General features: G+C 44.7%; 59 protein-coding genes and 1 pseudogene (1 of these 60 cut by a window edge). 22 read left to right on the top strand and 38 right to left on the bottom strand.

The window, feature by feature from the left end; genetic code table 11:
* The 6 genes in view from ACM64D_RS07800 to ACM64D_RS07775 are tightly spaced (at most 29 nt apart) and all read right to left on the bottom strand, a layout consistent with a single transcriptional unit that may run on beyond the window.
* Positions 1–528 carry the beginning of an ATP-binding protein gene (locus ACM64D_RS07800; RefSeq protein ID WP_415062638.1) on the bottom strand. The gene continues 1,938 nt to the left of window position 1, outside the view, so only the first 528 of its 2,466 coding nucleotides appear in the window; its start codon is at positions 526–528; its stop codon lies beyond the left edge, outside the window.
* A complete protein-coding gene (locus tag ACM64D_RS07795) occupies positions 521–850 on the bottom strand; it encodes a hypothetical protein (protein WP_415062637.1) in 330 nt (109 codons plus the stop codon). Before ACM64D_RS07795 ends, ACM64D_RS07800 begins: the two co-directional genes overlap by 8 nt.
* A gap of 2 nt (positions 851–852) precedes the next feature.
* A complete protein-coding gene (locus ACM64D_RS07790; RefSeq protein WP_415062636.1) occupies positions 853–1,167 on the bottom strand; it encodes a TrbC/VirB2 family protein in 315 nt (104 codons plus the stop codon).
* Positions 1,154–1,552: a hypothetical protein gene (locus ACM64D_RS07785; protein WP_415062635.1), complete on the bottom strand. Its 399-nt coding sequence runs from the start codon at positions 1,550–1,552 to the stop codon at positions 1,154–1,156. The genes ACM64D_RS07790 and ACM64D_RS07785 overlap by 14 nt, the downstream gene beginning before the upstream one ends.
* Positions 1,553–1,581: 29 nt before the next feature.
* Positions 1,582–1,845, bottom strand: a complete 264-nt coding sequence (locus ACM64D_RS07780) for a hypothetical protein (protein ID WP_415062634.1) — start codon at positions 1,843–1,845, stop codon at positions 1,582–1,584.
* Positions 1,845–2,072, bottom strand: a complete 228-nt coding sequence (locus ACM64D_RS07775; RefSeq protein WP_415062633.1) for a hypothetical protein — start codon at positions 2,070–2,072, stop codon at positions 1,845–1,847. Before ACM64D_RS07775 ends, ACM64D_RS07780 begins: the two co-directional genes overlap by 1 nt.
* Positions 2,073–2,606: 534 nt before the next feature.
* On the opposite strand from ACM64D_RS07775, the gene ACM64D_RS07770 reads away from it, so the two are divergent.
* From ACM64D_RS07770 to ACM64D_RS07750, 5 genes are read left to right on the top strand one after another with little or no spacing between them, the layout of a single operon-like run.
* A complete protein-coding gene (locus tag ACM64D_RS07770; protein WP_415062632.1) occupies positions 2,607–3,575 on the top strand; it encodes a YcaO-like family protein in 969 nt (322 codons plus the stop codon).
* Positions 3,576–3,588: 13 nt separating this feature from the next.
* On the top strand, positions 3,589–3,873 hold the full coding sequence (locus ACM64D_RS07765) for a hypothetical protein (RefSeq protein ID WP_415062631.1): 285 nt from the start codon (positions 3,589–3,591) through the stop codon (positions 3,871–3,873).
* The gene (locus ACM64D_RS07760; RefSeq protein ID WP_415062630.1) at positions 3,809–5,302 is read left to right on the top strand and encodes an ABC transporter substrate-binding protein; all 1,494 of its coding nucleotides are present in this window, start codon (positions 3,809–3,811) and stop codon (positions 5,300–5,302) included. The genes ACM64D_RS07765 and ACM64D_RS07760 overlap by 65 nt, the downstream gene beginning before the upstream one ends.
* A complete protein-coding gene (locus ACM64D_RS07755) occupies positions 5,299–6,684 on the top strand; it encodes a sensor histidine kinase (RefSeq protein ID WP_415062629.1) in 1,386 nt (461 codons plus the stop codon). Before ACM64D_RS07760 ends, ACM64D_RS07755 begins: the two co-directional genes overlap by 4 nt.
* Positions 6,681–8,039 carry a sigma-54-dependent transcriptional regulator gene (locus ACM64D_RS07750; RefSeq protein WP_415062628.1) on the top strand — a complete coding sequence of 453 codons (1,359 nt, stop codon included), beginning with the start codon at positions 6,681–6,683 and terminating at the stop codon, positions 8,037–8,039. The genes ACM64D_RS07755 and ACM64D_RS07750 overlap by 4 nt, the downstream gene beginning before the upstream one ends.
* A 135-nt stretch (positions 8,040–8,174) precedes the next feature.
* Here the strand turns inward: ACM64D_RS07750 and ACM64D_RS07745 are convergent, their stop codons facing one another.
* From ACM64D_RS07745 to ACM64D_RS07685, 13 genes are all read right to left on the bottom strand, one after another.
* Positions 8,175–8,624, bottom strand: a complete 450-nt coding sequence (locus ACM64D_RS07745; protein ID WP_415062627.1) for a DUF3703 domain-containing protein — start codon at positions 8,622–8,624, stop codon at positions 8,175–8,177.
* Positions 8,625–8,760: 136 nt separating this feature from the next.
* Complete coding sequence (locus ACM64D_RS07740) at positions 8,761–9,333, bottom strand: hypothetical protein (RefSeq protein WP_415062626.1); 573 nt, start codon at positions 9,331–9,333, stop codon at positions 8,761–8,763.
* A 22-nt stretch (positions 9,334–9,355) separates the two neighbouring features.
* Positions 9,356–10,153, bottom strand: coding sequence for a L,D-transpeptidase (locus ACM64D_RS07735; protein ID WP_415062625.1), 798 nt, complete (start codon positions 10,151–10,153; stop codon positions 9,356–9,358).
* 25 nt (positions 10,154–10,178) lie between these two features.
* Entirely contained in the window at positions 10,179–10,985 is an 807-nt protein-coding gene (locus ACM64D_RS07730) for a murein L,D-transpeptidase catalytic domain family protein (protein ID WP_415062624.1), read from the bottom strand.
* A gap of 40 nt (positions 10,986–11,025) precedes the next feature.
* A complete protein-coding gene (locus ACM64D_RS07725) occupies positions 11,026–11,385 on the bottom strand; it encodes a hypothetical protein (protein ID WP_415062623.1) in 360 nt (119 codons plus the stop codon).
* 15 nt (positions 11,386–11,400) lie between these two features.
* Positions 11,401–13,602 carry a heavy metal translocating P-type ATPase gene (locus tag ACM64D_RS07720; RefSeq protein ID WP_415062622.1) on the bottom strand — a complete coding sequence of 734 codons (2,202 nt, stop codon included), beginning with the start codon at positions 13,600–13,602 and terminating at the stop codon, positions 11,401–11,403.
* A gap of 6 nt (positions 13,603–13,608) precedes the next feature.
* Positions 13,609–16,749 carry an efflux RND transporter permease subunit gene (locus tag ACM64D_RS07715; RefSeq protein ID WP_415062621.1) on the bottom strand — a complete coding sequence of 1,047 codons (3,141 nt, stop codon included), beginning with the start codon at positions 16,747–16,749 and terminating at the stop codon, positions 13,609–13,611.
* 11 nt (positions 16,750–16,760) lie between these two features.
* Entirely contained in the window at positions 16,761–17,321 is a 561-nt protein-coding gene (locus ACM64D_RS07710; RefSeq protein WP_415062620.1) for a hypothetical protein, read from the bottom strand.
* Positions 17,318–18,559 (bottom strand): TolC family protein, encoded by a 1,242-nt coding sequence (locus ACM64D_RS07705; protein ID WP_415062619.1) that lies wholly within the window; start codon positions 18,557–18,559, stop codon positions 17,318–17,320. Before ACM64D_RS07705 ends, ACM64D_RS07710 begins: the two co-directional genes overlap by 4 nt.
* 944 nt (positions 18,560–19,503) lie before the next feature.
* The gene (locus tag ACM64D_RS07700) at positions 19,504–20,112 is read right to left on the bottom strand and encodes a hypothetical protein (protein WP_415062618.1); all 609 of its coding nucleotides are present in this window, start codon (positions 20,110–20,112) and stop codon (positions 19,504–19,506) included.
* Positions 20,113–20,281: 169 nt separating this feature from the next.
* Positions 20,282–20,491, bottom strand: a complete 210-nt coding sequence (locus ACM64D_RS07695) for a hypothetical protein (RefSeq protein ID WP_415062617.1) — start codon at positions 20,489–20,491, stop codon at positions 20,282–20,284.
* Between the two features lie 98 nt (positions 20,492–20,589).
* Complete coding sequence (locus tag ACM64D_RS07690; protein WP_415062616.1) at positions 20,590–21,678, bottom strand: UvrD-helicase domain-containing protein; 1,089 nt, start codon at positions 21,676–21,678, stop codon at positions 20,590–20,592.
* Positions 21,675–23,306 carry an ATP-dependent nuclease gene (locus ACM64D_RS07685; protein WP_415062615.1) on the bottom strand — a complete coding sequence of 544 codons (1,632 nt, stop codon included), beginning with the start codon at positions 23,304–23,306 and terminating at the stop codon, positions 21,675–21,677. The genes ACM64D_RS07690 and ACM64D_RS07685 overlap by 4 nt, the downstream gene beginning before the upstream one ends.
* Before the next feature lie 165 nt (positions 23,307–23,471).
* Between ACM64D_RS07685 and ACM64D_RS07680 the strand changes: the two genes are divergently transcribed.
* Together ACM64D_RS07680 and ACM64D_RS07675 are read left to right on the top strand one after the other, a co-directional pair.
* Positions 23,472–24,260: a hypothetical protein gene (locus tag ACM64D_RS07680; RefSeq protein WP_415062614.1), complete on the top strand. Its 789-nt coding sequence runs from the start codon at positions 23,472–23,474 to the stop codon at positions 24,258–24,260.
* A 75-nt stretch (positions 24,261–24,335) separates the two neighbouring features.
* Complete coding sequence (locus ACM64D_RS07675; RefSeq protein WP_415062613.1) at positions 24,336–25,136, top strand: hypothetical protein; 801 nt, start codon at positions 24,336–24,338, stop codon at positions 25,134–25,136.
* A gap of 31 nt (positions 25,137–25,167) precedes the next feature.
* On the opposite strand, the gene ACM64D_RS07670 is transcribed toward ACM64D_RS07675, so the two are convergent.
* From ACM64D_RS07670 to ACM64D_RS07660, 3 genes are read right to left on the bottom strand one after another with little or no spacing between them, the layout of a single operon-like run.
* Entirely contained in the window at positions 25,168–25,935 is a 768-nt protein-coding gene (locus ACM64D_RS07670; protein ID WP_415062612.1) for a hypothetical protein, read from the bottom strand.
* 23 nt (positions 25,936–25,958) lie between these two features.
* On the bottom strand, positions 25,959–26,162 hold the full coding sequence (locus ACM64D_RS07665) for a hypothetical protein (RefSeq protein WP_415062611.1): 204 nt from the start codon (positions 26,160–26,162) through the stop codon (positions 25,959–25,961).
* Positions 26,159–26,791 (bottom strand): recombinase family protein, encoded by a 633-nt coding sequence (locus tag ACM64D_RS07660; RefSeq protein WP_415062610.1) that lies wholly within the window; start codon positions 26,789–26,791, stop codon positions 26,159–26,161. Before ACM64D_RS07660 ends, ACM64D_RS07665 begins: the two co-directional genes overlap by 4 nt.
* A 310-nt stretch (positions 26,792–27,101) precedes the next feature.
* On the opposite strand from ACM64D_RS07660, the gene ACM64D_RS07655 reads away from it, so the two are divergent.
* From ACM64D_RS07655 to ACM64D_RS07635, 5 genes are all read left to right on the top strand, one after another.
* A complete protein-coding gene (locus ACM64D_RS07655) occupies positions 27,102–28,022 on the top strand; it encodes a carboxymuconolactone decarboxylase family protein (RefSeq protein ID WP_415062609.1) in 921 nt (306 codons plus the stop codon).
* Between the two features lie 112 nt (positions 28,023–28,134).
* Complete coding sequence (locus ACM64D_RS07650; RefSeq protein ID WP_415062608.1) at positions 28,135–28,554, top strand: archease; 420 nt, start codon at positions 28,135–28,137, stop codon at positions 28,552–28,554.
* A 16-nt stretch (positions 28,555–28,570) separates the two neighbouring features.
* Positions 28,571–30,001: an RtcB family protein gene (locus ACM64D_RS07645; RefSeq protein WP_415062607.1), complete on the top strand. Its 1,431-nt coding sequence runs from the start codon at positions 28,571–28,573 to the stop codon at positions 29,999–30,001.
* A 111-nt stretch (positions 30,002–30,112) separates the two neighbouring features.
* On the top strand, positions 30,113–30,649 hold the full coding sequence (locus ACM64D_RS07640) for a dihydrofolate reductase family protein (protein ID WP_415062606.1): 537 nt from the start codon (positions 30,113–30,115) through the stop codon (positions 30,647–30,649).
* Positions 30,646–31,215 (top strand): TetR/AcrR family transcriptional regulator, encoded by a 570-nt coding sequence (locus ACM64D_RS07635; protein ID WP_415062605.1) that lies wholly within the window; start codon positions 30,646–30,648, stop codon positions 31,213–31,215. Before ACM64D_RS07640 ends, ACM64D_RS07635 begins: the two co-directional genes overlap by 4 nt.
* A 33-nt stretch (positions 31,216–31,248) precedes the next feature.
* Here the strand turns inward: ACM64D_RS07635 and ACM64D_RS07630 are convergent, their stop codons facing one another.
* The gene (locus tag ACM64D_RS07630; protein WP_415062604.1) at positions 31,249–32,478 is read right to left on the bottom strand and encodes a DEAD/DEAH box helicase; all 1,230 of its coding nucleotides are present in this window, start codon (positions 32,476–32,478) and stop codon (positions 31,249–31,251) included.
* 199 nt (positions 32,479–32,677) lie between these two features.
* Between ACM64D_RS07630 and ACM64D_RS07625 the strand changes: the two genes are divergently transcribed.
* The 4 genes from ACM64D_RS07625 to ACM64D_RS07610 all read left to right on the top strand — a co-directional run bounded on the left by ACM64D_RS07625 (position 32,678) and on the right by ACM64D_RS07610 (position 36,956).
* On the top strand, positions 32,678–33,385 hold the full coding sequence (locus ACM64D_RS07625; protein ID WP_415062603.1) for a VIT family protein: 708 nt from the start codon (positions 32,678–32,680) through the stop codon (positions 33,383–33,385).
* A gap of 14 nt (positions 33,386–33,399) precedes the next feature.
* Positions 33,400–34,092 (top strand): RluA family pseudouridine synthase, encoded by a 693-nt coding sequence (locus tag ACM64D_RS07620; RefSeq protein ID WP_415062602.1) that lies wholly within the window; start codon positions 33,400–33,402, stop codon positions 34,090–34,092.
* A 525-nt stretch (positions 34,093–34,617) separates the two neighbouring features.
* Positions 34,618–34,992, top strand: coding sequence for an OsmC family protein (locus tag ACM64D_RS07615; RefSeq protein ID WP_415062601.1), 375 nt, complete (start codon positions 34,618–34,620; stop codon positions 34,990–34,992).
* A gap of 65 nt (positions 34,993–35,057) precedes the next feature.
* Positions 35,058–36,956 (top strand): 7TM diverse intracellular signaling domain-containing protein, encoded by a 1,899-nt coding sequence (locus tag ACM64D_RS07610; protein WP_415062600.1) that lies wholly within the window; start codon positions 35,058–35,060, stop codon positions 36,954–36,956.
* Positions 36,957–36,975: 19 nt separating this feature from the next.
* Here ACM64D_RS07610 and ftsH read toward each other — a convergent pair whose 3' ends face one another.
* From ftsH to ACM64D_RS07585, 5 genes are all read right to left on the bottom strand, one after another.
* Positions 36,976–38,832, bottom strand: coding sequence for an ATP-dependent zinc metalloprotease FtsH (gene ftsH, locus ACM64D_RS07605; RefSeq protein WP_415062599.1), 1,857 nt, complete (start codon positions 38,830–38,832; stop codon positions 36,976–36,978).
* 82 nt (positions 38,833–38,914) lie between these two features.
* Positions 38,915–39,943: a phosphonate ABC transporter, permease protein PhnE gene (gene phnE / locus ACM64D_RS07600; protein WP_415062598.1), complete on the bottom strand. Its 1,029-nt coding sequence runs from the start codon at positions 39,941–39,943 to the stop codon at positions 38,915–38,917.
* An 8-nt stretch (positions 39,944–39,951) separates the two neighbouring features.
* Positions 39,952–40,710: a phosphonate ABC transporter ATP-binding protein gene (gene phnC / locus ACM64D_RS07595; RefSeq protein ID WP_415062666.1), complete on the bottom strand. Its 759-nt coding sequence runs from the start codon at positions 40,708–40,710 to the stop codon at positions 39,952–39,954.
* A 22-nt stretch (positions 40,711–40,732) separates the two neighbouring features.
* The gene (locus tag ACM64D_RS07590) at positions 40,733–41,626 is read right to left on the bottom strand and encodes a phosphate/phosphite/phosphonate ABC transporter substrate-binding protein (protein ID WP_415062597.1); all 894 of its coding nucleotides are present in this window, start codon (positions 41,624–41,626) and stop codon (positions 40,733–40,735) included.
* A gap of 97 nt (positions 41,627–41,723) precedes the next feature.
* Positions 41,724–42,524, bottom strand: coding sequence for an ABC transporter ATP-binding protein (locus ACM64D_RS07585; RefSeq protein ID WP_415062596.1), 801 nt, complete (start codon positions 42,522–42,524; stop codon positions 41,724–41,726).
* A 2-nt stretch (positions 42,525–42,526) separates the two neighbouring features.
* Between ACM64D_RS07585 and ACM64D_RS07580 the strand changes: the two genes are divergently transcribed.
* Positions 42,527–43,126 carry a hypothetical protein gene (locus ACM64D_RS07580; protein ID WP_415062595.1) on the top strand — a complete coding sequence of 200 codons (600 nt, stop codon included), beginning with the start codon at positions 42,527–42,529 and terminating at the stop codon, positions 43,124–43,126.
* Here ACM64D_RS07580 and ACM64D_RS07575 read toward each other — a convergent pair.
* Complete coding sequence (locus ACM64D_RS07575) at positions 43,095–44,129, bottom strand: NAD(P)-dependent alcohol dehydrogenase (RefSeq protein WP_415062594.1); 1,035 nt, start codon at positions 44,127–44,129, stop codon at positions 43,095–43,097. The genes ACM64D_RS07580 and ACM64D_RS07575 overlap by 32 nt on opposite strands.
* A 253-nt stretch (positions 44,130–44,382) precedes the next feature.
* On the opposite strand from ACM64D_RS07575, the gene ACM64D_RS07570 reads away from it, so the two are divergent.
* Positions 44,383–45,789, top strand: coding sequence for a murein L,D-transpeptidase catalytic domain family protein (locus ACM64D_RS07570; protein WP_415062593.1), 1,407 nt, complete (start codon positions 44,383–44,385; stop codon positions 45,787–45,789).
* A gap of 46 nt (positions 45,790–45,835) precedes the next feature.
* On the opposite strand, the gene ACM64D_RS07565 is transcribed toward ACM64D_RS07570, so the two are convergent.
* The 8 genes from ACM64D_RS07565 to mtgA are packed head-to-tail and all read right to left on the bottom strand — an operon-like array spanning position 45,836 to position 53,762.
* Entirely contained in the window at positions 45,836–46,522 is a 687-nt protein-coding gene (locus ACM64D_RS07565; RefSeq protein WP_415062592.1) for a response regulator transcription factor, read from the bottom strand.
* Positions 46,523–46,552: 30 nt separating this feature from the next.
* Positions 46,553–49,057 (bottom strand): ATP-binding protein, encoded by a 2,505-nt coding sequence (locus tag ACM64D_RS07560; RefSeq protein ID WP_415062591.1) that lies wholly within the window; start codon positions 49,055–49,057, stop codon positions 46,553–46,555.
* A 51-nt stretch (positions 49,058–49,108) separates the two neighbouring features.
* Complete coding sequence (locus ACM64D_RS07555) at positions 49,109–49,738, bottom strand: SRPBCC family protein (protein ID WP_415062590.1); 630 nt, start codon at positions 49,736–49,738, stop codon at positions 49,109–49,111.
* Between the two features lie 7 nt (positions 49,739–49,745).
* Positions 49,746–50,552 carry a hypothetical protein gene (locus tag ACM64D_RS07550; RefSeq protein WP_415062589.1) on the bottom strand — a complete coding sequence of 269 codons (807 nt, stop codon included), beginning with the start codon at positions 50,550–50,552 and terminating at the stop codon, positions 49,746–49,748.
* Entirely contained in the window at positions 50,549–51,049 is a 501-nt protein-coding gene (ybaK, locus tag ACM64D_RS07545) for a Cys-tRNA(Pro) deacylase (protein WP_415062665.1), read from the bottom strand. Before ybaK ends, ACM64D_RS07550 begins: the two co-directional genes overlap by 4 nt.
* A gap of 51 nt (positions 51,050–51,100) precedes the next feature.
* Entirely contained in the window at positions 51,101–52,279 is a 1,179-nt protein-coding gene (locus ACM64D_RS07540; RefSeq protein WP_415062588.1) for a CapA family protein, read from the bottom strand.
* Positions 52,280–52,334: 55 nt separating this feature from the next.
* A complete protein-coding gene (locus tag ACM64D_RS07535) occupies positions 52,335–53,003 on the bottom strand; it encodes a hypothetical protein (protein ID WP_415062587.1) in 669 nt (222 codons plus the stop codon).
* A gap of 18 nt (positions 53,004–53,021) precedes the next feature.
* Complete coding sequence (gene mtgA / locus ACM64D_RS07530) at positions 53,022–53,762, bottom strand: monofunctional biosynthetic peptidoglycan transglycosylase (RefSeq protein WP_415062586.1); 741 nt, start codon at positions 53,760–53,762, stop codon at positions 53,022–53,024.
* Between the two features lie 202 nt (positions 53,763–53,964).
* Here mtgA and ACM64D_RS07525 point away from each other — a divergent pair, with 202 nt between their 5' ends.
* The 3 genes from ACM64D_RS07525 to ACM64D_RS07515 all read left to right on the top strand — a co-directional run bounded on the left by ACM64D_RS07525 (position 53,965) and on the right by ACM64D_RS07515 (position 55,949).
* Positions 53,965–54,726, top strand: coding sequence for a DUF4360 domain-containing protein (locus ACM64D_RS07525; RefSeq protein ID WP_415062585.1), 762 nt, complete (start codon positions 53,965–53,967; stop codon positions 54,724–54,726).
* A 47-nt stretch (positions 54,727–54,773) separates the two neighbouring features.
* Entirely contained in the window at positions 54,774–55,370 is a 597-nt protein-coding gene (locus tag ACM64D_RS07520; RefSeq protein ID WP_415062584.1) for a DUF4360 domain-containing protein, read from the top strand.
* A 96-nt stretch (positions 55,371–55,466) separates the two neighbouring features.
* Positions 55,467–55,949, top strand: coding sequence for a hypothetical protein (locus tag ACM64D_RS07515; RefSeq protein ID WP_415062583.1), 483 nt, complete (start codon positions 55,467–55,469; stop codon positions 55,947–55,949).
* On the opposite strand, the gene ACM64D_RS07510 is transcribed toward ACM64D_RS07515, so the two are convergent.
* Positions 55,946–56,578: a DsbA family oxidoreductase gene (locus ACM64D_RS07510; protein WP_415062582.1), complete on the bottom strand. Its 633-nt coding sequence runs from the start codon at positions 56,576–56,578 to the stop codon at positions 55,946–55,948. The genes ACM64D_RS07515 and ACM64D_RS07510 overlap by 4 nt on opposite strands.
* A gap of 34 nt (positions 56,579–56,612) precedes the next feature.
* On the opposite strand from ACM64D_RS07510, the pseudogene ACM64D_RS07505 reads away from it, so the two are divergent.
* Positions 56,613–57,022, top strand: a pseudogene (locus ACM64D_RS07505) (FUSC family protein); the annotation flags it as partial.

Genomic DNA, 57,022 nt, shown 5'->3' with positions numbered 1-57,022 from the left:
AAAACCCGCAGAACCCAGGACCGCTCTTGAACTTTCCAAAGCCTGGGAGAGTCCCTGTAAAGCACTTACAAAGTCATTGCCATAAGTGACTGCAAACTTCTGAGTCTTTTTTAAGGACAAAGAGGCTGGTTTTTCAGGTGGCTCGGTCTTTAGAAAAAGAAACATTCGCGGTCTAAAAACTTCTTCTCGCGCTATCTGTTCTGCGAGTTTTCCAACTCGTCCGGCATCTAGCTCTTTAAGAAACGGAATCTCCGTTGAGGAAAGACCTTTGTGCTGCTCAAGCATATCTCCGAACTCAGTTTCTACCTTCAGATAAATCTGCGCCGTCATTTTCTCCGGTAATGAATTAATAAAGGCTCTGAGATTTAAGGTAAGATGGTTGATCCTATCTGCATCGAAGCACTCAATATCCTGAGGCAAGATTTCTACGCCACTTGCTAAGGACCCATCCCATAAGATCATATGAGCTGTAAATCCACATTCAAACTCCCAATAAGGCAAGGATTCGCACAAAGCTGTATTATTCATTAGTACCTCCTTTCAACAAGGGTTTGTAAGTTTCATCCGAAGCATTGGCGGGGCGAACAATCGGCGAAAGAAGATGTTCGAAGTAATGCTGGATATAGTTGTCTGGCTTTCCTCTTTTGAAAAAGAACAGCATCAGCCCAAGCACTAGGCTTGTCCCAAAGACCATCGGAATCTTCATCGAAGTTCCGCCAAAGATCAGGTTTTGAATGGACAAGTTTAATAAAAGAAAAAGTACATCTGAAAGCTCAAAGCCCATGATCTTGCTTTTTGTCTCTAATGTTCTTGGGACATTGGAAGTCAGTAGTTCTTTATTATCTCCCACCGCTACCTCACCGTTTGGGAAATCAAATCCGCGATAGACTGAGCCCCAAAACCAATCGCGGTGCCGATGATCGCGTATATAATGTGCTTTTTTGCGTTTTCGTTCCCTGTAATAAAGGACAATCCCGCCAATGCAATTCCGATCACTGACAAGACAGGTAAGATCACTCTAGTAAGTTTGGTTTGTACTCCCAAAAGAGATGACTCCACACTTGCTTGCGCCAGAAGCGGCACTAATGAGAACGTTAAGAGCAATAGCAGCGCGCACCCAAGGGTCGCTTTACTTCCTTCCGATAGAAGAACCTTAGCCTGCCGCATAGAACTCCTCTGTCTGCTCTTCATTAGGAAAAAGACAAAGATAGATCTCTTCAGTTAGCAGGTGAAACTTCATCTTAATATGAAGGCCTACAAACTCACCTGAACCTACTTTTTGCCAGCTCGTCTTTACTTCTTGAGATTGCGATTGGAATTCTTCAAGAGACAAAATGACATAGTTGGATGTGCTTTCATTTTCCCTAGTGAGAAAGTACTGATTGGTGGGAAACATCCAAAGCTTCACTCGGAAGGTCTTTGCCCCTGGCTTTAAGTATGCAATACCGACTTTTTCGTATTCGACAAGTTCATCATTAGGCCCCATGGTTCCACGAACCAAGAAAAACCGGTCAGCCTTCCTTATCGGAATGACATTACCTTCACTATTCATAAGACACACCCCCTTGTATTTTTTTATGTTTAAGATGCTGATTGATATTCAAGGTCCTCGTCCTCCTCTCGAAGTCCATTGGCCGGGAAGTAGTTTCCCCACCCACATTCTGGACAAGTCATAAATCCACTTTGAAAGTCAGTCGGGCTGTTACACTCGGGGCACAATTCTAGCTCTTCGTTGTCGCCATCACCCTCATAGTGAGTTCGCTCAAAGCTTTTAGTCCAAAGTGGTTCATGCAGTTTTCTTCGTTTAGACCGTTTCTCTTTACGATCTTTGAAGGTTCGAGACATTAATGAACCCTCGTATGATCGACGGACTGGTGACGATCGCCATGAGCAATCTGTTTCTTACTCTCAAGTCTTTCCCAATCTTCACGAGTAAGCTCAGAAGTATGAAAGTAGCCCCGAATGGTTTGAGTAAATTTCCCCAACCCTGTTGATCGGCGATTCTTATTTATTGGATTTGTCTGACCATGTTCTGAGGAAGCATGATCTGTAGCGGATACTGGATTTCCCATTTTCCCTCCTTTGTAATAGGTGACCGCAGAAACAACTCTGTGTGCTTCCACGTCGGAGATTTTCAACGACCTCCTGTCGACCTAAATTGCAAAGGCATGCCAGATAGACCCCAAATTGATCATGTGTCTGGAAATATTGAGATTTTATTGCTCGAAGGAGTTTAGATGAGTTCAAAATGTTTCAAACTTTTTGAAAGTTAAAAAAAGGACATGAATATTTTCAGGCACTTAGGCTCTTCAAATAATTTCGACAACTTTCAATTTTTTTGAAATGGCTTTTCTTCAAAGAAGTTTCAAATTTTTTGAAATCTCGAGAAAACCAGAAAAACTTAACATCAGCAGATACTTATGACTTCTTGGTGCCATGTGACTGCTGGGTTCTTTCAAATATTTTGAAGTAATTTTTACAGTGTTTATTCAAATACCCTCTTATAACGAAGCTGGCGTGTGATATGCCTGTTTCATGGGCGAAAATATATGGCCCTGTATTTGCTTTTAGGTACGTGTCTACTAATTGTAGCAAAGGACGAAGCAATGAATGACCTAGTAGAGGAAAGCATTCAGCACAATACACTTTCTCTCGATCTTCCAATCGAGAAGCCTCATCTTATTGCAATCGAAAAGATAACGCGCCCTCAAGGTTATGCTATTCCAAACTGCACTTCCTTGAGCGCAACCATTCGCTATGGGCAAGTTAGAACCCAAGGATTCGGCGAAGGACCCGAGCAACTAGCTATAGCCAAGGCCATATCTGAAGCTACGGAAAGAGCCGTCCAAAAATACTTTGCATTAAAGACAGGAAAGCCTGAATCCAGCAACGGCTGGGCTTGTCACATCTCCCCAGCTCTGGCTGTACAGTCTGCCATTATGGAGTTAACTGAACGTGATGTGGCTTTGACCTCTTGGGAAACCAGCGGACAATTTTATGAGATACCAACTTCTCTTTGGCCTTTAGAAGTTGTGTCTTGGAATTCCATGAATAATAAGGCCCAAGAATTTTCCACACTTCGTATTCTTGTAAGTTCAAATAGGAATGGCGCCTGTGTCTCTGCTCTTCTATTTAACGACAAGCTCAATTTCGTATCAGGGCACGCTTCAGGGGTGGACTTGAGCAGCGCAATACTATCAGCAACGACTGAGTGCATGAGAGCAGCACATGCCGCCCTTCGGTTAGATAGCTTCTCAGAAGTCACAGCACTTCATTTGCAGGACTTCAGCAAGCCAACATCCCCGGGAAGTCACTCCCTCGCGTATGCTTATTCAGAACCCATTCCTTCTTGTATTCAGATTATTGAGGCCAATGAATCTCAGATTATAAAAATATGGAAAAATCACGTCGCCACATTCTCGGCGCTAGATCTTGCTGAAATGCAGATTCACCTCTATCAAGTCGGCGACCTTTATGTCTCACGCGTAAGAAGCGACAAGTATCGACCCATTTATTGGGGCAAAAATAACAACTTTAAAAATAATTGTAATCTCAACCCGCACTTCGTGGGCTAAAGGGGAATAACAAATGAAAAAACAGCTTATTAAAGCCACTTTATTTGTCTTGGCATCGGCGGCAACAACTCAAGCCCACGCAAATACCACTGCTAATGACTTAACGCTCATCGAAGATCTTCCCATTGAACAAAGAGCCGTGGTTCACAAAGCCGTTGTGAAATTTCTTAAGAACAATCCAGAAATTGCGGCGAAGGCCAAGGTTATTGCTATTGATAGAAACGGAGTCATTTATGTTCTCGATGAAAATAAGGTATTTTTACCTCTTCTTGGCGAGCCTAGTTGCGTTAGCATGTAATCAGGTCTGTGCTGCAAACAAAGAAAGAATATCGACACCAATGAAATCCGTAAGAACCTACATGAATTTTCCTAACGACATTGATCCCGCCCATATTTTATCTATGGCTGATCTCGAGCTTTCTGTTGCCTTAGCATCGCCTCTAGTAACCTTCGATCAAGAGCGACAGATCACGTCGGCCCTTGCTGAAAAGTGGGAAATCATTCCACCTAAGACAATTCAATTTAAGTTAAGAAAAAATCTGGCATGGTCTGATGGTACTCCTATTTTAGCGGAGCATTTCAAGCTTTCGCTAGAGCGCGCCAGACGATCTTATCCCAACGACTTAAAGGCATTATTTGAAACTATTGAATCCATTTCAACTCCAGACTCCACTACTTTAAAAATTACCACAACCACAGATATTCAAAAGAGCGGAATTCTTCTAAAACTGACTGAACCCATGTACAGCCTGCTTGCCGTTAAAGATGGAAAAATTGATCTATCTAAAACTTCCGGACCATTTTCAGTTTCAAAACAGACCAACAGTGAAGTTGTTTTAAAAGCAAATACTCGCTGGTACTCTTACAATGAAAACATGCCTCAGGAAGTAGTAGTTCGTCACATTCCCAAAGACACCGACCTTGTTGAACATTTTCAAAAAGACGACTGGGCTAATCTTGTTTCGGGAAGTTCCCTGATGCAAACGTCAACTCTCCAAAATCTTGAAAAAGCAGGATTTAAAACGTGGCAAAGATCACTTGATAAAGTCTTTAGCTTATACCCGAGCAAAACGTTCTTAAAAAAGAACGGCGCGAATATACTAAAAGGACTTGCGGCAAAGATTGATTATGACCAAATGATGTCTGGAATGTCGGGATACTCCCGTGCAGAACAATTTTTTCCGCGAGGATATGAACTCTGGTCTACGACATCTCCTAAAATGTCCGTTCCGGATTCTCTACCAAAATTGGGTGCCCTTAAAATCATTATACCTTCAACCACCTACGCAGCTTCTCTCAAGGAGAAAATAGGCTCTGCGATTGCCAAGATAACAAACAACAAGCCTGAGGTTGAGATTGTCCCCCTATCATCCCTAAATGACAGGATGAAACTCGGAAACTATGACCTTTTGGCAACCGGAATCGCCGTAGCAGACCCAAATTTCGAGGGAGCCATGTCATTCTTTATCGAGCGCGAGCCGGCCTTTATTCCCTCGGCGGATTCCCCAAATGACTTCTCAGCTCAACTTCGGACAGCTCGTGGTCTTCCGACCTCCAAAGATAGAGCTATCAAAATGAAGGAGATCGTTCTAAAGGCGCAAGAAGCTGGGCACGTTCTACCACTATTTCACTTTTCAAGTCTTGCCATTGCAAAACCTGGAATTGACCTTTCACAAGTTCCTAACACCGATGAAACCGTCCTTTTCTCTAAGGTAAGAGTTCAGTGAAAACAATTTCCCTCTTGAGTCAGACAAAAAAAACTGCTTGGAAATGGACTGCAGGATTCGCATTGGCGACTGTTACCATTTCCGCAGCACTGTTTGCACTTTTATTTTTTAAAGATTCAGAGAGAGAGATTTTATCCATGGCGAGTTCTTCAATCGCTTCTTATCGCACGGACATTCTCTCTGGAGATGTTCGTTCCGTCGAACTTCAGCTTAACCGAGAATTTAGAATTGATTCCTCCGAGACATTTATATTTTTAGATAACAAAAAACAGCTCTGGATCGGTGATCTGAGAGAAAGGAAGTTCAACACCTGCGACAACGCTAACGGAATTTGTCGCAATATTTTCCGTGGCATGCTTACCGTCGACCTCCCGATTTATTTCGACAGTGAAAAAAACAACTTGTGGGGGTATCTTCATATCGAAAAAAAACCAACTGTCCATTGGGCCATCATTTTCTATGTTTCGTTCGCAATCTTTATAGGAATGCTGCTTTTGGCCTTTAGCCTTTATCTCCAATTTATAAAGTCAGTCCAACTTGTAAGTTCCACGATGGAGACCTGGGCTACCCAACTTTCCAAAGACCCAAAGGACTCAACCCTCTTCAACCATGCGCCTTTTGCCGAAATAGAACCCATTGCTTCTTCATTGGCCGGACTGAATGTGGAAATCTCGTTACTTGAAAAAGAGGCCAGGGACCAAGGTTCTTTACACACCCTGAGATCAGTAGGTCATGACATTTTAAATCCCGTCTCAAGAATTAAAAGATTATTGGGCGTTCTACAAATGCAAAGCCCTTCAATGCAGAGTCACGATGCAGATCTATTTTCAAATCTAAATGCAAATCTTAAGAGACTGTCCGGGTATGCAGAGCAGCTAAAGTCTTTATATAAAAAGAACATAGGCGAAGAATCACCAACTCTAGCCCCAATTGATATTTCTCATGAGATTTTGGCTATTGCAAATGAAGTTGGACAGGATGCCGATGCCATCAGCAAAGGAATATCTTTTGAAATGGACCTTACTCCAGATTGTTATGTAAATGTACCCTCGAGTATTGTTGGACGAATTGCGGAAAATTTGCTTCTAAATAGCTTTCACGCCTCCGCTGAGAATTCAAAAATTAAGGTCAAATCATTCTCTACGAATCAGCGAGTCTATTTGGTCATAGCAGATGAAGGCTGTGGCATAGATGAAGAAATCAAGTCCAAAATATTTGATCCTGATTTTACCACCAAAATCAATAAGGGCACTGGCTTAGGTCTTTTCGTCGTAAAACAACTTTGCGAAGAATATAGTGGGCAAATTCATTTTAACTCCACTCTAAACCTCGGAACAACCTTTGAGATTTCATTTCCTAAAGCAACAAAGGTTTCGATATGAACTACCGCATCCTTCTCGTGGACGATGACAGGGAAAATTTAGATGCTACTAAAGACCTTCTTGCATCTGTTGGATATGACGTCACTCTTGCCAGCGGCGGCCCCGAAGCAATTAAAATTGTAAGGCACTCCAAGAAAGATTTTTCACTGATCCTTATGGACTACCATATGCCTAAAATGCTTGGCTCTGAAGTCATCCAGGAAATAAAGAAAATTAAACCAACCCAACAAGTGCTCGCCTTTACCCTCGATGATACTAAAGAAGCTATGAGAGCAAACTTCTTGGCCGGTGCGACAGACTTCCTCGACAAGAACTCTGACAATGATATCCTACTGGCCGAAATTGCAAACAGATGTGCAAAATATGATCAGCTCTACAGAACCATTGACTCTGAGGACTTACCAGTCGATGAGAAAATGCAGTTCATTCAAGAAACAGGAATGATAGGGAGTTCAGATATCCTGCATCAGCTGTGCAAGGACATACGTAAAATCGCCCCTGCAAGCGCCACAACGATGATCCTTGGGGAGAGTGGGACAGGTAAGGAACTCGTAGCCAAGGCACTCCACAAATTCAGTGGCAGACCAAAAGACCGCTTTGTAGCTATCAATATCGCCGCCGAATCGCCTCAACTTCTTGACTCATCACTTTTTGGCCATAGAAAAGGTGCCTTCACTGGGGCAACCGAAAACCAAGTTGGCAAGTTTGAACTTGCTGATAAAGGAACCCTATTCTTAGACGAAATCGGCGATATGCCGTATGAATTGCAAGTAAAGCTACTGCGCGTTCTACAAGAAAGAGAAATAACACCAATTGGAGCCAACAAGACTCGGTCCGTTGATGTTCGTATAATCGCGGCCACACACAAAGACCTTAAAAAAATGGTAGAAGCCGGCACGTTTCGCGAGGATCTATACTACCGTCTTTTTAACCTCACGCTAGAAACCACTCCATTAAGAGATCGTCCAGAAGATATTGAGCCTTTGGTTGCTCAATTCACGAACGAGGTCTGCGAAAGGAATCACTTCAACCGCTCATTCAATCGCTCGTGCTTGGAGCTGTTCCGTACATATCATTGGCCGGGTAATGTACGGGAGTTAAGATCAACTGTCGAGCGGCACCTGCTTTGTGCTGAATCTAGCGTTGTTAGGAAGGAAGATCTTGATTCGATATTTTTTAAGCCGCAACATGCTAAGCCAATTACTTTAGATGAAATTGATGCTCACCTTGAAGCGCTGAAAAAATCTCATATCTCCGAAATATTGCGAGCAGCACCATCAAGGGCTGAAGCAGCTCGCAAGTTGAATATCGCACAAAATGGACTTCAGTATTTTATAAAAAAATGGAACTTGTAATTCACTCTGTTAAAACGACGGAGCAGATAATACAGTGAGCGGCCTTGAGAAGGCCTTGAGAAGGCCCTGCGTGGTTCATTTCAATTTCTTATCTTTTCCTTTTTTCTTCTTTATATAACTGAGATTGGATGCAGATCACCTTGGTCGCGCTTTCAGTTTCAATTTTTCTCTTACTATTGGATGCATACGAACATATTTTTTAACTTCACCACCGTTTTCAATCCTTAGTACTTCCATTTTCTCTAACTGCTGCATCTTCGCAATAATTCGGCCAGATAAAGGCAGTGATGAAAAAATACCTAAACTACTTCGTCCGGTATTTCCAACAGGATACACGCGAAAAAAAGAACTCGGCACAGCAACCAGCAATCGTACTGTTTGTCCGAAAATCTCTTTATAATTGCGAACTCGAATACTAAGAAACAACATCCTCAAATGAACGTAAAAATGAACTCCCGCAAAGGGCTGAGAAAATATATGTGCTTCTTCCATTAGCATCCATGCGATATTAAAGTTGGCTTTGTCCGATTCCTCTAAAGATCTTACTATTAACTTATGTACATAATTTATTTGAGATAAGCTCAAGCCATCCCCCAAAAATCTATTTAGCTACCCCTATATAAGGGGGTAGCATGCGATTCATAGAGACTACCCATTACTCTGACCGAATCAATTTCCGTATAACCCTGACTAGTTCTCTATGAACGCAAGTTTTTCTTTACTACTCCGTTGGGCACTTTCCTTCAGCCTGACATCGCATTAGGCTTTCTCGAAGTTGCAACATTTCGTCCAATGAATATTCGATTTCAGTATCGAATCCGCTGCTGACAGTACCCAAAGTTGAAATCGCAACATATTTAGGATTAACAAACTGAGCTGCTTTAAACGGCGCTCCTTCTTTAGCTAAGAAAACTATTCTATTTCCTTGGCTCTGGAGAGTCGAAATAAATCTTGCTCTCTGCTTATGAGCTTTATTTAAGGCGCCTTGAACATTTCTCCAGCATTTAACCTCGCCTACCAATGCAACCTGATGATTTGATTTATTAGTGATCACAAGATCAAGTTCGCCAATTGTCGTACCGCTCACTTTATACTCAACTCCGACATTTAAATCGAATTGAGAAGGATCATATACTTCCGCATATTTGAGACGCGCAACCTGTTCACATATCTGCCCTGTAGGCTCATAGTTAACAGGCTTGTCTTTTAGCGCATCAAAAATAGATTTCAAGTCACCTAATGCATGCGCATTTGAACCAATAAAAAGTAAAACTGAAAATATTAACGTTCTCATAGCCCCTCCAATTTTTCGGCTTTTAATTTACATCTTCGACAATGATCAAGGCACTGTAAGTGCTATATCGCACTAATTCACCAGTCTCTTGATTTTGCACTATTTGCTTGTTGATATAGCGAACAGCACCGGAATCAGTTAAAACAGGATTCCCGCTGACATCAATCATAGGAATTGTTGCCCCCTCTGTAACAGCAACTCGATTAAACATTTCTTCAGCCGTTACTGAGTCTTGGCGCGTACAACCTCCTGATGCTCGACGCCCAAGTAAATTTTCATATTTTGGGCTCACCTGATGCAAAGCCAAACCATTTTCTACGTCGTAAAAAATAGCAAATGGCATATCGGCATCCCAAGAGCTAGAAACGTGATATCTCGAAAGAAACTTCGGCGTATAAAAACCTGTAGGCGTTTGCGACCAATATGACTGGAACGGAGCCCCCGTACAAACTGGCTTTTTACGGCGTAATTCAAAGCCCTCACGTCCAGTTGAAACTTTAACACGGCGGATGAGTCTACCATTCTCATATACACGCATGGTTTGCGCTGACGGTCCTACTGATGATTTATTAACGACAATTACATATCTGAAGTCATTAATCCAAGGCTTACCCTTAAAATCACTATCACTGAAAGCACCCGAAAAATATTCTGGCAGGTGGTCGGTGCGAGACATTTCGGTTTTGACCGCCTCCATATATTCTTCCTGGCTATACTTACAATTATTGATCGCATTCTTGATCTTACCCCACATAGAAGCTGATGAGATTTCAGCAAATGATAAGATCATAAAAAAGATGCCAATTTTTTTGACACTCATAACGTTCCTCAAATTTTCCTATATATTAATAATAGAGATTATCCAATAGTGGCCTCGGACCAAAAACATCCGGAACTGGGCCCGAGGGCGGCTCCGCTCCACCCTCACCAGGTGTTCTATCTAAGTTCGCGCCGGGAGGAATAATCTCTTCACCACCAAGAGATTGCTCATCTGGGGTTTGCCTAGCCGCTACCATTAAAGCTGGATGATATGCGAACAGAATGCTGCCGTTTTGAAGAATTTTAATCAGATATTCAGACTCTTTCATTCCAACAGCGGGACATCCCTCACTCCAACCGAGCCTTCCATTTGCTAAGATAAACTCTGAGCTAACGTACCTCGCACCATGAAGTACAATGTTACGTTCTTTAGATTTATCATTCGACAGATCAACTCCATGAAGATACATGGAAAGTCCATTTTTCGGGCTAATGTAGGTATCTTTCGCGTAATAAAATCCAAGTGAACTTTTCCACGAATTTAACACATTGGAGAATCTTCTCGATTCGACAACTCCGGTTCGAATTCCATGAGCCACGTAAAACCACTCAACTTTGCCAGTCTTGAAGTTTAAAAGACCCAATCTTTTCTCAGTTGACGGTTTTCCATAATCAATCAAAACGGCAAAACTAGTATTAGTAATGCGACCTTCGTTGTAGTCAAACATTCGGAATATAAGATCCAAAGCATAACCTGGAACGCGCTCAGACATTAGCACGTCGTAAAGTCTTCTCCCATCGACAGTCCGGCGCTCAAACATGGAACCAGCCACGCCCGTCGACACATGAATTAGCACCGCTACTATTGTTGGTATAAAAATACTTTTTCTCATAATACATCCATCGCCACAGCGGTCGATTTACTCCAACGACCTATTTTTCTGACCTACATGCCTCATTTTCGTTTTCACAATGGACAGCAAACTTAAAATACTGGCCTTCTTTAAAAATTAACTGCGCATCGGGAACCACCAGCGAATATGTTTCGTGAACTTCCTTTACCGTCAATTTTCCAACCTCAACAAGACCACAAATTGGAGCTTTAGGGGTTTCCCTACACTTACGTTCCAGAAGCACTATTTTGTCATTCACATGAACGTTGTCTTTTTCGCCGATAGCTACCTGAATTCCCAGTGAAGTTACGTTGGTTTCTTTATAGGGAACGACTGAAGCACAACCCGACATCAATAAGCCACAAATTAAACAAAGCATACTTCCTTGAATGAAGCTCATAACTCTTCCTTTCTTCTAATCAATTTTTAATAATCTTAATGCATTGAAAACTACAATGAGTGTGGCACCTGTATCTGCTGCAATTGCCATCCACATACTCGAAATTCCAAAAAGAGCTAAGCCAAGAAATATGGCCTTAAGCAAGAGCGCAAAAATAATATTAAAGCGAATAATACCTAAAGAGCGCCTGCCCAATCGAATTGCCGTCGCGACTTGTAAAAGGTCATCTTTCATTAATGCAACATCAGCCGTTTCAATTGCAGCATCAGTTCCAACAGCACCCATCGCAATACCGATAGATGCTTGCGCAAGTGCTGGAGCATCATTAATCCCATCCCCGATCATTCCAACATACTTATGCTTGGAAACGAGTTCTTTGATATGTGCGACCTTTCCATCGGGCAAAAGCTCACCGTAGGATTCATCTATGCCTACCTGTCTTGAAATTGCCTCAACAGTTTTTTTATTGTCACCACTGAGCATCACAACGGTCTTGCAACCAGCTGCGTGAATTTGCTCAACCGCATTTTTAGCGTTGCTGCGAACTTTATCGCCAACTCCAAAAACACCCAGAACTTCACCTTCGCAATCAGCATGTGGCTTATGCCCAAGAACAATGACGGACAAAGCTTGCTCCTCTAAGCTCTCCAGATAACTTTCTAAAGCGGGACTACAGACTTTTATCTCATGAGTGAATTTATGGTTACCCAAAAAATATTCATGCCCAGCTAAGCTCGCATATATTCCTTTACCATGAACATTCTGAGTCGATGAGACACCTTCAAGTGTGATTCCTTTTTCACTCGCGTATCTGACTACCGCTTGAGCCAGAGGGTGAGTTGATAGGCCTTCTATGGAAGCTGCGACTTTAATCACTTCCGCTTCCGGTTTATTTCCCCACAGCTTTAGAGAAACAACCTGAGGAACACCTTCGGTGATTGTACCTGTTTTATCAACGGCCAAGGCCTTTAACTTGCCCAAGGTTTCTAAAAAAACCCCGCCTTTAATAAGAACGCCTCTTCGTGCCATCGCAGTCAACCCTGATACTATCGATACCGGAGTGGAAATAACCAAAGCACAAGGACATGCAATTACTAATAACACCAATGCCTTATAAATCCATTCATCCCAACCAGCTCCCATAATCAACGGCGGCAAGACTCCTACTAAGATTGCAAGAACAAATACCGCTGGTGTATAGATACTAGCAAACTGATCAACAAACTTCTGAGATGGAGCTTTACTCTTTTGAGCCTCTTCAACCATTCTAATAATTTGTGACACTTTTGAGTCTTTAAAGGCCGTACCGACTTTGATTTCCACAACACCAGTCAAATTGACGGTACCTCCATACACGACGTCACCCTCATTCTTCTTAACCGGAGTTGACTCTCCTGTCAGTGGAGCTTGATTGACATCGGTTGCACCCGTTGAAATAAATCCATCCGTAGGGAAAATATCACCCGCACGAACAATGACCACATCATTCGTATTTAAATCCTCAACAGACACTTCTCTATTAGAACCATCAGCCTGCTTTAGTAATGCCAATTTAGGGCTCAAATTGAGAACTTCCTGAATGGCTTTTCTAGCTCTAACGACACTAAAAGCTTCTAGCAATTCCGAGAGAGCAAAAAGAAATACCACGGTCGCACCTTCGACGTAGTCTTGAAGATAGAATGCACCTACAACCGCTACGGTCATCAATACATTCATATCAAGTCTGAATTTTCGGATTGCACGAAGAGCTTTAGGAAAGATTAACACTCCGCCCGCAACAACTGAAATCAGAGCAAGCAGAGCTAATACAATTTTTTGCTCCACTCCCAACAACTGCCCTACAAACGCTGCAGCACAAAAGACTCCAGATATCACCACCAGCCAAATTCGGGACGTCGAGATGGCTTTTTGAGAGCCATCTCCTTCCACAACTTTCACCCCGGACGCGTTTATCAACTTCTTAAGTAAATCCCCACTAAAGGTCTCCTCATGCCAGACCTGTACCGTTGACGACATCAAGTTTGCTTGAATCTTGTAGATGCCATCTTTTTTAAGCGACTGCTGGATGGCAGCCACTTCGTCAGCACAGTCCATGCCTCTGACTTTAAATGTAGTGGACTTTCCATTTCTCGGAACGTCCCCTTCACTAACAAAGATACTTTCTGTTGAACCTTCGTGACTATGGCCACAACAATCATGCTGATGATTTTTTTCCATAAACTCCTAGTGGGCCACGCGACCGACAAATTTCTTTTCAAAAATAGAATACAAAATTGGCAAAACAATCAGAGTCAAAAGTGTCGATGACACAATTCCGCCGATAACGACCGAAGCTAGAGGTCTCTGCACTTCTGCACCGATTCCAGTCGAAAGCATCATCGGCAAGAAACCAAAGATTGCCACCAGAGCTGTCATCAAGACTGGACGCAACCTTATCATTGTCCCTTGCATAACAAGAGCCTTACCAGTTTTTCCCATATTCCGAAGTTGGTTAAAGTAGTTCACCAGGACCACCCCATTCAGCACCGCAATACCTGATAAAGCAATAAAGCCAACTCCCGCCGAAATACTGAATGGCAATCCATTTGCGATAAGACCAATCACACCACCAACAAGAGCTAGCGGAACACATGAGAAAATAAGGATAGTTTGTCCAACACTTCGAAATGCGGCATAGATCATTAGCAACACAAGAACCAAAGCAATTGGTGTCAGCACCAAAAGTCTATTGCGAGCTTCCTGAAGATTTTTGAAGTTACCACCCCATTGAAGATAATAACCTTGAGGCAAGGTGATTTCCTTCTCAACCTTTGCACGCGCTTCGTTTACAAAACTTTCGGTATCACGCCCACGCAAGTTCACCAATACCGCCGAACGACGATTTGAGTCCTCGCGATTGATAGATCCAAATGTCTCAGCAAACTTTGCGGTAGCAATATTAGACAATGGTGTTGTCGTGTTCGCTCCGATTCCCACCGGCAGTGAACGAATGGTTGCAAGATCCGATCTATCTTCGTCGCTCAAACGAACCACAATCGGATACTTACGCTCATTTTCATATAGATATCCACCTTCTTCACCACCCAAAGCTATCGCGACCGTACTTAGAACATCGATATCACTCGCTCCATACTTACCAATCGTGTCGGCCTTCGGAGCAATCCTCAAGACAGGACTCGTTCCTGCAAGATCAACTTCGACATCTCCTGCTCCGGGAACTGTCGAAACAATTTGCTGTACTTTCTTCGCCAAATCCATATTCTTCTGCAAATCCGGTCCGAACACTTTTACAGAGACGTCTGCGCGAGTTCCCTCAAGCAATTCATTAAATCTCATTTGAATTGGCTGAGAAGCTAAATAGTTTTGCCCCGGCAAGTTCTTCTCAAGCTTGGCCACAATAGCATTGGTCAATGATTCAAATGTGTGCTTCTTTCCATCATTTGATTTAGGCCACTCGGAACGATCCTTCAACATGATGAAGGTATCAGAGATATTGACACCCATTGGATCGGTAGCTACTTCGCTTGTACCTATACGCGAGAATACAAGATTGACCTCTGGAAACTCTCGAACAATCTGATCTGCCTTTTCTTGAAAGGCGATAGAGCGATCCAAACTTAAGTTCACGGGTCGAATCATATGAAATGCAAAAGATCCCTCACTCAGCTGCGGCAAAAATTCTGCACCACGAGTAGCGAACAAGACACCACCTACTACAATCGCCAAAACCCCGGTACCCAGCGTGATACCCTTAAACTTATATGCTAGATTAAATATCGGCTCATAAGCCAAACGAATCCAATGCATAAATTTAGGCTCCTTGTCTTCCGCGTTACCTTGCAAGATCAGAGAAGCCAAAGCTGGCGCCGTGGTAAATGACAGTACAAGTGCACATGCAACTGCAATAGCAAAAGTTGCCGCCATCGGAGTAAACATTTTTCCTTCAACACCTGTTAAAGCAAAAATTGGTAAGAATACCGCTACGACGATCAATTCACCAAATCCTGCAGCAACCCGCACTTCAACAGATGCTTCATATACGGCAGCTTGAACTTCCGCTCTGGTGAGTTTACGTCCGTGCTGTTTGCTCATTTCATGAATATATCGCACACAGTTATCGATAAGAATCACTGTCCCATCCACGATGATACCAAAATCCAATGCTCCCAGGCTCATTAGGTTCCCTGAAAGTCCCAAAGGTTTCATAATCAGGAATGTCGCTAATAGAGACAACGGAATCGTGAATGCCGTAATCACGGCCGCGCGAATATTTCCGATCAATAAAAACAAAACAACAATGACAAGTGTGGCACCCATCATCAAATTGTGTTCAACAGTTCCTAGAGTCGCATTAACAAGATCGGAACGATTATAAACAGTGACCATTTCTACGTTTTCAGGCAAAGTTTTAGAAATATCTTCAACCTTTTCCTTCACACGAGTCGATACAGTTCTGCTGTTTTCTCCCAACAGCATCATTACTGTCCCAAGAACAGTTTCTTGACCGTTGTATGTCGCAGCCCCCGTTCTTAACTCTTTTCCAAGACGAACTTTTGCTATGTCTTTGACTCTAACAATACGAAAAGAATCCAGTTGCTTCACTGGAACATTTTCAATGTCTTTAATATCTTTTAAAAGACCGACGCCCTGAACCAAGAACTGTTCAGCCGTTTGCGCGATATAACCACCGCCCACATTCTTATTAACCTTCTCCAGCGCACCCACAATGTCAGAGAAATGAATTCCATAAGAAGTCATTTTTTTAATATCTGGCTGGATGTGGTACTGCTTCTCGTATCCACCCGTTGTATTAATCTCTGCGACCCCCTCTACGGCGAGAAGACGTGGTTTTACAAACCAATCTTGAAGAGACTTAATTTCCATCAGTTGCTTTAAACGTTCTTCCGGATTTGTCGCAGGTTTTTTAAAATCCAGAGCATAGGAGTAAATCTCCCCAAGCCCGGTGGAAATGGGTCCCAACCTCGCCTCTGCACCTTTGGGAAGTTCATTCAACACGCCCTGCAATCGCTCGGTCACCATTTGACGGGCTCTGTAGATTTCAACCGAATCTTTAAAGACCACGGTCACTTGAGAAAGACCAAAGCGAGTGATCGAACGGACTTCAAGTACCCCCGCAATCCCACGCATTGAAGACTCAACTGGAAAAGTAATGCTTCTTTCAATTTCCTCAGGAGCAAGACCTTCAATCGTCGTATTGATTTGGACCTGATTATTTGTAATATCAGGAACCGCATCAATGGGTAGATGTTGAAACGCGTAAATACCAGCTACCGCCAACAAAATTGTGAACAATAAAACGATGGCTCTATTATATACAGAAAAATGAATTATTTTATTTATCATACATTCGCACCTTAATGGCTATGCCCTTCTGGAGCTCCGCCTGTCGCAACGATTTCAGCAGCTCGCAAATATCCAATACCTTCAATAACGATTTGGTCGCCTTCTTTTAAATCAGATGATTGAATTTTCACGATTTTGCTATCTTTGAAAATCGATGAGAAATCGACTCTTTTAATGAATCCCTTTCTAACTCGATAGACATTTATTTCCTCACCAGAATAAAGAACAGACGAGCTTGGAACCGTCCACGGCCCTTTACCAGACAAATTTTGAACCTTCATGCCGAAATTCCTTATCGCTTCCGGAGAAAGTTTAAATCCCGCTACTTCTCTAAATTCAGTAATGCCTTTATCGGGCCCAACACTCGCCACTTCTTCTTCCTCGTGATCATGACCTTCTTTGTCATGTCCGTGCTCCGCTTCTTCTTTATGATCGTGCTCTTCTTTTCCGTCATGATCATGAATTTCAGTGTCTTCAGCAGCCGTGGATTTCGCTCCTAAGCTTTGTGAACCTGCGAAGATCAAAGCTGCAAAAAAGGTTGGCAGTAATGCAAATAAACTTCTTAGCTTCATAGATTAATCTCCACTTTTTTACCATCAATTGCTTGAAGTTCGAGATATGCATCCAGTGCTCTAATCTCGTGCTCGTTACGAATCTTTTCGAAATCAACAAGTGATCTGTGGGCTTCAATTACAAGTGCACTACTCACAAGACCCTTAATAAATTGACTTTCGATTTTACGATGTCTTTGTTCAAGTTCATGCCTATTTGGATTCTCAACCAATGCATCGACGGCAATCTTATAAAAGTTTTGAAGAACTGTCCGACGCTGAGAGATTTGCATAAGAGCTTGATCGCGCTTTAACTGCGTGGATTGAACATTCGCAGCAGCAGCGGCTTTCGCCCCTCCATTCACGTTAAACACTGGAAGAGGCATACTAAGATTTACGCCCCACTGTTGCATATCACCGCTAGATTCCTTCGTGAACTTTGCCGATGGCCCAAGCATCAACGTTGGCCATGCTTCGCCTTTTGCCTTATTCAGCTCACCCTGCGCGATTTGAACGTTTGCTTCCGATATAGCCGCAAATGGTGATGACTTAACATCTTCAGTTGTGGATGATAGCACCGGCCATTTTTTTATCCTGGGAGGAAGAGCTTTTTTGACTTGCTCCAAGCTTAGCCCCGTTGTCACAATAAAAAATGATGACAAAGTATTTAGCTCTTCTTGGAATTCAACCTTTCGAAAATTATAGTCACTCTTCGCCGCTTTAAATACTGTCAAGGAGATCTGCTGTTCGGGAGACAGTGCCGGCCTATCTTCATACTGTTTTACCAGCTTAGCGAAAGTCTCACGTGACTCATCGACCAAATCCGCCTCTTCCAAGATCTGGCGCAATCTGTTTAGGTTCAAAATTGTAGCTTTTCTTACCTCAGATTTTTTGATTTCTAGTTCCGCGCCAGAACGACCAAACTCAGCCTCAGCAACCTGCTTACGCGCAGATCTCTTGCCTCCAATTTCAATGGGAAAGGCCAGTGCAAGGTCAGTTTCCGTACGTCGCTCCGACTGCAGAGTTCCCGAAACGGACTGTAGAGAGAGTTCCGGATTTAGTATCTGAGTGGACGCATCTATGGAGGCTTTTCTCACCTGGCTTTCAGCCTTCGCCGTCGCTATATCGGGCGACATTTGCTCAGCACAACTCACGACATCGTTATAAGAGACAACATTTTCACAAATACCCTTACCCCACGCTTTCGCCCCAAGAAGGGCTGACAAAACCAGAGGCAAGCTTTTTATATAAAAAGACATAGCAATACCTTTAATAATTTAGAAATTTATCTTTGAGTGTTTTTAGATGTAACTAAACGAATCGCGGGGGCTGAAAAGGTCCATCAATATGAACCTGATTAGGCCAAGACATTCTTGAAAAGAATACCTGAGGAAAGGACATCTGAAATGTCTTCACAACAGTTTCAGGAACTAACAAATGGGAGCAATGCCCAATATGACAGAAACCATCAACACAAGGATCAATGTCGCTTTGTGAATTTGAAGTTTCGCTTACTATCGACGCAAGAACTGCTTCAGCATTTAAAAATTGATTTCCAGAATTAGACTGGCTTTCGGCGTGAAAATGTAAATACCCACCCAACACTACGATGAGTAGAGCCATGACTAGAAAGCTAATTGTGAGCGATCTAACTTTTAATTTCACCCGGGTCACCCTAGTATGAGTATATGCTCTTTACAAGCAATTTAATATAGAGATCAACTGTCTTTCTAACTCGTCATTATAACTAAGGATATTCGAATTCACTCATATTTCCTATCGGCCAACTGCAAGTTCTCTGCATTTGCAGTCGTTGACCAAGACCAGCTAAATAACCCAGGCGGTTGAGGATCTTCATGAAATGAAGTTCGATTGGCCAGTAATTGAACTAAGTAATAAGCTTTCTCTTTTGGGCGAAAGACTACCAAGAGGTTAGCAATTTATTTAGAAAACTTCAGAATTCACGAGTTGCCTCTTAATAGGCACACTAACAGTGGTGGCAGCTCAATGCCGCCACTCCCACGGCAATCAAAGTTCATATTTTATCTCGAAAATAGACTTGGCGAGCCCCAAGTTGAAGTTCGAGATTCATAGACTATTTTTGCTTGGGCCATCCATATTCCCCTTTGAAGAGAATCAAGATTGCCCACTGCCGATGCTGCCAACACAATTCCAATTATCCAAGTTATTAGACCTGAGAGATTCATTTTAACCTTCCTTTACTTTTGCCTTTTTGTTGATTTACTTTTGCATTCTTTTGAAGCTTCGACATTGAGAGAGCCGTTGGAAACATCTGCTGCTCGTCAATGACAACTATCTTGCCCTCAAGTCTCTTAAGAATCTCTTTGATGACATTGTAGCTCCAAGACTTGCCCATCCGACTTTTGATTCCGCGGTCTTGGAGAGCCAAAACAATGGAACCAATGCTCGCTCCCCGCTTCCATAGGTTGTGAATAAAAAGAAGCACGGGATATTCTTGAGAATGTTTAACGACCTCCCCCTGAAGGTAACAATAGCCATAAGGAGGACGTGCCTGACTCTTTCCGGGCCGCTCGCGCCAGCGCTTGAAAGGAACTGGACTTTGAGAACGAAGCTCCTCTTTCCTTGATTTCAGGCAATTCCAGATAGCGGTTCTTTTGAACCCCGTATGTTCAGCAATATCGGTTATCGACATGCCCTTTCTATGTAACGGCGCAGCAATTTCGAAAATTCGGGGTTCTGTTTTTTGGAAAAACTCAATAATATCAAAGGCCGGATAATTATTGCTTATTGGTTGTCTTGGACATCCAATTTCTTCAGCAATAAATCGCAATTAAATCGTAAATAGATTCAAATACTTAAGAATTTAGCTCGTTCAAACTACTTTTCTTCGACCGAGCCTTTCAGAAGTTTCGGCCAACAACTCTCAAAGATTTCAGCTAGCTAGAAACTTGCTTATCGCGTAGAGATCCATTCCAATCATTAAGCAGAAATTCATTCAGTCACTTTTTATCTGTAGTCTTCATTCCCAAAAGGATTATCTGAGTAATGATATCTTGAACCTCATTCGCTCTTTTCTCAAGCTGATCTGAGGGCTCTGAAATTGGAATGAGTTTAATTTTTAATACATCTGGAATTCCAGAAACTGTACGTGGTCTTCCTCTCTTACTTTTCAGCTCATCAGCATTCTTTAGGTCGACATTATCTTTCATTCAAATCTCCTTCATTACTAGATAGCTGCGAAAAAATTGAAATCATTCGACCGCAATTTGAATGGATGATCAGGTTTTGGCATATGATTGAATCCATTCTAGGCTAAAGGCTCCAATTCAAAATTTTGGATGCCTTGGACACTTTGTTTTTTACCATTGGAAATGATTGCAACACTCTGGCAAGCGCGCGTTAGAGCGACATAAAACTTCGCACGACCTTTATCAGTCAGCTGGGAACTATGGTCTTTCAACCAAAGCATCATGGGCTTAGTGGGGTAAATAATAACTCGTTCAAACTGCAACCCTTTTGAGGCTCCAAAATTTAGAACTTCATAATTTGGGTCAACCTTTGTCGCCACGCTATCTCTTAGTTGCATTGGCTTAAATCGATCCAGATATCCAGAGATGTCTTTCTCATCGACAAAGAATACACCGTCATGTCCACTGCAATTTTGATTACCAGATTTAGTTGTTCCGAAGGTGGGATATAATTTATCAGCTAAGTCACAAATTTCCTGAATACAGCGATAGTTGGTCGACAGAGATGTGTCATCTTTCAAAATTTCATCACTAACTTCTTCGAAAAAATCGAGTATATGCGATCTAGTAAATTTCTTATTTTTTTTGCCATTGGTTGTGGAATATGTTCCCTGTCTCGGATCGCCTACCATAGTGACATCAATTGGCGACTTAAAAAGAAGTTTAAAAAACTCCAAGTCCCAGCTTGCAAAGTCTTGAATCTCATCAATAAAAATATATCTAAAACACTTCGCCAGTCGCTCAATTACTTTGCCTTCAGATTTCTGATTACAACGAGTCGCCAATTTTGCAATTTTATCCGAATACACTTTTCCTTGACCTGTTAAGTAATGCTTCTTGAATTGCTTTTCGGGAATAAATGGAACCGATTGCCCAGGAACCAAGTGCATACCGGCTATATCTCCCTCATAAAGGCATCCCTGATATGGCCGAACCCCGTGTTCCAAAAGAAAAGACCAGTAACTTTGGACGTAGACGTGCCGAGGTATGCAACCAAATAACTCATAAAACTTTCCTTTGATCTGCTGCTCATTTGCATTTGTAAACGTTGTAATAAGAACGTTTCCATCAGCAATAGAATATGCCTTCTTTACCAGTGTCGTGGTTTTTCCTGCTCCGGCTGCGGCAATCAAGAGTCTATTCGTCATACAATACAGTTTTCCACATACTCTGGAAATTTAATCTCTTTATCAGTTTCAAACAAAGCTAGAGCGCACTCCGTTTTCTTCGCCTTCATGTGCTTGTGAAGCTCGTCTTCATTGAGACAAGTCGTACCGAATATTTCATTGAATAACTTCAGGTCATTAGCTTTCAATAGTTTTGGCTCAAGGGTGTTGTAATTAAATTTACTATCTCCGATCAATAACTCACCTTTATCGACAATAGGATCAAAGCAAATCTGAATTCCGTCTTTTTCAAGATCTAAATAATCCGCATACTTCTTGTTTATTGCCTCAACGTCTCCATCATTGTCAGTAACAACAGAAACAGGTTTTTTTAATGGCTTGGCGATCTCCAAGAATCTTAAAAATGAAGTTCCGACTGAAATGATGTCCACTCCATCCATAATAGGTAATTTGCCATGTTTTTTTAGATAGGCTTTTTGGATGATCAGCTCATCGGAATCGCCCTCTACTAATATTGCTTTTTTGCAAAGTATAAGCCTTAAAGTGTCATAACCCGCAATTTTTTTGAAAAAGTTTTGCGTTCCCTTCTGAAGAGAAGAGAGCCTCAAGGTCATACGATCATTTAAGAGAATAAGATTTGCTAGCCCCAACTTATTTGCAACAAAGCTACTGTGAGTCGTCATAATGACCTGCTTTCCAGAGCTATTTGCATCAATTGCTGCCACGAGTTCACTCAATTTAGCATGAGATAAATGATTCTCTGGCTCTTCAAGCAATATTGTGCTGGCCTGCTTAGTCTTGTTATGCGAGAGCGCTAGATTCGTCTTAACAATACATTGCTCACCTTTACCAATATGATGAAATGGAACGTCATCCAAATATGTCGTTAAGCTATTTTCCCATGCATGTTTAGAAAACAATTCGGCAGAGAGTTTGACGTCCTTTTTTGTTATATTCGCAGCTTTCGATATCCTTTCGTTAATTTTCGATACCGCCTGATCAATCATAAATCCTTGCGCCATGTTTCGATGGGCCTGGGCTACGCCGACAATCTCTTCCGTGGTCAAAAGTTCTTTTACAATTCTACTGATATAAATATCAGAGCCATTTATATATCTAGTACTTGAGGAATCTATAAAAGCGCACTTTAAGGGAATACTCCGCGAAGTTACTCCATCTCTTGAAAAAGATTTCCATGAGAAGTCATAGTATTCGACAGGTAATGTTTTAATATTTTTTTGCTCCAGAAGAGCCGAATACTCTTCTCGAAATTTATCATCGAATTTAATCTCCAATGAAACTCCACATCCAGCTTGTTTTTGACTATTACCATCTCCCTCAAAAAATGAAAGCTCGTCTCCTTCCATATAAGCCTCGATCAAAATAGATGGAAGATCCGCACCTTTTCCTGCCGCTACATTTTCAAAATAACCTTTTAAAGATTCAACGTTAAATAAGTACTGACTAATTTCACCTTTGATCGGTTTTCCCCCGATAGACCCGGTCAATACAAGATTGATTGCCTCAAGAATTGTTGATTTACCCGCCTCATTGTCTCCTACTATGATGTTTAGTCCGTCTTTGAGTTCAAGAGTAAACCGATTTTTGAAGCATTTAAAATTTTGAATAACTATCTTTGTCAAACGCATGCATACTCCGATATAAACTTAGATTTGATTTTGCTCAGCCAGCGAGTCAAATTTAAATAAACAAGACTAGATATATGTCCTGATTAAGAAACAAAACACGAATGCATTTAAGTGCTGCCTCGATTTTTCATAGAATATGTTGACGTCATTTCCTTGAGGATTTTTATGGATTACACCCCCCACGTGGTCGCATTTCTCGATATTCTCGGCTTTTCAGAAATTTGCATGAAGTCTGATACCTCAAAAGAACATAGGGAAAGTCTGAAAGTCATTTTCGATCTATGCCAGACGATCTCGTCAAGATTCGAACACCTAAAAGGTAAGAAAGAAATTAAATCAATGATTGTTAGCGATTCAATTGTACTGACACTTGCCCTTGAGGGCAGCAAGCCCACTCTGCAAGAGCTTGCAAATTTCTTTTTGGCTTGCGGTCAATTTCAATACTATCTAGGTAAGAGTGGATTTTGGCTACGAGGGGGAATTTCCATCGGATCTCTTAATGTAAACTTCGATCAAAAGCAGGTTGTCGGTCCTGCTTTAATTCGTGCGGTAAATTTAGAAAAGAAAGTTGCTCGATACCCACGAATAGTCGTTGATCCGCTTGTAATGGCAGAACATGGTATTGCAAATGCTTCGGATTTCAGAGACGAGATCAATGCACTCTATTCTACGGATGGCCAGCGATCGTTATTTGAATGGCGTGGATTTATGGATGACTGGGGAGAATCCAACATTCCGAAAGATGTTCCCTTGTTTATTGATTTCATGCGGAGCGTTGTTGGAGAAGACGGAAATGTTGGAGAAGTTGCCGAATCGGTCGCAAAGGGATTGCGAGGGGCGATGGAACACTACGAAAAATACCGTTGGCTCGGTGATTATATTTTGGCAGGACATCGCCAACGCTATATTGGGATTTCGCCATTTAATGATCGTCTAAAGGTCCTTCTTGGGTAGAGCATATAGATCCAACCTACGCTCAGAATATCACCGATGCGCAAAAAATAATCTTGAACACCGAGGAGCAAGAGTGTGACTAATATTGATCCTGTGAGATTGTCGACGATAGAACAAGACTTTAAAGTTAGCTGTCTCACTCCAGCACCATTTGCTCCAAATTCTTTAGTCGAATGGAAATGCAAACAGGCTGGTCACCAATGGATGGCAAGCTATATTGACCTTCAAATTTACAAATGCTACCAGTGCGATCCACAGGATATCGAAATCGTCGGAAATGGCTCCTTTGCTCAAAGTATGAGTTTTACAGTTGCTAAGCTTGCGAGCGACTTTAGTTCAGGCAAAATTTCGAATGTTGGATATCTTCACAATTCAAACTTGCACGCATCGATTGCCGCATTCTTCTTTACAGCCGTTAGAAACGAGTTTTGTTTGAAAGTCTTGAGTAAAAAGCATCCTCGTCTTGGGCTCGGAAGAAAGAGATGCCTGCGAGGCTATCAAGAATACAATACTGTTGGTCTCGTTGAAAATTTGTATAAAGTTGCAGAAGCAAATATCTCAAAATTTAGCATTCCTGGCATGGATGTAAAAGATTTTCGATTGAAATTTCTTGAGTTAAAAAAGGCATTCGTAAAGCAGATAGAAGTCAGAAACAAAATTGCACATGGATTTTCATTTTATCCAGTTACAAACAAAAAGAGAAAATATAATTCGCAAATCGCAAACGAAATCAAGAGCCTTGGCGCTGGTGAATTGGAAAATGCTTATGCTATCGGATCGACGTTCATGGCTGTCGCCGAGAAACTTATAGATGATTCACCAAATGGAATTAAACTTGGCAACCACTTACTCAGAGATTACATATTGCTGGTTTAAATTGTCGAATAAGTAGAATCCTGATTTAAATTTAAATGGAGAAGCCAAGGTCGATTAAAGAATGAACTTGGTTTATTAAACTACTTTGAGTGTCAGTAAATCTCCGGCACTCGAATATCTTGGATTCTAACTCTTGAGGACTATTTTTATACGAATAAAAATCTGGGTGGATAACAACTCTGCCACAGGCTTTAGATGTGCCCACTGACCAAGCCACAAGATGTGGATAACTGATTTGGGCACGTAACAAGTTCAGATCCACTGACTGCGGCACCAAACCAAGACAAAATCTTCCACTAATAGGAAGCGCAAACATCCATTCAAAATACCCGCCACAATCAACCGGAAATGGAAAGATTCCTGTTTCTGGAAAGAAGAATCTCAAATCATTTGGCAACCTGAATCCAACTAACTCCCTTGTCTGCTTCGCAGCCACCGCGAGCATCTCTAGCTTTTTCGATGAAAAGATACTTAGGGTAGATAGATTTGAATGCCCAGTCTGTGCATGGCTTACTCTGGCAGCTTGAAAAAGAATCAACAAAAAAAGCGCTTTGTACTCGTCCCATGCGGGTTGCACACCCGTTTCAAGATTAGCGAGAAACGTCGGTGAGAAATTTTCTGTATTATCTCGCAAAAAATTTTCAATTTGATCTGACCATAGATTTCTTCTTGCGAAGAGTCTATCGACAGAATGTTTATCGGAAAAATGTTTTTTGCTAAAATCATAATGCCACAAAGGCAATCCGGGACTGCGCCAACGTTGTGTCAGAAATTTCGAAATGTAATGATTATTTCTCATGCCTTCCAATTTGCTTGCATCTATTATTTTGTTCCAGCTCTTTCAATTTCATTGTTCCCCTGATGATGCACTAGAAATTTAGGAGATCCCCAAGTGGCTGTTCTCGACTCATAAATTAACTTCGTTTGAGCACGCAATATAGACTGTTGAATTAAATCAATGTTGCTTACTGCTGACCAGCCTAAAATGATTCCAATGCACCAAGAAATAAGATCTGTGAGGCTCATGAATACCTTCCTTTTCGTTCTTTTTTGAGCGTCTTACTTTTACTATTTGTTTTAATTCCATTTAGATAGGGCTCTGAGAGCCAAAGCTTTCTTTGATTCATGACCAATTCCTTTGAGTCGATTCGCTTGGTAATCGATTGAACAACTCGATAGCTCCACTCTTTGCCTGTGCGCGAGCGCAACCCTTTTTCCCCGAGCAGATTGACGATAGAAGTAACGGAGGTTCCCTTGGTCCATAAATTGAAAATTAAAAGAAGTGTTGGGTACTCTTTAGGGTCGCGGACAAGCTCCCCTTCTAAGATACAAAAGCCAAACGGTGGCCGAGCCCCAGTTCGCCTCTTTCCTTTGCGCCATCTGTCATAAGGAACTGAAACTTCAGCTTCGAACTCTTTCTTAAGCCGTTTGATGGCTTTCCAAACGGCATGTCTCTTTATACCGGTGCGGACTGAAATATCGGTAATCGACATGCCCTGGCAGTACAAAACCGCAATTTCATCGGAAATTACAGGATTGTTTTTTTGAAAAAACTTAATAATATCAAGGGCTGGATAATTATTGCTTAATGATCGGGCTGGACATCCATTAAAAAACCGCCCTACTGGCGGTTTTTTAATTTGTGCTGTCTTCACTCCGACTTCGTCGGAGTATTTTCTGAAGTTTCCCGTCTTCGATCTCTGTTTTGGGTTTTGTCGTTTTCTGCCGCCGGCAGAAAACTCCGGGTAGAGCCACATTTAAAAATCCGTGTACAACCAACGCATTTCCATGTTGATGAAGCCCCCTGTGAAGCGTGTGCCAAGGAACATCTCATCTCCCAAAGGTGTTGACCGTCTGTTGCGAATATAACTTTCTACATAAGACACACTCTTTGATTGATGCTCATTCTTTTAGGGCTACTCTGCGGGTAGCTGAAAAAAACTAACATCAACAAAGGAGTTCACTGTGACAACAGACAGACAACCAGATAAGCAATCAGTTAGTAAAGGGGTGAAGCCCTTGGGTCCCTCCAGTCAGCGCCCGCCATCAAAATGGGAGGCCGTTGATGAAGCCTTTGCAGAAATGCGCCAAGCCTTTGGTGCGATCCCTGAATTCGCCAAATACATGACGGATGAGAGTATTCCCGGCATTTGGGCGGAAGTAAAAAATCTGTCTTTCAATCCCAACACCGCCTTGGAGTTAAAACTTAAAAATCTCATTGGCATTAGTGTGGCCGCGCAGATTCCTTGCGAAATGTTGGGATATTTTGAATATACGAGGAGCGTGAATAGTGGGGCAACACCCCAGGAACAAGCTGAGGCCTGTGCTATGGCGGCCATGACCCGTCATTGGAGTACAGTCTTAAATGGTTCACAAATGGAAAAAGACGCTTTCAAAAAAGAAGCTGAACAAATAATGTCCTATGTAAAACAAATGATGGATAAATCCGGAGGAAAGCCGCCTGCTGCCGAAGCATTTATGGTGAAATTTTCCAACGCCGCAGAGACTTACAAAGACATTGAGAAGACCCTGGGACTCATACCAAAATTTTTCCTGCTCTTTCCAGAAGAGGGGATTGCGGGCGCTTGGAGTGAGTTTAAAGCTGTTCAACTGAATCCGCACACCTCATTGACGGGCAAGCAAAAGGAATTAATTGGAATCGCGGTGGCAGCCCAAATACCTTGCGATTACTGCATCACCTTTCACCGCCTTGCCGCCAAATTGAATGGCGCCACAGATCGTGAGATTCAAGAGGCCATCTCGATCGCGGCCTTGGGCAGACACTGGAGTGCTTTATTCCATGGCATGCAGTTGAATCTTGCAACCTTTAAGAAGGATGCAGATATGATGTTAAAAAAATCAGATGAAAAACGTCTGACATCTTAAGAGGGTTTAATAAAAAGGCTAAGGCGAATAAAGAGGCCTTTCTTAAAAACTAAATCCCCCGGCGCCCCTTAAAAGAGGGGCGCCATCGTGTTCAGGGATCACGGAGCTTTTCATGGCACACTGGGAGCACTTTCCCCATGGATCAGACATTGGTATTCGTGGTGTTGGCAACAGCCTGTCAGAATCATTCACCATGGTGGCCAAAGCTCTTACTGCTCTGATGGTAGATCCAGACAAGATATCCTCCCGGCAAAATATAAAAGAAGAGATTAGCTCCGACACTCTGGATCTTTTGCTTTACGACTGGATCAATCAACTTATCTATGAAGCTGCGACAAAAAAAATGATCTTCTGTCAATTCGACCTCCGTGTCACTCAGGATCCTCCCCATCTATCCGCCGTCCTTGCAGGAGAAACCGTCGATCACACAAAACATGATCCTGGCGTGGAGGTCAAAGGAGCCACTTTCACTGAACTCAAAGTGGAGCAAAGCGACCATACTTGGGTATGTCAATGCATCGTCGATGTATGAACAAATGAGGCTTGTTATGGATATAAATTCTCTTGAAAAGGTGAATGACTACGAATGGCATGTGGCACCTCATAAGAAGATGAGAGTTCCCGCTATTTTATTCGGGTCTGAATCACTTCTTAAAAGCATGGATGAAAAAGCTTATGAACAATTATGCAATGTCGCAACTCTGCCGGGAATTGTGAAGGCCGCCTTCGCCATGCCAGACGCGCACTGGGGTTATGGATTTCCAATCGGCGGTGTGGCGGCTTTTGATCCTGAGGAAGGAGTCATTTCTGCTGGAGGTGTGGGCTTCGATATTTCTTGTGGTGTGCGACTGCTCACGACCGGAATTACCAAAACAGACCTCGACAAAGTCAAAGACAAGGTCATCTCAAAACTATTCAAAACAGTCCCCTCCGGCGTCGGAAGCCACGGAGTTATGATTCTTGATAAACCAGAAATGGACAAGATGCTAGAAGGAGGAGCCCACTGGGCCGTGCAGAAAGGTTTTGGGCTGGAGAAGGATCTGGAGCGAATTGAAGAGCACGGTCAAATGAAAGGCGCCGTTCCTGAAGAGATCTCTCCCCGTGCCCGCGAACGTCAAAGAGATGAAATGGGAACCCTGGGATCCGGTAATCATTATCTGGAACTTCAGGAAGTTCATGAGATTTTTGATGAGACCGCCGCAAAAGTTTTCGGTCTCAAGACGGGGGACGTGGTTATTAGCATTCACTGTGGCTCCAGAGGATTGGGGCACCAAATCGGTACTGAGTTTCTCAAGATGATGGTCATTGAAGCTGAGCGCAGCGGCCTCTTTCTTCCCGATCGTGAGTTAGCCTGCGCCCCTATTCATTCCCAGACGGGGCAATCTTATTTGGGTGCCATGCGAGCGGCCACCAACTGTGCCCTTGCCAACCGCCAAGTCATCACTCACTTGGTTCGCAAAGTTTTTCAGGAATTCTTTCCCTCCACATCGTTAAATTTGGTTTACGACGTTTCTCATAATACCTGCAAAGAGGAGTTTCATTCTTACGAGGGAAAAACAAGACGGCTCTTCATTCATCGCAAGGGCGCGACGCGAGCTTTTGGCCCTGGCCATCCGGAACTCCCCATGGATTTGCGCGAAGTCGGGCAACCTGTCTTAATTGGCGGAAGCATGGGAACTGGGTCTTATGTGCTAAGAGGGATCAAAGAAAGCGAAAATGTCTCTTTCAGTTCCGCCTCCCATGGGGCCGGAAGACAAATGAGTCGAAGCGCCGCCTTGAAAACCTGGACAAGCGGCCGCCAGCTAATAGATCAACTAGCGCATCAAGGAATTCTGATAAAAAGCATTTCTGATCGCGGAGTGGCCGAAGAAGCCCCTGGCGCTTACAAGGACATCCACGAGGTGGCTCACTCAACGGACAGGGCCAATCTGGCAAAGAAAGTCGCCTTTCTGACTCCGCTGGCGTGTATCAAAGGATAGGTTCAAAGAACTTTGCGCCCTGGTAAAAATTCGCAAGTCCTCTGCGACTTACGATCACCCTATTGACATTCTTGCTAATATTTATACACTGTATATTAATTAAGAGGTTCCATGGTCACTGGGCATGTTTTTATAGCTACGAGTCTTGACGGTTTCATCGCCAAACCGGATGGTGACATTGAATGGCTCATCAGTCGCGATGATCCCAATGAGGATCACGGCTATAATGACTTCATCAAAACTATCGACGGCATCATAATGGGAAGACGGACTTTCGAAAAAGCTCTGACGTTTGATAGCTGGTTCTACACTGTTCCTGTCATCGTTCTCTCTAAAACTCTGTCAGAGAGTGACGTCCCCGAACACCTCCGCAACAAGGTACAAGTCTCTAACCTCTCTCCACGAAACCTCATGTCACAACTTGAAAAAGGGGGATGGAAGAGGGTTTACATTGATGGCGGACAGACCATTCAGTCTTTTCTTCGCGAAAACTTAATCACTGATCTCGTGATCACGACTGTTCCGGTTTTGATTGGTGAAGGGCTTCGTCTCTTTGGCTCACTCACCGATGACATCTCTCTCATTCTCACCAAAACACGCGCCTTCCCGTCAGGCCTCGTACAATCAGAATACAAAGTATGCAAATGACTGCCAAACGAGGGCGCCCCAAAAAAGAAACCGGAATCAGCCTAGATGTGATCCTTGAAACCTCGCTTGAGGTGCTTGAAAAAACAGGGCCCCAGGGATTTTCGATGAGAACGCTCGCCACGCATCTTAAGATCACCCCGATGGCGATCTATCATTACTTCCCAAATCGCGCGGCTCTTATCAAGGAATTGTCAGACCGGGTCTACTCCCAGGTGACCGAGGATTTTGAATCAGCTCAAGACAATGCTCGACACAAAATCAAACAACTTTTAACAAGCTACTATCAAACGGGACTGCGTTATCCCAATCTGACCCTCGCCGTTTTTTCAACTCCTGAGGCCTTTTCGGCAAAGGTAAAACGGATCACATTTCTTTTAGACAAGCTTCTAAAAGCAACAAAACTTATCCCCCAAAGAAGACAGATGTGGCTTGAGATCCTTGTAGATTTCACGCATGGAAGCTTCCTAGCGACGGCGACCGTGAGCAGATCAAATCCCCGCCTCGCAAAGAAGCAAGGCGAACGCTATCATCAGCAACTCGAAGAGCTCTTAAACCAAATTTTTTAAAACTGTCATAAATACGCGAGACACGCAAAGACTCTACCGCTTTGAAACCTTCTTGCCTTTAACACTCTTCGCTGGCGCCGGCTTTTTTTCATCCCGCTTCACATGCAGACGTTTTCCATCTTTGTCTTTGAAACGTGATTTTAGCTCTTTCGCCGTCTGGCCTTTGCCCTCAATTTTTGCGATCAACGGGAGATCGCGTTCAGTCACAAGATTTATGACCAAACCCTCGCGCCCGGCGCGTGCGGTACGTCCTACGCGATGAAGATAGTTTTCAAGTTGTTGCGGAAGGTGATAGTTAATAACTCGTCCGACGTGTTCGAGATCTAGACCGCGTGCTGCCAAATCCGTTGAAATCAGCAAATCAACTTCACCGCTGCGGAATTTTTTAAGATTTGTACGACGCTCACCTTTGTCCATTTCGCCGCGATAAAGAACGCACTGGTAACCTTTATCGTTTATTTCTTTGGCGATTTTATCACACTGCTCGCGAGTATTCGCGAAAACGATCGTGCCACCTTTAATTTGCTTTTTGATCAGCTTTTCAAAAACAGGCCAACGAAGACCATCAATAACGGTTTCGTTTTTCGTGGTCAGACTCTGAACCACCTTGCCACTTCCAGAACTACGAAGAATCTCTGCCTTTGCAAAAAGAGAGTTCATCATCTCTTCAACATTTTTCGAAACCGTTGCGGAAAACAGTGCCAGGGGAATATCCTGCGGGCAGGTATCCACGATGAAGTTTGAATCCGTAAGAAAACCCTTGTCCAACATCTGATCAGCTTCGTCAAAAACCAGCACGCGCACATCAGACAGATCAATCAGCTCCTTATCAAGCAACTGTATCAATCGGCCTGGAGTGGCCAACAGAATTTCAAACGAGCCACTGATATTGCGAATGGCCTGCTCCATGCTCATGCCGCCAAGAGCGGGGCGAACACGCAGACGAGTGTCGTGAGTGAAGGTTTTAAAGACCTTTGCCACTTGCTCTCCCAAATCGCGAGTCGGCACCATGACGATGGCACGAGGAGCGGCCTCCGCTTTTACCGGTTGCCCCTCTTCCTCCAGACTCTTCAGCATGTGCAGGAGTGGCAGCGCATAGGTCAATGTTTTACCACTGCCCGTTTCCGAAACGCCAACGACCGACTGCCCCGACATAAGCAAGGGAACCGCCATACGCTGGATTTCTGTGGGAGTAAAAATACGCTGCGCTTTAAGAGTTTTAAGAAGGGAGGGCAAAAGACCGAATTCTGTGAAGTTTTTCATTCCCGCAATGTATACAAGATTGCCCAAAAAGGCGCGTCTTTTCGTCAGGTAGATAAAAAGACGTAGGTCGATTCACACTTAATAGGACCTGCTCAATGATTTCATACACTTACATTTTTACTGACTAGCCCCCCGAGGCTGCGCAAATAAATAGACATGTGTTACACCTATGTGATGATTAAGTGAAGGGGGCCTATTTATGGCACGCTTATCTGGAAGACATCTCGAATTTCACAAAGGCGAGCGTATTGGCTGGCTCCGAGCGGCAGTCTTAGGGGCCAACGATGGGGTCGTATCCACCGCAAGTCTTATTGTCGGTGTGGCGGCAGCCAATGCGGATCGCTCAGAGATTCTCCTCAGCGGCGTTGCGGGTCTTGTGGCTGGCGCTATGTCGATGGCTGCGGGGGAATATGTCTCGGTCAGTTCTCAGGCCGACACTGAAAATGCGGACCTCGCTCGCGAAGCCAAGGAGTTGGCGACAAATCCCGAGTTCGAGAAAGAAGAGCTTGCGCAAATCTATGTCAAACGGGGGCTCGATTCAGAAGTAGCCCATAAAGTCGCCGAGCAGCTTATGGCTCACAACGCTCTAGAAAGTCACGCACGCGATGAATTGGGAATCACCGAATCGACCCTAGCCCGCCCGATTCAGGCCGCGTTCGCGTCAGCCGCCACCTTTTCTGTTGGCGCGGGTCTTCCGTTACTGGTGGTACTCATTGCAGAACATAAAAATCTGGTTTACTCGGTCTCCTTGGCTTCCTTGTTTTTTCTAGTGGTCCTTGGAGTTGTTGCGGCCCGCGCCGGCGGGGCGAGCATTTTTAAAGGCGCCCTTCGCGTGGGCTTTTGGGGAGCTTTCGCGATGTTAGTCACAGCCCTGATCGGAAAACTTTTTGGAACAGTAGTTCAGTAGAAGAAAATATGAATATGAAAAAGATCCCCAAGAAATATCAGCCCAAAGGATTTGAAATTCTTCATGAGGATTTAGATCTTATCATTGGCAATAAAGCCCCCGGCGTCCTCACCGTCGCCGCAAAGTGGGAGAATGAAAACACGGTTCACAATCTCCTCAATCAATACGTTCGCAAAGGGAACCCCAGGTCACGAAAATGTGTCTACGTGGTCCACCGACTGGATCAAGCGACCTCAGGGATTTTGATTTTCGCAAAAACAGAAGCCGTACAGCACTTCCTAAAAGACAACTGGAAGTCGACAGTCAAAACTTACTACGCCATCGTTCATGGGCATCTTAAGAAAAAAAGCGGCACCATTTCAAGCTACCTGACGGAAGATGAAAATTATTTGGTTCATTCAAGCTCGGACGCCGACAATGGAAAATTAGCCATCACGGAATATACAGTGCTAAAGGAAACCGACAAATTCAGTCTTCTGAAAGTTAATCTTGTGACCGGAAAGAAAAACCAAATTCGCGTCCATCTGGCTGGTGAAGGCCATCCTCTGGTTGGCGACACAAAGTACGGCAAAAGCTCGACAACTCAAAAAGATCTGAGGCTGCACTCATCGGAGATTGAATTTACTCACCCCCACAGCAAACGCAGAATGAGCTTCAAAGCTCCAGTCCCGAAATATTTCCGAAGTTTGATCGAGTACGACTACTGACAAGAAAGCAGTCCTCTTTGTTTTCATTTCTTATCTGAGACATCGAATTTTTCACCCGAATGCAGGTCTTTTTTCCGCTTCCACTCTAAAAACATAAAGACCGACACCACAAAAACAAGAGGGACTAAAATATATAGCAGATTGAATAGCTTCGTTTTCAATCTTTCATCTAGTTGAGAGAAACCTGGTAAAGAGATAAAATGAAGACACAATGAAAGAGCATAGGCTCTTATCTTCTGGGACCGCATAGAACATCCTTTTTTTAAAAGGATGGCGACCCTACCACCGAACCACTTCTGCCCGAAATTGAGCAGAACCCTTGTATCAAAAATGTTCTTTCATGCTACTCGCCTGCTATCGTCTTGTCATCAGTTATCGTTTACACAAAACAGTATGAAGAAAAGTCGCCCCCGGGGGGATTGGAATTTACGCATTAAAGATTGTGTCCAGAAGATATTTTTTCTATAACCATTTCACGCGCCGCACTTCAAAAAGGTACGGCGTACCTTTCGGGAGGAGTTTGCGGTGTTTGGGGTTGAGATTAGTAGTCCGAATATATTTGTTAAGAGTAAGAATCATTCTTATACCTATGCGGTCGATGGGAGTCTTCCAAATCCTTTAGAGGCGACCTATGCGGCCTTGGCGGGATGTGCAGGGGTTTATGCTTTGAAGGTTTGCAAAAAATTGGCGAAGTCTCCTGAGGGAATTAAGATCACTTGCCGTCCTGTCAATCGTGCAGACAATCCTCTGACTTTGAGTAAATGGACCACCGTGATTGAATTTCCAGAAGGCTGGAGCGAGGAAGAGCAAAACCTTGTCCTAGCTGAAGTTCAAAAGTGTGCCGTGAAAGAGTTGATCTCCACGGGAAGTCAGATTCAGTTCGTCACTGAAAAAGCCTAGAACAAGAAGCTCCGGATAGCCTTGCCTTGACGGCGAGGCTGCCTGGACCACATAATTAGAATGACATGTTTAAGAGAAGCCTTCGGATCGTTCTATCTCTCAGTGCACATCTTATTTGCTTCGCGGCAAATGCACAAACGCCGATAGCTCTCACTCAAGATGAGCCCTCGAAAAATATCACCTTCTTCATGCAATCAGGTACGAGTGCTCATGAAGTCCACGACCCCCGACAGGTCCAATTTAAAGACGTTGCCGAATCCGAACTGAAGCTCAGTTACTCAGATCAAGACCTCTGGATTCAATTTCGTTTGAAAAATCAGAGCGAGCTTCCACTTCAAAAAGTCTTATGGCTGAACTCCCCCCTTGCCGGCAAACTCACTTTAATGAAAGAGTCTTCGCCCCCGCAACGTTCGGGTCCCGGGTATCCCCTGCCTGAGAGAGCCTATCCAAGCCGCCTCGGGACTTTTACCATTTCACTTGAACCTCATGAGGAAGCTCTCTTTCATCTTAAACGAAGTTCTCACCATGCCCTGAATGCTCAAGTTATGGTGGCATCCCCCCAAGAGTTGGAAAAAATGGAAGGCGCCGCCAAAGCCATCTTCTTCTTCTACCTTGGTGGCATTCTTTCGCTGGTCATCTACAACTTTATGTTGGGCCTTTTTACCACTCAAAAAGACCATCTCATCTATTCTTTCTTTGCTGCTAGCTTTGGCACAACGGCCATGGTGCTTCATGGAGTTTTTGATACCTATCTTTGGCCTCAGACACACTTTGTTTTCTCAAACTATCTGATGTTCTTTTCGTCTTTGTCTCTTTTTTCGGCCAGTCTGTTTGTTGGTCGTTTTTTGAATATAAAAAAAGATTTCGCCCTGGGATACTGGGGCCTTCGCATTTTTTGTGGATTGGCTCTGGTCACTATGGCCGTCAGCTTTTTCGCCCCCCAGTTTGCCAGCCTTTATGTCTTTGGATATTGGATCGATCTGTCCATTGCCGCGGGAATTCTCTTTTTCATTTTTTGCGGCATCTATGTTTTGATCAGACAAAACTATGCCCTGGCCTACTACTTCCTTTTAAGTTGGTTTGTCGTCTTGATTGGAACCTTAATTTGGCTCGCCTCGCTGCATGGGCTGATTAAGTCAAACTCCTTCACTCAGTATTCCCTTCTTTTTGCAAACTTAGGGGAGATGTTGGTTCTATCCCTGGGATTAGCGTACAAAATTAAAATCCTCGATGATGAAAAAAGAAGAGCTATCCTGGCAGCCGAAGATAAAGAACGTTATCACCGCCTCGTACGAGTGCTCTCTCATGACGTCGCCAATACCGTCTCAGGATTGATGTACCACACAGAAATGCTCGAAGAGCTTTGTCAGGATGAGTCCTTAAGAAATCACGCTCAGCGCATCACCAAGTCCACCGGACAACTTGATCAAATTCTTCGGGCCGTTCGGCAAGAGGAAGTCTTTCATTCCTTCAAGTCTCACTCGGACCTACAGCTTGTGGAAGTCGTTGCTGCCTGCAACGAGGTGGTCAGTCATTATGCGTGGGAACTTGAAAAGAAAAATATTTCCATCCGTGTCGAAGTTCCTCTCGAAAAATTCGTTCGAGCCGATCGATCCGCTTTAATCAATCAAGTCCTTGCAAACCTTCTTTCCAACTCAATCAAATTCACTGAGACAGGACACAACATCTGGATCTCCTACTTTGAACAACCCGATGAAGTCGGAATCGCCATAAAAGATGAAGGTATCGGAATTCCCCCAAACGAAGTCGACCTCATCTTCAAGGGGAAAAAGCTCTTTTCAAACAAGGGAACTGAAAATGAACAGGGCTCGGGACTTGGTACGTCACTTGTCGGAGAGTATATGAGGTTGTTTGGCGGGCGCATTGAGGTTCACTCCATTCACCGCAGTCAAAATGCCAACTCTGGCACAACCGTCCGCTTGATTTTTCCTCGGCCACAGTAAAATATTCGTGATGTGTTCTTCAAACAGTCAGATCAGGTCGCTGGCGAGACAACTCTTGTCCCGGAACTACAAGATCTCGGATCAAGTCTTTAATTTCGTTTTCCGCTAAAGTTTCTTTTTCAAGAAGAAGTTCAGCCCCTTTTTCCAGCAATGACCGATTGGCTTCAAGAATTCTTTTTGTCGTGAGAGTCGCTTCTTCAATCATCTTTTTTATTTCCATATCGATAATGCGAGAACTCTCTTCACTGTACTCACGACGTGGATAGCTGGGATAAGCGCCTTCTAAAAAAGGACTCTGTTGCTGCTCAAAAACCCTATTTCCCAGAGAGGAACTCATTCCATACCTTGTGACCAGCGCCTCTGCGATATTACTGACTTTCACCAGATCATCGGCGGCTCCGGTTGAAATCTCTCCAAAGACAAGACTTTCTGCCACTCGTCCGCCTAAAAGCACCGACATTTTATTCAACAACTCCTGCTTGGTCATCAGATAACGATCCTCTAAAGGGCGCTGAATGGTGTACCCTAAAGAACCAATGCCTCGCGGAATAATGGAAATCTTTTGAACTTTATCAGCACCAGGAAGAGCACACCCCACCAACGCATGACCCATTTCATGATAAGCCACCGTCTTCTTTTCTTTCGGATTTAGAATGCGATTTTTCTTTTCAAGTCCGGCAACGATTCTTTCAATAGCGACCAAAAAATCATCTTCTTCAACAATAGTCGATTTTCTTCGAGTCGCGGCCAAGGCCGACTCATTGACCAGATTTGCCAAGTCTGCGCCGGTAAACCCTGGAGTCAAAGCTGCGATGTGTTCGATGTTTACCTGTTCATGTAGTTTAATTTTCTTAAGATGCACTTTCAAGATCGCTTCTCGCCCGAGCTTGTCAGGTCGATCCACCAACACCTGCCGGTCAAAACGCCCGGCCCGCAAGAGCGCCGGATCCAAGACCTCGGGACGATTGGTCGCAGCTAAAAGGATCACCCCAGATTTTGTATCAAAACCATCAAGCTCGGCCAAAAGTTGATTCAGGGTCTGCTCTTTTTCATCGTGTCCCCCTGAAATCATTCCCGGCGCGCGCATTTTTCCTAAGGCGTCCAGTTCATCGATAAAGATAATACAAGGGGCCTGCTTCCGTGCTTGCTCAAATAGATCGCGAACGCGTGCCGCCCCCACACCAACAAAGAGCTCAACAAACTCGGATCCACTGATCGAAAAAAATGAAACCTTGGCTTCCCCGGCCACGGCTTTGGCTAAAAGAGTTTTCCCCGTTCCTGGAGGACCTATCAGCAAGATCCCCTTCGGCATGCGCGCCCCAAGACGACTGTACTCTTCTGGGTTTTTTAGAAACTCAACGACCTCTTTGAGTTCTTCTTTGGCCTCATCAACCCCCGCGACATCCTCAAACGTCGTTTTGACATCGGTTTCAGCATAAAGTTTGGCGCGGCTTTTCCCCACCGACATCAATCCCCCCACGCCACCTTTGTCGTACATTTTGCGTGCGAAATAAATCCAGATTCCGACAAAAATCAGTGCCGGTAAAACCCAAGACAAAAGATCCCGAAAGATCGTGCTTTCAACCTGTCGAGTATAGCTGACTCCCGAGCCCTCAAGATCTTTGACCAAGTCCGGCTCTAAGCGGGCCGTGATAAATTGCTTTTTTTTATCACTGCGCTCTTCCTTAAAGTCACCCCGGATGTATTTATCCGTGATGACCAGATGATCCACTGCCTTTGTTTTTAGAAGAGTTTGAAATTCACTGTAGGGAATATTCGCAACCTGGGTTGCTTGAATCCAAAGGTTTTGAAACCAAAACGTCGCCAGTAAAATAGCGGCTATCAGAATAAAGTCGTTGATTCTGCCTTTAAACACAAAGACCCCGCTTCCACTTTAGTCAGCATATGCCGCGCGGTCTTTCGTCTCAAACTGTAACTTTGCATTTGCCCGCAAGGGACTACTTAAGGGCTTCCCGAATATAGGCCGAAGCCGCATCCATGAGCCATACCACGATGGCAATCACCACAATGATACATCCGACTTCTCTCCACATCGCCTGGCCTTGATATTGAATCAGCATCGTGCCAATGCCTCCCCCACCTACCAAACCGATGATCGTGGCCATACGAACATTAATATCCCAGCGATAGACTGTGAATGAAATGTAAGGAAGAACAATCTGAGGGACCACGGCAAACCAGATCGTTTGAAGTTTCGTGGCTCCGGTTGCTTGAATCCCTTCAATCGGGCCTTCACTGACGGTCTCGACCATTTCCGAGTACTGTTTTGCCAGCGACGCCACGGAATGAATCATCAAGGCCAACATTCCCGCAAAGGGACCAATCCCCACCCAGACTGAAAATATAATCGCCCAGATCAACGCTTCCACAGAGCGAGTGACATTCAGCACAGTTCGCAAAAGTGTGTAAACGATAAAAGACACTGGTCCCTTCATAATATTCTTGGCACACAGAAAACTGAGCACAAAGGCCAAAGGAATTGCTAAAGCTGTCGCCAGAAAAGCCATAAAAATCGTTTCAATGATATTGTTCACAGCCGCTGGCAATACTTCCCAATTAGGATTGAAAATTCCTTTAAAAAGTCGCATGGCCCCTTGGAAACCATCAATATCCGTAAGTTCCCAAATGGAAAAATTCGTCTTCACGATCGCCACCGCGAAAGTCACTCCGAGGGCCACGGCTATTTGCCAACCCCATACCGTTTTGTACCAAGGAACGGCTGTTTCAAGTTTATTCAAATGACGAGGAGCAAAGAGAACGTCCCCCGCCGTCTTAATCCCCCTGGCTGCAAATAGAGAACTCACGAAAGCCCCTAAAACACAGCCCCCTAAAAATACCAAAGAATTTCGTCCCAACATCAGCATGGCTTCTTCATCGGGTTTGGTGATCACCACCAAAGCCACCACAAACAGCAACGAAAAGACAACGGAGTCAAAGAGCACACGTTTAAAATTAAAAGACATCATGGAAACTCCTAGCTGATGTGAACTTCTTTAGCACCTTGGCCGTAGATGCGTTGAAACCACTCGTCCGTGATATCCTGAGGAGTTCCTTCATAGACGATCTCCCCCGCCTTTAAAGCAATCACACGCGTGGCGTACTGACGGACTAAAGATAAAAAATGAAGATTTGCAATGATCGTAATCCCCAGTTCTTCGTTCACTTTTTTTAAATAATCCATGACGGTATGGCAGGTGGCCGGATCCAACGATGCGACAGGTTCATCCGCCAGCAGAAGTCGAGGGTTTTGCATCAAAGCACGAGCAATAGCGACGCGCTGTTGTTGTCCCCCAGAAAGCTGATCGGCTGGAATAAGGGCCTTATCGGCAATACCCACCAGTTCCAAATATTGCAGGGCCTTCTTTTTATCTTCCTCGGAAAAAAGTCCCAAGATAGAACGCCAAGAACTGAGGTGCCCCAAACTTCCCATTAAAACATTAGACAAAACCGTATGTCGCGGAATCAGATTGAAATGTTGAAATATCATTCCAATATTGCAGCGAATTCGTCGGATGTTTTCACCGTGAAGGGGGGCAATGTCTTGGCCCTCGAAAATAATTTCTCCGGTCGTGGGATCATGAAGGCGATTGATACAACGTAAAAGAGTCGACTTCCCAGAACCCGAAAGTCCAATAACCACAAGAAACTCTCCTTTACGCACAGTGAAGTTCACGTTCTTTAACGCCCTCACTCCGTTGGGATAAGTCTTATCAAGTCCACGCACCTCTAAAATATTTGCCACCTTGAGTTCCTTTTTACTTATTCAACTTTCGTGCTTCCTGGAGCATCTCACGCACGACCGCATAATCAGCGTCCGTCACCGTTTTAAAATCCGTGGCTCCGTAGATGGAATCCAAGGCCTTCTTTCCTTCAGGCGTTGCAACAAAACTCACAAACGCCGCGATGATCTTGGTTTTCATTCCTTCTGAAATATCTTTTCTAAAAACAATCGGATCATTGGGAATGGGTTCGGTCAAAGCGACGATCTTAATCTTCTCTTCAACATCCGGGTATTGATGAAGGACCAAACGGCGGGCATCATCCATCTTCCCATTTACCGGAGGCGTGTAAAAGGTCGCCCCGGCATCCACTTGCCCCTGATAAATCATCGAAATCACCGAATCATGTTTCATCGCGAACACGGTTTTAAAGGGCTTAATGCCTCGGTCACGCAAAGCTTTCAAAGGCAAAAGATACCCAGAGGTGGAGGCCGGATCGACAAAGGCAACACGCTTTCCCTGGAGGTCTTCAATCGTCTTGATGTTGCTATCGGCTTTCGCCAGGATTTGCGATTGATAGTTCGGAGATCCGTATCGCACTACGGTCAGGCGCGCTTCAGCACCATAACGTTCATGGGCCAGAATATAGCCGAACGTATTTAAGGCCGACACATCCGCGCGCTTGGTCCCAAAGGCCTCCACCACCGTGATGTAAGACTGAGGGATCGTCACCGAGAATTTGTACGGCGTGTGCTCCTCCAGATACTTCTTGAGAATCTTCGAATTGTCAGAAAGAACCTTGGCTTCCTGGGAGGGCACAAAATGAAGTTTGATAGGATTTCCTTCGGAGCCCAAAGGCTCCTCTCTTGTGGTGCATGACAACGTGCCAAGCAGAACAACACCAACCAGAAATCCGACGAGACGACTCATAAAACCTCTTCCGTTCAAACTACCTCAACGATAGATATATTCAACGCAAAACATTACGCCAATACAATTAAATTCAAGTTTTCGTTAAGAAGTGGCCTTATCCCCAGCGTAAAGGACCTTCCATCTGGCCCGCCACAAATTGATGAATCAAGGGATCCTTGGAGGCCTCAGTTTCCTGGGGATTTCCCGCCAAAATGACTTGCTGATTGGCGACCAGAGCGATGCGATCTGCCATCTTGTAGGCGCAGATCAAACTGTGCGTCACCATGATGACGGTGGAACGATAGTTCTTTTTTAGTTGTGTGATCAGATCTAGCATAATGTCTGTGTTGATGGGATCCAAGCCGGCCGTGGGGTCATCGTAAAAAACAATCTCTGGATTCAAGGCCAACGAGCGCGCGATGCCCAGGCGCTGCTTCATCCCCCCAGAAAGTTCGTGAGGAAAAAGATTTTGCGCCTCTTCAAGGCCCACATCCCTTAAACAGGAAAGCACTTTCTTTTTGATTTCCTCCTCTGAAAAATCCGTGTGTTCACGCAGAGGAAACGCCACGTTCTCAAAAGATGTCAAAGAATCAAAGAGGGCACTTTTTTGAAACTGCACACCAATTTTTCGGGCGAGCCTTCTTTTTCCTTCGGATTGCAGATTCTGCCAATCCTCGCCCTCACAGAAAACATGCCCTTCAGCAGGCTGAAACAACCCCGCCATGGTCTTTAGCAAAACGGTTTTACCACCGCCACTGGGACCGATGATGACAAAGGTTTCCCCGTGGGAAATCTCGAAGTTGACATCTTTGAGAATCACTTCCCCGCCCAAGACAACCGTGACATGATCAAGCTTCAACGCCGGATGTTCCATAGGGTTCAGCTTACTAACAAAATAAAGAAAGAGAAGCCTCACCTATGCAAAACTGTCAGGGAACTTTTAATTATATCTTTTCATCCCTCACCCGCGAGCGTTTGACTCACTATCAGCTCTTAGCCAATCCGCACTACGAAAAAGAAATTGCCGGAATCAGGCTGACGCATATCTGGTTAGCAACAAAAGCACAGCCCTTTTGTGTAGAATACCGAGAGATCATTGACGAAGACTTGAGTGAAAGTTTTCGAGACAAGTCTTTGGCAGCCCTGTGCCCTGGTTTTCTAGAGCCAGAGCATCTTCATTCAAAGGAGATACCGCCAGTGACTTCTCCTTACCGCCTGAAGGCTCTGCTGATCCAGGAGGACCCGGGCCTAAAAGAACGACTTAAAGATGTTCTATTTCCTTGTGAAATAATTTGGGCGAATCCCGAAAAAGAAATCTTAGATCATCAATTATCTTACAAAAAGATATTTTCGTTTTGGGCACTCATTCTGGAGTGTGAGACGTTAGAGCAAGTTCCCCACAAGGAGGAACTTGTCTATCTTGAGAGTTGGCACCAGCATAAAGTTCTGTGGCTTCAGCAGGAAACCATTTCTTGGGACCTTTTATTTATTGAGGCACAATCACCGCGCGACCGTTGATCTTCCCTTCTTCCAGCTTCTTATAAACTGAGGGCGTTTCCTCTAACTTAAAGTGAGTGACCTCGGCATGAATACGACCCGCTTGGGCCAACGCCAAAACTTCCAGAAGTTCAGCGCGAGCCCCCCAATATGGAGTGCTAACCATGCAACCAAAAGGAAGTGAGAATCCATCCATCACCAACTTCCCACCGCCTAAGCCTACAATCGTAAACTGACTGTTCATGCCAACGATCTTGCTTCCCAGTGTGACGGTCGGCTGAACGCCCACGCAATCTAAAACCAGAGCGGCTTTGCGAGGACCAATAAATTTATTGATCTTTTCTGCCGCCTCGTCCGCATTTTTAGTATTGACGATCAGATCAGCCCCTAGTTTTTTTGCCATCTCCAGACGACTGTCATCAACGTCTCCGGCGACAATACGACATCCCGAAAGACAGCGTAGCAGTTGTACGGCCATATGTCCCAAACCGCCCACACCCAAAACAACCGCCGTCGACTCGGGCGTCAAAAGAGGCAAAGCCCGCTTGATCGCATGATACGGAGTCAACGCCGCATCACTCAACGGAGCTGCATCCTGAGGTTTTAAATTTCCCAAGGGCACTAAAAGTCTTTCTGAGGGCACCAGCATATATTCCGCCATGCCTCCGTCAGACCCCAGTCCTCCACCATAGGATTGACCGGGCTTCCAATTCTCACAGTAGTTTTCAAATGATTGCATGCACGCATGGCAATGCCCGCATCCCCAGGGGCCGTAAATAGCGACAGCGTCTCCTTCTTTCCAACTCTTCACGCCGCTTCCGACAGCAGCGACCCACCCGGCATTTTCGTGTCCCAAGGTAAATGGATGATCGATACCAATTCCTTGATGAAGCACGTGAAGATCCGAGTGACAAACCCCCGCACCTCCGATTTTGACAAGCACCTCGCCCGCTTTAGGTTGCGGCACAGGAAGTTCCACAAGTTGCGCTGCTTTTCCAACTCCAGTAAATCGCACGGCTTTCATCAGACACCTCGCTTTTTTCGAAAGAGATTAAGAAGATTCACGTCTCAGCTCAAGAGACCCTGTCGGAATGCACAGCAATTTTGTCGTGCAAATTTTGGTTTATTCACGGGCTTCCGTAGGGAATTTTCCGAGAACGCATCAAATCCCACCAAGCACTTGGTCTGAAATTTTATGTTATTGTAACGTTTTTTTAATGTCTGCATTTTTCCTCAGATAGCCTTTGTTAACGCACACACAACAGAGCGGAGGAATAATGGTAAAAAACAGGTACCGAAAAAACTTCTTCTCACGTTTCAGCACAGCGCTTCTTAGTCTTTCTCTTTTAACTCTCGGGGCTTGTGGAGATCCCTCTCAACAAGAACTCACCCTCCCCGATGACACCACCCAAGAACAGATTGTCGAGACACCTCCGTATGACACAGAAAAAATAGCGTCTGAAACTCCGGTTGTTGTCGAGAGCACTGAACGGGACGTGATTTTAAAAAATTATGACCACATCGATCCTGAACATGTGGTCCCTTACAAGGCGCTTGAAGACGCTCTGGTTTACTTTCATCAGAATAAAGCGAAGTTTTCAAACTCGGAGTACATCTCTATCATCAATTTTGCGCAAAGCTCTAAAGATAAACGTTTTTATATTATCAATATGAAAACGGGAAAAGTGTGGGCCCTTCGCACCGCTCACGGCAAGGGCTCTGATGCAAATCATGATGGCTATGCGGAAAAGTTCAGTAACGTCTCAGGCTCCAATGCCAGCTCCCTCGGAGTCTATCGAGCTGCGGAAACATATTACGGCAAACATGGGCTCTCCTTAAAACTGGATGGTCTTTCTTCCTCTAACTCCAATGCGCGAAGTCGGGCGATCGTCATTCATGGTGCTTCCTACGTTCAAGAAGCCAACGTCATACAGGGACGCAGTTGGGGATGCCCGGCCGTCTCGATGAACAATCGAGATACCGTGATACAGCTTCTCAAAGGAGGAAGTTTGATTTTCGCCGTGGTCGACAAAGGCGGCACAGAACGTCCAGTCTCGAATCCGGAAACTCCTACAGAACCCAACGACCCTAAAGAGCCCAACGATTCCTATTCCATGCACGCTCTTTCTTGGGAGTCCTCTGCGCGTCCCGAGCGTAAGGCGTGGTCTCAGTATCTCATGAAGTTGGTGATGGAGGATTGGAGTGGCCTTCTCAAAGGCGCTGATGATATCAATCAGTTCTGTCCTCGCTATTACACCTTGAGCAGTCAAGATCGCGCCAACGTGTGGGCTCAGATTTTTGTTGCGATGGCCAAATATGAAAGTGCTTACAATCCGCTGTCCCGGATGCAGGAAACCACCATGGGCACGGATCCTATCACCAAAAAACCGGTCTATTCTGAAGGTCTTTTGCAACTTTCATATCAAGACATTCAAGGCTGGAAGTTTTGCAAGTTCGATTGGGCTAAAGATAAAAACTTAAGCCCCACAGATCCTAAGAAGACCATCCTAGATCCCTACATCAATTTGCATTGTGGTGTCGGCATCATGGCTCGTCAGGTCGCAAACAAAGGAAAAATTATGTTGGGCTCTGGTGCGTACTGGGCTGTTATCAAAACCAATAGCAAGTATCAAAAGATCAGCAGCATCACTTCCATGGTGAAAGCCCTTCCGATCTGTCAGTAAATCCACAGTCCCTCATCTGGCCGGGCTCTTCCCTCTGGGAGTCCGGTCAGAAACTTTTTTTTGAACGAATCCATAGACGAATCGGCGACAACTCTTTTTCGGTAATACCGACAAAATGAGCCTGAATCTTGTAAAAGACCTCAGCCCCGGGAACCTCCTCACAAGAATCTACACGCAAAGGAATTTTCGGTATTCCGATATCTTCAAAAAGAGGTGTACTCAGACGCAATATCTTCCCTAGTGGCAAAGGAACATTGGATTTGATTTTCAATCCCAACTCAGAAACGGACGTGATCTCGGTCTTAATTTCCCAATCCGCCTTATATTGCACGGGAGCTTCGGCAAAATGCACGGACTCTTGTTTCGTCGAGACCAAGAGGTTGCGAATCTTCGCCAACAACAGCTCCGGGTCCAAGGGTTTGACAACATAGTCATTTACGCCTGCCTCGATCCCCTTTTCAATATCACTTTTTTCCCTTTTTCCGGTCAACAGAATCACGGGCACCTTGGCCACCAAGGGGTGCTTTCGAATCGTGCGAGTCAGGGCATAACCATCCCCGCCTCCCGGCATCACCGCGTCGGTAATAACCAAATCAAAAGACTCATGGGCCAAGGTTCGCAGCGCCTCCACCGCGTTCATGCATGGCGTGACGGTATGCCCATCTTTGGTCAACAACGCCTCCAAAGTCAGAAGGACACTTCTTTGATCATCTACAATAAGAATATTTGCCATGTCCTTCTCCTTTCTGATTGCTTTCCTTTTTTAAGCCGTCTGTTTCTGAGAAACGTATTTCTTTAAATCGAGAATGCTTTTTCCAAACTGTTCTTCAATTTGTTCAACAAACATGGAAGCCGCACTGAGCTCTTTAAGCTCTTCCACGGCAGCACAAAGTTCTGAAAGTTTTTTGGCGCCTAAGGCGGCACTGCTGGACTTCAAAGCATGAGCCGCCTCAGCAAGCCCCTGCAAGTCGACGTCATCCAGGGCCTGACGCATGGACTCGATCAAATTAGGCGCGGACTGTTCCAGATCCTCGATCAAGGCTTCGACCAAATTCTGATCGTTCACCACGTAATTTTCAAGTTGCAGTAATGCACTTTCATCAAGCCCTGCCTCGGAGGCCTTCAACCACCGCTGCAGGGTCTCGATCAAATGATTGAGTTCCAGAGGTTTCGCCAAAAAGTCATCCATGCCCGCCGCGAAGTAAACCCCTTTGTCTCCCGGAGCACCATCTGCAGTTAATGCGACGATCGGGGTTCTTTTTCCCGTCTTCTGTTCTTCTTTGCGAATTCGGCGTGTCGCCTCAAAACCATCAAGAACTGGCATCTGACAATCCATCAAAATAAGATCATACTTACCATTCAAACTTTTTTCATAGGCCACAAGGCCGTTGGCGGCCACATCCACCTCGAGTCCCAATTTGCGAAGATAACTTTGGGCCACTCGTTGATTGACGACTTGATCTTCAACTAAAAGGATTGAACCCGTAAAAAGACGCGCAAATTTAACTTCATGCAATCGTGGAACGTCTTGCGCCTGAGCCATCGGTAACGTGACCGTGAACCAGAAGTTAGATCCCAAGCCGACAACACTTTCCAGACCGATCTCGCCGCCCATCAGGTCGACAAGCTGTTTTGAAATCGATAAACCTAAACCCGTTCCGCCAAACTTCATTCCATTTTTGGTCTGGAAGTATTTTTGAAATAAAGAACGACGCTCCTCTTCTTTAAGACCAGGCCCCGTGTCTTTCACTTCAAAACGAATCTGACACTGTCCCTGATGTTCAAGCACCCGAGAAACTTCTAAACTGACAAAACCTTTTTCAGTAAATTTGACGGCATTCCCTACGAGATTCACCAAGATCTGACGAAGACGCCCTTGATCTCCCACGAAGTACCATTGTGGCGAGGTCTCTAATACCGAATGCAGACCGACATTTTTTTCAGCAACGCTGGGGCGGAAGATTTCAATCACATCATGCACCAAGAATTGTAAATCAAAAGGCTGGGGATCTAAACGAACCTTGCCAGCTTCGATCTTTGAATAATCCAAAATATCATTGATGAGCATCAGCAAGGACTCTGCGGATCTCTTCACCGTCCCTACGTATTCCGCTTGTTCTGGATTCAACGAGGTGTCCGCTAACAAAGTCGTCATACCGATCACGCCATTCATCGGCGTGCGAATCTCATGGCTCATCGCCGCCAGAAAATCTGACTTCTTAAGCGAGGCCTCCAAAGCCGCTTCGCGGGCCCTCATCCACTCTTGCTCAACCATTTTGCGACGACTGATATCGCGGAAGACCACCAAGGCTCCAGAGATGCCTCCGTCGATATCATTGAGCGAACGGCTGCTCACGCTGATATAGATTCCTTGTGGATGAGTTTCATTTTGGACAAAAATTTCAAGATCATCGACCTGTTCCCCATGAAGGGCTCGCTGGAAGGGCAGTTGTCGTTGCGTAAAGATTTCACCATTCAGAGGATTAAAAAAACCCAACTCTTCAGCGCTAGCCTCCGAAGAAACTTCCTTTAATCGAGAACCAATGATCTTCTGGGCGGCGGCATTGTAATGGGTGAAATATCCTTGTCGATCAATCACGATCAAAGCTTCACTCATACTATTAAGAATCGTATCCAACAAAATGGACCGCCCCTGAAGAGAGGCCGAGGTCTTTTTTTGTTCGTCCAAACTTTTCTTTTGCCACCAGCGACTTAAAAACGCCACAAAGATCGCCATCGCAAAAATCACCCCAAGAAGTTCATTCCTGTAATTTACAAACGAATCCGCCGAATCCTTTGCAAAGGTACTTTCAACAATCGGCACCAAGGATGCCTGGGCCGGTAAACGCGAGGCCACGAGGCTTCCCTTTTGTCGCTGCACCAAAAGGTCATTCACCGCTTCAAAATGATCACGCAGGGCTTTATTTAATTGAGCGACCTGCTTTTGATGGATTGGCTCTCGGGCCACCAGTTTGGTCAGAGATCCCATTTCATAATTAAGAAGCAGGACCTGCTGATTGTACTCTTGAAGATCTTGTTCCCGACGAGACTTGAGAAACGCTTTTTCGGATTTTTCGGCACGTTCAACAATATTTTTAATCTTCATGACCGAGTCTTTAGCTTCCGGCGAAAGAGAAGCTTGAGATCGCAGGCTCACCAAAAGCGTGGGTTCTTTATAAAGAAAGAAAGCCAGGGCCAAGAAAGCCACAAGACTCACTTCGACACCGAAGCGAGAGATCCAGGATCGGAAAAAAGATGCTGAGTTCATAAGCATCTTTTCGGTTTTTTCATTCTCAGAATGAAAGAATTCGCACGCTTTCTAGACCATAGTCCGGACGCAATCTAAGACGGCCCCAATAGCTTCTTCCCAGTGCGCGCGCAGAGGAGCGCGCAAACGCCCATCGACCAGCTTTTCATGCTGAAATACGAGTACGCTCTTATCTCCTTTGCGGGGCAAGATCCACACCTGCACGGTGGTGCTTTTATTCCAATCCGTCTCTTGCCATGTCAATCGCACTCGTTGACCAGCCCGCAATGTGCGAATTTCTCCGAAGGCGCCCCCCTCTGTCTCAAAAGAGTTTCCAATCCTTAACTGCACTTTGGAAAGAGGCCGCAACCAAAGAGACATGCCCTGTTCAGACGAGATCAACTTCCACAATTTTTTTGCATCGACAGGAAAGGTGCGAGTGACGGTGATTGAATAATCGCCTTTTAAAGTTCTTCCAGGAATCCTTTTGCCAATGAAGATTTCATAGCCAGCAGAAACACCTTGTTGCCACCACATGGATAGTTTGTACTTGCGCCTAAGAAAGTCTGTTATTTGTTTGTGAGTCCATGCGTGGGCGTTAGCCTTATTCAAAATATCGATCCACTGATTCCAACTTTTCCCTGTCGCTTTCAACACAGACTCTGTTGTTACGGTCCCCAGCTTTTCGATCTTTTTGGTCATGGATTAACTACTCTCTTCCTTGAACTCCCAAGGGGGCATAACGAGTATAAATCTTTTCAATTTCAGAATCCAGCCCCTGCTTCCGGCGAAGTTCCTCGGTTTTTGCGATAATGGCTTTTCCAAAGGCCGTCTTTTCACACGAAATAGAGGGGTGCAAGAGTTCAGAATTGTCTTTGATGGGATAAAAAATGAAATCCGAATTGAAAGCCACCTCGAAGGGAAAACCTAAGTACACATCCAGTCGTCCCAGCGCCATCATGCTTTTGAGTTCTTGGGCCGCATTTTTTCTGCGTTTTTGTATAATCTGCGCACCGTGAATCTTCACCAAGCTTTCGTTGATCTTTTTGCCATAATATCTTTCCGTAATCACGCCGACATTGATGTTTTTATCTTTCAACAGCATGTCCAAATCCACGACCCCGGTTTTAGTCATATAGCGAATCAGCTTTGCGTTGCCTCTGCTGGCGATGACTCCCGCGGGAATCCCTTTGAGCAAAGGCGTTCCAAACTCCATAAAGGATTCCCTCTCTGGATTTTTAAGAATCATGAGAGTGCAGGTTCCCCTTTGCTTTTTCATCTGTTCTAAAATTCGTAAAAACGGGACTTCAACAACCTGATGTCTGTATTCGGGCATCCTATGAACCAGAAGGCGATGCACTTCTAAAAGATATCCCGGAGCTTCATGATCATTCGCATTTAAATTCACAGCTCCCGGCGCATCGAAAAACAACCAGTAGATGGTCGCCCCATCCACCTTGCAGGGCGCAGACAAAGAGAAAAAAGAAATACACAAAAGAACAATCCAAGACTTCATGATCCACTCGCAACAACACCGACATGAACCAGTTGAGGCTGCAACACTCTGACAACCTCTTTGGGGGAAAGGGAGACTAAATAGCCTCTCTTGCCACCGTTGATATAGATTTTTTCAAGATCCAAAATCGACTTTTCCATATAGACCGGCATCTTCTTTTTGGTTCCAAAAGGTGATGTCCCACCCACCTGATACCCAGTGTGTCGATCTGCCACCTCGGGCTTACAAGCAGAAATGGTTTTAACTCCCAAATCCCGCGCCAGTTGTTTAGTAGAAACTTGCAGATCTCCATGCATCAAAACAATAAGCGGCTCTTTAGTCTCCGTTTCCATAACCAGTGTTTTGATCACTGAATGTTCGTTGACTCCAAGCTCTCGGGAGGACACTGTCGTTCCGCCTTTTTCTTCATAGTCATAAAGATGGCTTGAGAAGGACACGTTCTCTTTCAAGAGTTGCCTTATGGCCAACGTCATTGGAAATTTATCTTTCTCGGCCATCTGCAAAGCTCCTACTGCCATAACATTAACATTCGAAAAAAAGGTGGGCAATTATTGGTTTTCCACTCCACTCACTTTTGCGCAAAGAGCTTCAAGCAGGGCTCCCGTCGGCTCAATCCTGCGTTTGGATCCAAAAAGGGCGGCGACGTGATTCAAAACGCTTCGGGAATCCCGCCCTCCTATCGGAAAGACTTCGTTTCCCTCGCGATATGTCGGCGTATAACCCACACCAAAAATCTTCGCTTTTTGTGAGCCTTCCTTAGATAGCCCCACATAAGCAACCACCCCCGCTTTTCTTGCCAGCCCATATTGACCCGCTACAAAATTTCCCAATGAATAGCCAATCAGTGTTTCTCGTCCGTCTCGAGTCACATATTTCTGCCAGGGCTGTAGAACATGCGGATGAGATCCCATCACGAGCGAAGCTCCGGCCTCGAGATACTGTTTCGCAAAAGCCTTTTGTTGATCCTCGGGCGTCGACGTGTACTCCCTCCCCCAATGAGGAAGAACCACCAACGCATCCACCTCTGGCCGACTTGATATCTCTTTTATCATCGCCAGAATTCGTTTCGGATTTTTATAACAGAAAAGAACCTGATCTTTCGTGTCGGGATTTCCATTGGTCATCTCTGTACAACCGATAAAAGCAATTTTCATATTCTGCGTTTGCACGATCTGATAGAACGGGGCATTCCTCTCTTGGGAATGCCTTGCTCCCACCACTGGTAAATTCAACTGCCGAGCCGCCAGGATCGTTTTATCAATCCCTAAAGAATACCGATCTAACACGTGATTGTTCGCGACTGTGAGTAGATCATACCCAGATTTTTTTAAATCAGACAAAATGCGTGGATGATAGTTAAAAAGAAAGTTGGTTCCCGAATACACTTCTCCATCATAGACAAAACCAATGTCGCCGCGATCTCGTCCCTGGCGATCCACCCCGAGTGCCGCCGGGCCCTCCAGGTTTCCCACGGAAATATCGGCCTTGTTGATAAGTCCGTCGGTTTTTTTCCAGATCTGCGAAAAATGTTGGGACCCTGCAACCACCGATCGATAAAGGGCTTGATGAATCAGAATGTCACCAACAAAGGATAGCGTGATCAGGTCGTTTCGAGTGTCACAAGAGGTCTCATAGGATAAATCCAATGAGCGAGATTCAAATTCATCTTCCGCAAAGACGGGTTCTATCGACCAAACAATGAGAATAAATAGTATTTTGCTTCTCATGTTCTCATTCTTCGAAAATCAGAACAGCAATTCAATTTACGAAGAAGAAAATGCGTTAATACAGCTCCGCGCTTTTTTTAATACGCCTTGCATACTTCAAAAAAAGATTCTCTTCTCCAAGAATTTTCACAAGTCTTTCTTCCGCGTCCTTCGGATCCAGGTCCAGTGACTTTAGCCATAGATCCTCAAATAAATTTTGTGTCGCGGCCATATTCAGAGACGGAAAACTCGAGTCCTCCACCTCCCCGAACCCCACGATATAAAGAAAATTCCAAAGAGGTTTCAGCGCACGATTATAATGACTTTCCATGATACGTCCCTGCCAGCCCAAATTTTCTTTGATGATCTTTGTCGATTGAGGAGAGTCCAGCAAAAAACTATCCAACGCCTCTTGTGAGGGCCTTGGCAAACTCACCTCTCCCTGAGACGATCCCAGATATGCCAAAATGTTCACGAACACCTCTTTGGAAAAGAAGGTCGCCCGTCCCCGAAACCACTTGGCATAAATGACTTCCCTGCTGCGGGACAGCTCTTCTCGCAGAACCCACATCTCAGCGACGCGGTTGTCTCCTTCTTGATCCCACTCCCAGCGCATCTTCGTGCGCGGATAAAGTTCAGACCAAAGGCTCGCGGGCTCTTTGCGATTCTCCAAGGGATAAACCAAAAGACAGCCCTTGCTTTGGATCGCCTGAATCATCTTTTTCTTTTTTTGTTGAGAGCTCATGACTCTAAATTCTAACGCCTACTCTTCTTCAGAATCAAATTTAAGATCCAAGAAATCCAACAAGGTAGACTCTTCCTCTTTAGGAAGGTCTGGCGCCACACGGTTGAGGATGCGGCGCTGGCGAGCCATAACATAGATGGAAGGGCGATCAATTCGGAACTTTCGAGGATTGGGTAACACCGCTGCAATCAATGAGGCCTGATGCGGAGTCAGATTTTTAGCACTTCTCTTAAAATACTTTTGCGCCGCCGCCTCAACACCATAGACCCCGGACCCAAGCTCAATCACGTTCAAATAGACTTCCAGAATTCTTTCTTTGGGCCAAACAAACTCGATCAAGACCGTGAAGTAAGCTTCAAAGCCCTTCCGAATCCAATCACGATGAGGCCAAAGAAACACATTCTTTGCCGTCTGCTGACTGATCGTACTCGCTCCTTTTTTTCGTTTATGAGTCTGATTGTATTTCATCGCCTTTTGAATGGCCTCATAGTCAAACCCGTTGTGATCAAAGAAGCGATAGTCCTCCGCCTTCAGCACCGCCCGCTGCATGGCCGGAGAAATCTCTTCCAAAGGAACCCAATCCTTATGAATCCCGACGGATTGTTCAGACCACAATGACTCCACAGAGCGTATCACCATTAAAGGAGTCAATGGCACCGGAACAAAACGATAAAACAAAACAAAGCCCAAGCTGCTAACAAAAAAAAGCAGCACAGCTTGCAAAATCCATTTTCGAATCATCGCCCCACGCTTGGTCATCTAAAAAAGTTCCTATGGACCGATTTCTATCATATTTTTTAACGCAGTACCAAGAACACTGATACTCCCAAGACACATTGTTTAAAAGAAAGGCAGCGGAGTCATCCTGCCACCAACCCACCTGGCCCACCCCTTGCTATAGGCCTTACCAGGTGACAGATGTCACCGCTTCCTTGGGGAAGGAAGATGTAAGGGGGGATTTATGCAGCGAGGCTTCGCGCATCTTTTGGGACTACTTCTATTTATGACAAGTCAACTTTCTGAAGCACAAACGCCGCCGGGAGTTCGCATTCAGAATATTCAAGCTGTTGGCAGTGGGTGCCCTGTGGGCTCTTACAGCGCCACGATCTCTCCAGAAGGACAGACCTTTTCTCTTCTGTTAGACAATTTCATCGCCGAATCGACAATGCAAAATCCGATTGCGCGCCTTATGTGCGAATTAAAAGTCAGCTTTTGGGTTCCTCGCGGATGGACCTTTGCTCTTTTGGCGGCGGACTATCGTGGATTTGCCTATGCCGAGCGAGGCAGTGTGGTTTCCCATCAAGCTCTTTACTCATTTGACGGAAGCAAACCTCGAAATGAAAAACCCGGCTATGAAAATGGCGGAACTTATTCTTTTAGAAAGCAAGACTTCAACGGCCCTTACAACGACAATTACTACATTCATCATGACATCGATCCTCGCGTAGCGGCTTGGGCGCCGTGCAGTTCGAACGAAAGCCAAACGCTTTTCTTAACGACATTTTTAATGGCCCGCAATCTGAATACGTCGTCCTTAATCACGTCCCAAATCACCTTGGACAGCATCGACGGTCAGGTGCAGTCTCAGAAATATAAGCTTGTGTGGAAAACCTGCAGTGCCTCAGGAGGTGTTCGTCCTCCCGCACCAGATCCCGGCAATCCACGTCCTGCTCCGCCTAATCCTGGGCGTCCACCACGATACCCAGATTCAGGTCGTCGCTAATTTTTAAACTTAAAACCAACTTAAATAAAAAACCAAAAGGGGGAACTATGAAATCCAAACTCTTATTAACTCTTGCCGGACTCTTATCGATTGTCAGTCTTAAAGCAGAAGCTCAAGCGATTCGTTTAGGGCAACCCGCCTACGGAGGCACCGGGTGTCCTGCAGGATCAGCCAGTGTCACTTTGAGTCCCGATCAGCAAGCTCTGAGTATTCTCTTTGATAACTATGTCGCGGAGGCTGGTGGCGGCCGGCGCGTGGACAGAAAGTCATGCAATATCTCAGTACCCGTTGAAGTTCCATCGGGGTACAGCGTGGCGGTGTTCCAAGTCGACTATCGCGGATTTAACTCAGTTCCTCGTGGGGCCCTCTCACGTTTTGATGCGGAATACTTTTGGGCCGGCGCCCGAGGTCCTCGTATTTCAAGAACCTTCGCAGGTCCTTTGAGTGACGTCTACACTGTGACTGACAACTTAATTGCAAGTACTATGGTCTGGACACCTTGTGGCGCCAGTGTGAACCTTCGCGTGAACACTTCCATGATGGCTCAGACAAACACTCGCAACGAACAAACTTTGGCGACGGTGGACAGCGCCGATATCTCCTCTGGTCTGGTTTACCATCTGCAATGGAGACGTTGCCGTTAATTTGATTTCCGGCAGGGTTTCCTCGGGCAAAAGTAGATGTTTTCCAGCAAAAAATGCGTTAACATCAAGCTTTGCAGATAAACAGGAGCCCTGCCGATGACAAAATCAGCACACCACCTCAACGCCCTCCAAGTGCGCCAAGCCCTTTGGGCCCTTCAAAAAGAAGTTTTAAATTCTCTTAAAGAAGAATTTGATCGCGAAAACGGATACGCCGCCGCCCCTACAGAATGGTTTCAAGTTCTTATGACCGCGGAAAGATACGTCTGGTTGCGTGAACTCACGTCCCTTATGGCCGATATTGATATTCTTACCGAACTTGATTTCATCACCGACCAACACGCGGGCATTGCACGTTTTGAAATTGAACGTCTATTATTTGATCAAGATTCCTCTGAGTCTTTCAACAATAACTACCGCGATCTGTTGATGTCGGGCACGTCCTTGCTTCCCCTTCACTCTCAACTGCGCGCCAGCCTGCAAAATCTGCCGAAGGCAGAAACCAGCAAAGATCAGTCTCATGCCGAAAGAAAAAGCTGGCACGAGGAACACCGTCACCAGTCCAGAAAAAAAAGAAACTAGAGTTCTTGAAAAGCCTGAAGAAAGACTTCTTTGGGCTGAGCTCCCGAAATTCCCACTTCACGGTTGAGAATAAAAAATGGGACACCACTCACGCCCAAGTCATAAGCATCGGTGATCAAAGTTTGAACTTCTTCTTGGCCCTGGGGTCCCCTCAAGAAAGCCTCCACTTTGGTTTCGTCATATCCCTGTGATGCCATCACCTTTTTTAAATTGGAAAGCTGCGAAAGATCCACGCCTTGAACATAGTAGGCGTCATAGAGAGCATTGGTGACCTCAAGCTGTTTCCCATCATGCCCCGCCCACCAGATAAGACGATGACAATCACGTGTGTTAATGTGCATCTGTATTTTCTCAAATTGAATTTCCATACCAGAGTTTTGGGCGGCTTTAAGAACCATGGCTTCCGCCGCTTGAAATCTTTCAGAACTGCCAAATTTATTTTTTAAATACTGGGAACGTGAAACTCCCTCAGATGGTGTTGTTGGGTCTAGTTGAAAGGGAAGAAAGCGAACCTCGATGTCAAAGCGTTCACGACATTCGGCAACCGCATCTAAAAAGTTTTTCTTTCCAACAAAACACCATGGGCAGACGATATCGACAACGGCCTCAACAACAATCTTCTTTTTCATAACAATACCTCGATGAAAGAGTATACTGAACATTATGAATTTCCGCCATCACCTCGAAGAAGCGCTTCGCATCAATCCCGCCCCTTCACCGTGGCCCCGGATGTTCGTATCGGCTTTTGCGACAGCCGTTCCCCTCATCGTCGGCGTATTAACTCATCAACTGCCTTTGTCTATTTTCGGAGCTCTGGTCGGATTTCTTCTGGTCTTGAATGACCACCTGGGCACCTTAGGGCACCGCCTGTGGGTGATCACTCTCACATTCATGATTCTCTTGCTGGGACTTTTTATCGGAGTCACGGTTCACTCCCATCGCTCTCTGCTGGTGCCCATTCTCTTTGCCCTCACATATTGGATGGGCCTTATGGGAGGTCAAGGCGCGGAATTAGAAAGAGCTATTCTGTTCGGGGTTTTTCAAATTCTAGCAGGAGCCTACACTCAATCTTT

This window comes from Bdellovibrio sp., from assembly GCF_047637665.1.
In the GTDB taxonomy this organism is placed as follows: Bacteria; Bdellovibrionota; Bdellovibrionia; order Bdellovibrionales; family Bdellovibrionaceae; genus Bdellovibrio.
The sequence above is the reverse complement of the archived record's forward strand: the minus strand, read 5'-3'. Positions and strand labels throughout refer to the sequence as shown.

What these genes read in the sequence shown, in the direction of transcription:
- ACM64D_RS07790 (WP_415062636.1), bottom strand. Translation starts at nt 1,167, where the DNA reads ATGCGGCAGGCTAAGGTTCTTCTATCGGAAGGAAGTAAAGCGACCCTT.
- ACM64D_RS07785 (WP_415062635.1), bottom strand. Translation starts at nt 1,552, where the DNA reads ATGAATAGTGAAGGTAATGTCATTCCGATAAGGAAGGCTGACCGGTTT.
- ACM64D_RS07780 (WP_415062634.1), bottom strand. Translation starts at nt 1,845, where the DNA reads ATGTCTCGAACCTTCAAAGATCGTAAAGAGAAACGGTCTAAACGAAGA.
- ACM64D_RS07775 (WP_415062633.1), bottom strand. Translation starts at nt 2,072, where the DNA reads ATGGGAAATCCAGTATCCGCTACAGATCATGCTTCCTCAGAACATGGT.
- ACM64D_RS07770 (WP_415062632.1), top strand. Translation starts at nt 2,607, where the DNA reads ATGAATGACCTAGTAGAGGAAAGCATTCAGCACAATACACTTTCTCTC.
- ACM64D_RS07765 (WP_415062631.1), top strand. Translation starts at nt 3,589, where the DNA reads ATGAAAAAACAGCTTATTAAAGCCACTTTATTTGTCTTGGCATCGGCG.
- ACM64D_RS07760 (WP_415062630.1), top strand. Translation starts at nt 3,809, where the DNA reads ATGTTCTCGATGAAAATAAGGTATTTTTACCTCTTCTTGGCGAGCCTA.
- ACM64D_RS07750 (WP_415062628.1), top strand. Translation starts at nt 6,681, where the DNA reads ATGAACTACCGCATCCTTCTCGTGGACGATGACAGGGAAAATTTAGAT.
- ACM64D_RS07740 (WP_415062626.1), bottom strand. Translation starts at nt 9,333, where the DNA reads ATGAGAACGTTAATATTTTCAGTTTTACTTTTTATTGGTTCAAATGCG.
- ACM64D_RS07735 (WP_415062625.1), bottom strand. Translation starts at nt 10,153, where the DNA reads ATGAGTGTCAAAAAAATTGGCATCTTTTTTATGATCTTATCATTTGCT.
- ACM64D_RS07730 (WP_415062624.1), bottom strand. Translation starts at nt 10,985, where the DNA reads ATGAGAAAAAGTATTTTTATACCAACAATAGTAGCGGTGCTAATTCAT.
- ACM64D_RS07725 (WP_415062623.1), bottom strand. Translation starts at nt 11,385, where the DNA reads ATGAGCTTCATTCAAGGAAGTATGCTTTGTTTAATTTGTGGCTTATTG.
- ACM64D_RS07720 (WP_415062622.1), bottom strand. Translation starts at nt 13,602, where the DNA reads ATGGAAAAAAATCATCAGCATGATTGTTGTGGCCATAGTCACGAAGGT.
- ACM64D_RS07715 (WP_415062621.1), bottom strand. Translation starts at nt 16,749, where the DNA reads ATGATAAATAAAATAATTCATTTTTCTGTATATAATAGAGCCATCGTT.
- ACM64D_RS07710 (WP_415062620.1), bottom strand. Translation starts at nt 17,321, where the DNA reads ATGAAGCTAAGAAGTTTATTTGCATTACTGCCAACCTTTTTTGCAGCT.
- ACM64D_RS07705 (WP_415062619.1), bottom strand. Translation starts at nt 18,559, where the DNA reads ATGTCTTTTTATATAAAAAGCTTGCCTCTGGTTTTGTCAGCCCTTCTT.
- ACM64D_RS07695 (WP_415062617.1), bottom strand. Translation starts at nt 20,491, where the DNA reads ATGAAAGATAATGTCGACCTAAAGAATGCTGATGAGCTGAAAAGTAAG.
- ACM64D_RS07690 (WP_415062616.1), bottom strand. Translation starts at nt 21,678, where the DNA reads ATGACGAATAGACTCTTGATTGCCGCAGCCGGAGCAGGAAAAACCACG.
- ACM64D_RS07685 (WP_415062615.1), bottom strand. Translation starts at nt 23,306, where the DNA reads ATGCGTTTGACAAAGATAGTTATTCAAAATTTTAAATGCTTCAAAAAT.
- ACM64D_RS07680 (WP_415062614.1), top strand. Translation starts at nt 23,472, where the DNA reads ATGGATTACACCCCCCACGTGGTCGCATTTCTCGATATTCTCGGCTTT.
- ACM64D_RS07670 (WP_415062612.1), bottom strand. Translation starts at nt 25,935, where the DNA reads ATGAGAAATAATCATTACATTTCGAAATTTCTGACACAACGTTGGCGC.
- ACM64D_RS07665 (WP_415062611.1), bottom strand. Translation starts at nt 26,162, where the DNA reads ATGAGCCTCACAGATCTTATTTCTTGGTGCATTGGAATCATTTTAGGC.
- ACM64D_RS07650 (WP_415062608.1), top strand. Translation starts at nt 28,135, where the DNA reads ATGGCACACTGGGAGCACTTTCCCCATGGATCAGACATTGGTATTCGT.
- ACM64D_RS07645 (WP_415062607.1), top strand. Translation starts at nt 28,571, where the DNA reads ATGGATATAAATTCTCTTGAAAAGGTGAATGACTACGAATGGCATGTG.
- ACM64D_RS07640 (WP_415062606.1), top strand. Translation starts at nt 30,113, where the DNA reads ATGGTCACTGGGCATGTTTTTATAGCTACGAGTCTTGACGGTTTCATC.
- ACM64D_RS07635 (WP_415062605.1), top strand. Translation starts at nt 30,646, where the DNA reads ATGACTGCCAAACGAGGGCGCCCCAAAAAAGAAACCGGAATCAGCCTA.
- ACM64D_RS07630 (WP_415062604.1), bottom strand. Translation starts at nt 32,478, where the DNA reads ATGAAAAACTTCACAGAATTCGGTCTTTTGCCCTCCCTTCTTAAAACT.
- ACM64D_RS07625 (WP_415062603.1), top strand. Translation starts at nt 32,678, where the DNA reads ATGGCACGCTTATCTGGAAGACATCTCGAATTTCACAAAGGCGAGCGT.
- ACM64D_RS07620 (WP_415062602.1), top strand. Translation starts at nt 33,400, where the DNA reads ATGAAAAAGATCCCCAAGAAATATCAGCCCAAAGGATTTGAAATTCTT.
- ACM64D_RS07610 (WP_415062600.1), top strand. Translation starts at nt 35,058, where the DNA reads ATGTTTAAGAGAAGCCTTCGGATCGTTCTATCTCTCAGTGCACATCTT.
- phnE (WP_415062598.1), bottom strand. Translation starts at nt 39,943, where the DNA reads ATGATGTCTTTTAATTTTAAACGTGTGCTCTTTGACTCCGTTGTCTTT.
- ACM64D_RS07590 (WP_415062597.1), bottom strand. Translation starts at nt 41,626, where the DNA reads ATGAGTCGTCTCGTCGGATTTCTGGTTGGTGTTGTTCTGCTTGGCACG.
- ACM64D_RS07580 (WP_415062595.1), top strand. Translation starts at nt 42,527, where the DNA reads ATGCAAAACTGTCAGGGAACTTTTAATTATATCTTTTCATCCCTCACC.
- ACM64D_RS07575 (WP_415062594.1), bottom strand. Translation starts at nt 44,129, where the DNA reads ATGAAAGCCGTGCGATTTACTGGAGTTGGAAAAGCAGCGCAACTTGTG.
- ACM64D_RS07570 (WP_415062593.1), top strand. Translation starts at nt 44,383, where the DNA reads ATGGTAAAAAACAGGTACCGAAAAAACTTCTTCTCACGTTTCAGCACA.
- ACM64D_RS07565 (WP_415062592.1), bottom strand. Translation starts at nt 46,522, where the DNA reads ATGGCAAATATTCTTATTGTAGATGATCAAAGAAGTGTCCTTCTGACT.
- ACM64D_RS07560 (WP_415062591.1), bottom strand. Translation starts at nt 49,057, where the DNA reads ATGAACTCAGCATCTTTTTTCCGATCCTGGATCTCTCGCTTCGGTGTC.
- ACM64D_RS07555 (WP_415062590.1), bottom strand. Translation starts at nt 49,738, where the DNA reads ATGACCAAAAAGATCGAAAAGCTGGGGACCGTAACAACAGAGTCTGTG.
- ACM64D_RS07550 (WP_415062589.1), bottom strand. Translation starts at nt 50,552, where the DNA reads ATGAAGTCTTGGATTGTTCTTTTGTGTATTTCTTTTTTCTCTTTGTCT.
- ybaK (WP_415062665.1), bottom strand. Translation starts at nt 51,049, where the DNA reads ATGGCCGAGAAAGATAAATTTCCAATGACGTTGGCCATAAGGCAACTC.
- ACM64D_RS07540 (WP_415062588.1), bottom strand. Translation starts at nt 52,279, where the DNA reads ATGAGAAGCAAAATACTATTTATTCTCATTGTTTGGTCGATAGAACCC.
- ACM64D_RS07535 (WP_415062587.1), bottom strand. Translation starts at nt 53,003, where the DNA reads ATGAGCTCTCAACAAAAAAAGAAAAAGATGATTCAGGCGATCCAAAGC.
- mtgA (WP_415062586.1), bottom strand. Translation starts at nt 53,762, where the DNA reads ATGACCAAGCGTGGGGCGATGATTCGAAAATGGATTTTGCAAGCTGTG.
- ACM64D_RS07525 (WP_415062585.1), top strand. Translation starts at nt 53,965, where the DNA reads ATGCAGCGAGGCTTCGCGCATCTTTTGGGACTACTTCTATTTATGACA.
- ACM64D_RS07520 (WP_415062584.1), top strand. Translation starts at nt 54,774, where the DNA reads ATGAAATCCAAACTCTTATTAACTCTTGCCGGACTCTTATCGATTGTC.
- ACM64D_RS07515 (WP_415062583.1), top strand. Translation starts at nt 55,467, where the DNA reads ATGACAAAATCAGCACACCACCTCAACGCCCTCCAAGTGCGCCAAGCC.
- ACM64D_RS07510 (WP_415062582.1), bottom strand. Translation starts at nt 56,578, where the DNA reads ATGAAAAAGAAGATTGTTGTTGAGGCCGTTGTCGATATCGTCTGCCCA.